The sequence below is a fragment of the Thalassotalea sp. ND16A genome, assembly GCF_000764205.1.
GTDB lineage: Bacteria > Pseudomonadota > Gammaproteobacteria > Enterobacterales > Alteromonadaceae > Thalassotalea_A.
The window spans coordinates 1-40,834 of sequence record NZ_JQDZ01000011.1 but is presented as its reverse complement, the minus strand read 5'-3'; the positions used below and the strand labels follow the sequence as shown (position 1 = coordinate 40,834).

Annotated in this window: 26 protein-coding genes and 1 rRNA gene; 14 read left to right on the top strand and 13 right to left on the bottom strand. The window is 42.4% G+C overall.

Annotated elements, in window-relative coordinates:
• Nucleotides 1–216: 216 nt before the first annotated feature.
• From ND16A_RS16690 to prmB, 5 genes are all read right to left on the bottom strand, one after another.
• Complete coding sequence (locus ND16A_RS16690) at nt 217–1,296, bottom strand: efflux RND transporter periplasmic adaptor subunit (protein ID WP_081945431.1); 1,080 nt, start codon at nt 1,294–1,296, stop codon at nt 217–219.
• Nucleotides 1,297–1,504: 208 nt separating this feature from the next.
• On the bottom strand, nt 1,505–4,591 hold the full coding sequence (locus ND16A_RS16695) for an efflux RND transporter permease subunit (RefSeq protein WP_033076071.1): 3,087 nt from the start codon (nt 4,589–4,591) through the stop codon (nt 1,505–1,507).
• A 216-nt stretch (nt 4,592–4,807) separates the two neighbouring features.
• Entirely contained in the window at nt 4,808–7,141 is a 2,334-nt protein-coding gene (locus tag ND16A_RS16700) for a DUF748 domain-containing protein (protein ID WP_081945430.1), read from the bottom strand.
• Between the two features lie 32 nt (nt 7,142–7,173).
• Complete coding sequence (aroC, locus tag ND16A_RS16705; RefSeq protein ID WP_033076069.1) at nt 7,174–8,262, bottom strand: chorismate synthase; 1,089 nt, start codon at nt 8,260–8,262, stop codon at nt 7,174–7,176.
• Nucleotides 8,263–8,265: 3 nt separating this feature from the next.
• A complete protein-coding gene (prmB, locus tag ND16A_RS16710; RefSeq protein ID WP_033076068.1) occupies nt 8,266–9,201 on the bottom strand; it encodes a 50S ribosomal protein L3 N(5)-glutamine methyltransferase in 936 nt (311 codons plus the stop codon).
• A gap of 71 nt (nt 9,202–9,272) precedes the next feature.
• On the opposite strand from prmB, the gene smrB reads away from it, so the two are divergent.
• Nucleotides 9,273–9,815 (top strand): endonuclease SmrB, encoded by a 543-nt coding sequence (smrB, locus tag ND16A_RS16715; protein ID WP_033076067.1) that lies wholly within the window; start codon nt 9,273–9,275, stop codon nt 9,813–9,815.
• Nucleotides 9,816–9,828: 13 nt separating this feature from the next.
• Here the strand turns inward: smrB and sixA are convergent, their stop codons facing one another.
• Nucleotides 9,829–10,305, bottom strand: coding sequence for a phosphohistidine phosphatase SixA (gene sixA, locus ND16A_RS16720; protein ID WP_033076066.1), 477 nt, complete (start codon nt 10,303–10,305; stop codon nt 9,829–9,831).
• Nucleotides 10,306–10,524: 219 nt separating this feature from the next.
• On the opposite strand from sixA, the gene ND16A_RS16725 reads away from it, so the two are divergent.
• The 3 genes from ND16A_RS16725 (at nt 10,525) to ND16A_RS16735 (ending at nt 18,517) form a co-directional block, all read left to right on the top strand.
• Nucleotides 10,525–13,290 carry an insulinase family protein gene (locus tag ND16A_RS16725; protein ID WP_033076065.1) on the top strand — a complete coding sequence of 922 codons (2,766 nt, stop codon included), beginning with the start codon at nt 10,525–10,527 and terminating at the stop codon, nt 13,288–13,290.
• A 152-nt stretch (nt 13,291–13,442) separates the two neighbouring features.
• Nucleotides 13,443–17,984 carry an EAL domain-containing protein gene (locus tag ND16A_RS16730; RefSeq protein WP_152593773.1) on the top strand — a complete coding sequence of 1,514 codons (4,542 nt, stop codon included), beginning with the start codon at nt 13,443–13,445 and terminating at the stop codon, nt 17,982–17,984.
• Nucleotides 17,985–18,238: 254 nt separating this feature from the next.
• Nucleotides 18,239–18,517, top strand: coding sequence for a hypothetical protein (locus ND16A_RS16735; protein ID WP_033076064.1), 279 nt, complete (start codon nt 18,239–18,241; stop codon nt 18,515–18,517).
• Between the two features lie 784 nt (nt 18,518–19,301).
• Here ND16A_RS16735 and fadJ read toward each other — a convergent pair.
• Together fadJ and fadI are read right to left on the bottom strand one after the other, a co-directional pair.
• Complete coding sequence (gene fadJ / locus ND16A_RS16740) at nt 19,302–21,440, bottom strand: fatty acid oxidation complex subunit alpha FadJ (protein WP_033076062.1); 2,139 nt, start codon at nt 21,438–21,440, stop codon at nt 19,302–19,304.
• 5 nt (nt 21,441–21,445) lie between these two features.
• Nucleotides 21,446–22,756, bottom strand: a complete 1,311-nt coding sequence (gene fadI, locus ND16A_RS16745) for an acetyl-CoA C-acyltransferase FadI (protein ID WP_033076061.1) — start codon at nt 22,754–22,756, stop codon at nt 21,446–21,448.
• A 232-nt stretch (nt 22,757–22,988) separates the two neighbouring features.
• Here fadI and ND16A_RS16750 point away from each other — a divergent pair, with 232 nt between their 5' ends.
• The 8 genes from ND16A_RS16750 to ND16A_RS16785 all read left to right on the top strand — a co-directional run bounded on the left by ND16A_RS16750 (nt 22,989) and on the right by ND16A_RS16785 (nt 31,541).
• Entirely contained in the window at nt 22,989–23,945 is a 957-nt protein-coding gene (locus ND16A_RS16750; protein WP_033076060.1) for an AAA family ATPase, read from the top strand.
• A gap of 17 nt (nt 23,946–23,962) precedes the next feature.
• A complete protein-coding gene (locus tag ND16A_RS16755) occupies nt 23,963–24,964 on the top strand; it encodes a DUF58 domain-containing protein (RefSeq protein WP_081945429.1) in 1,002 nt (333 codons plus the stop codon).
• A complete protein-coding gene (locus ND16A_RS16760) occupies nt 24,952–25,482 on the top strand; it encodes a DUF4381 domain-containing protein (RefSeq protein ID WP_033076059.1) in 531 nt (176 codons plus the stop codon). The genes ND16A_RS16755 and ND16A_RS16760 overlap by 13 nt, the downstream gene beginning before the upstream one ends.
• Nucleotides 25,475–26,479, top strand: coding sequence for a vWA domain-containing protein (locus ND16A_RS16765; RefSeq protein WP_033076058.1), 1,005 nt, complete (start codon nt 25,475–25,477; stop codon nt 26,477–26,479). Before ND16A_RS16760 ends, ND16A_RS16765 begins: the two co-directional genes overlap by 8 nt.
• On the top strand, nt 26,479–28,416 hold the full coding sequence (locus ND16A_RS16770; protein WP_033076057.1) for a VWA domain-containing protein: 1,938 nt from the start codon (nt 26,479–26,481) through the stop codon (nt 28,414–28,416). Before ND16A_RS16765 ends, ND16A_RS16770 begins: the two co-directional genes overlap by 1 nt.
• Nucleotides 28,410–30,044, top strand: coding sequence for a BatD family protein (locus ND16A_RS16775; RefSeq protein WP_033076056.1), 1,635 nt, complete (start codon nt 28,410–28,412; stop codon nt 30,042–30,044). Before ND16A_RS16770 ends, ND16A_RS16775 begins: the two co-directional genes overlap by 7 nt.
• Nucleotides 30,045–30,319: 275 nt before the next feature.
• Nucleotides 30,320–30,835, top strand: coding sequence for a sigma-70 family RNA polymerase sigma factor (locus ND16A_RS16780; protein ID WP_033076074.1), 516 nt, complete (start codon nt 30,320–30,322; stop codon nt 30,833–30,835).
• Nucleotides 30,828–31,541 carry a DUF3379 family protein gene (locus tag ND16A_RS16785; protein WP_033076055.1) on the top strand — a complete coding sequence of 238 codons (714 nt, stop codon included), beginning with the start codon at nt 30,828–30,830 and terminating at the stop codon, nt 31,539–31,541. The genes ND16A_RS16780 and ND16A_RS16785 overlap by 8 nt, the downstream gene beginning before the upstream one ends.
• Before the next feature lie 153 nt (nt 31,542–31,694).
• Here ND16A_RS16785 and putP read toward each other — a convergent pair whose 3' ends face one another.
• The gene (gene putP / locus ND16A_RS16790) at nt 31,695–33,182 is read right to left on the bottom strand and encodes a sodium/proline symporter PutP (protein WP_033076054.1); all 1,488 of its coding nucleotides are present in this window, start codon (nt 33,180–33,182) and stop codon (nt 31,695–31,697) included.
• Nucleotides 33,183–33,541: 359 nt separating this feature from the next.
• Between putP and ND16A_RS16795 the strand changes: the two genes are divergently transcribed.
• On the top strand, nt 33,542–34,195 hold the full coding sequence (locus ND16A_RS16795) for an EAL and HDOD domain-containing protein (protein WP_052072810.1): 654 nt from the start codon (nt 33,542–33,544) through the stop codon (nt 34,193–34,195).
• Nucleotides 34,196–34,202: 7 nt separating this feature from the next.
• Here the strand turns inward: ND16A_RS16795 and pgi are convergent, their stop codons facing one another.
• Genes pgi through ND16A_RS16810 form a run of 3 tightly spaced genes read right to left on the bottom strand, consistent with a single transcriptional unit; the run spans nt 34,203 to nt 37,866 of the window.
• Nucleotides 34,203–35,843 carry a glucose-6-phosphate isomerase gene (gene pgi, locus ND16A_RS16800; RefSeq protein ID WP_052072809.1) on the bottom strand — a complete coding sequence of 547 codons (1,641 nt, stop codon included), beginning with the start codon at nt 35,841–35,843 and terminating at the stop codon, nt 34,203–34,205.
• Nucleotides 35,844–35,863: 20 nt separating this feature from the next.
• Entirely contained in the window at nt 35,864–36,874 is a 1,011-nt protein-coding gene (gene galE / locus ND16A_RS16805) for a UDP-glucose 4-epimerase GalE (RefSeq protein WP_033076053.1), read from the bottom strand.
• Between the two features lie 35 nt (nt 36,875–36,909).
• Nucleotides 36,910–37,866, bottom strand: a complete 957-nt coding sequence (locus ND16A_RS16810; protein WP_033076052.1) for a DHHA1 domain-containing protein — start codon at nt 37,864–37,866, stop codon at nt 36,910–36,912.
• Between the two features lie 434 nt (nt 37,867–38,300).
• On the opposite strand from ND16A_RS16810, the gene ND16A_RS16815 reads away from it, so the two are divergent.
• Nucleotides 38,301–39,794: a peptide MFS transporter gene (locus ND16A_RS16815; RefSeq protein ID WP_033076051.1), complete on the top strand. Its 1,494-nt coding sequence runs from the start codon at nt 38,301–38,303 to the stop codon at nt 39,792–39,794.
• A gap of 921 nt (nt 39,795–40,715) precedes the next feature.
• On the opposite strand, the gene rrf is transcribed toward ND16A_RS16815, so the two are convergent.
• A 5S ribosomal RNA gene (gene rrf / locus ND16A_RS16820) occupies nt 40,716–40,830 on the bottom strand.
• Nucleotides 40,831–40,834: the final 4 nt, after the last annotated feature.

Genomic DNA, 40,834 nt, shown 5'->3' with positions numbered 1-40,834 from the left:
AGTTTCGACTGAAACACCATAATGCTTTGCGGCCTCGCCTATACTCACTAAATCGAAGACTAAAGTTTTCATAATCACCACCTCATGATCAGGTTTAGGCAATTATTCGCTAACTAGCAAGAACCCCAATAATATCAGAAAAAATACACCGTCATTCCCGCGAAGGCGGGAACCTCCTGGCTTGACAGCGAGCATTTAAAGATAAATATCAAGGTATTAATTCAACTTGGCCAGCGCGATCACTTGCTGATCAATACGAACACTCTGCCCATCTTGTAAGCGTTCACCACCCCGAACAACAACACTATCACCGGCGTTGATCGCCCCTGAGACCGAAACCCAATGTCCTTGCCCCTGACCTACCGATACGTTCACTTTTTTAACTACTAAGTCTTCATCTACGGTTAGTACAAAGGTATCTCTTTGGCGTAGAAGTAATGCATCTCTAGGCACCAGTAGCGCCTCTGCAGGGTTCTGTTTGGGTAATGAAACACTAACCGCGGTACCGGATAACAAGGCTAAATTTGTTGCTGCCAACCTGACACTGAAAGTACGTGATGACTGCTCGCCACTTCGGCTCCAGGTTCTGATCGGTAATTCGATCAATTGATCTTGCCATTTCACCGCTACCTTCGCGCCCGACTGCAAAAACGGTGCGATAGCGATAGGGGCAGCAACGGTAATATCAAGATCGTTAGGATCAACCAATACCACCATAGGACGGCCGATGCTAATTAATTCTCCGACATGAGCAAAGCGCTCACTGATAAACCCTGAAAATGGTGCTTTTATTTCCGTCTTTTCAATGGCTAATTGCGTTTGTTGTACTTGCATTTGTTTGGCGATGACTTCATTTTCGGCAACGAGCAAGTCCTTCTCGGTACGCTCCAATTCGCTTACTGCGGTATTGTTGGTTTCACTCAGGGTGAGCAAACGCTGCTTTTGTTTGCTTAGATATTCAACGTTTGCCTGAGATTGTTTCGATTGCGCTTGTTGTTGTGCCATCAACAATTTTAAATTGCGATTATCGATACGAGCGATGACATCACCTTGCTGAACTTCGCTGCCAATGTCGACAATCCATAACAATTGCCCGGTTTGCTCGGCAGAAATAGGCGCATTCATGCGGCTGACCACATTGCCCGGTAACCAGACGCGCGGTTGCACTTGTTCCATTTTTGCGGTTTCAATACTCACTAATTGCGCATCACCTGCTGCGGCAACCGCGATGCTGCCAGCCATACACCCTGCGAACAAGGCGGTGGAAAGCATAGTCAAAATAGTTTTTTTCATCATTTTTCCTTAAATCTTTGGTTGTGGCGCAGCGAGTAAAGTGTTTTGCTCTGGCGCAGTTATTAATACCAAGTTGACTAATTATCTGATCATTTTTAATGGCTAAAACAAATAACTACGGCGTTATAAAATTTATAAGTAGAATAACTACTTACTAAATTTTATGCCTTGTATTTATCCGTTTTCCCTCATGAAAAAGTAGACCACTTAATTAATCAAATTGGTATATGGCATTCGTTGCTGATCTTTTAAAACCAAAATCAGCACGTTTTAGTAGTAACAAACAGGGCAGTAATATAATGGTAAATACAGTACTTACCGCTAGGCCACCGACAATGACAGCCGCCAAACCGCGATAGATCACACTACCGGCCCCAGGAATAAGTAACAGTGGTAACATGCCAAAAAAGCTGGTGGCTGTACTCATAAAGATGGGACGCAATCTTAACGACAACGCTTGTTGTACCGCATTCATTCTGCTTTCGCCCTGTAGCTGGGCCAAACGAGTTTGGTGTACCAGTAAGATGGCATTATTGACCACTAACCCAAGCAAAATAACAAAACCTATCATGGTTAATAAATCCAGCGGTTGGAACACAAACAGATTGAGCAATTGCAACGCGAGAATTCCGCCAACCGTTGCCAATGGGATGGTAATAATAACCAGAGCACTGTCTTTAACCGAGCGGAACAAGGCCGCCATCAATAAAAACAAGATCACCAGGGCAAACAAGAAATTTTCAGTCATTACGGTGATCGCCTTTTCTAACTGGTCAGCGCTGCCGCCGTAAACGATAGAACTGTTTTGCGGTAATGCCGCCTTTAATTTCGGCTCTACTTCGTTCTTTAACACCGCAATCGTTTGCTCTAATGACCAGCCTTGCGGTGGGTTAACATTTAACGTAATAGTGCGATTGCCATCAATACGAGTTAAGCGGCTAGGGCCAACCGTGCGGCTAATATCCACCAATTCAGACAATGGCGTAATAGTACCGGCGCCAGTGACCAGTGGCACATCCCCCAAATTATCCGGATCATTCCAACCTTCTGAACGGACGATGATGTTTAAGCGTTTACTGCCATTAAAGTATTCACCGGCGTATACGCCATCGCCTAACGTTCTGACGACCCGGCCTACGTCTCGGCGTGACCAGCCCTGCTCAAGAATGTTGCGATCTTTCGGGGTTAAGCGTAATTCTGGCGCCGACATATCCGGACTTGGATTGGCGCGAACATTGGCACCTTCAATCGCTTCATTAACCCACTCAACACCTTGTCTGGCAGCATTTTGCAACGCTTGGGTGTCTCGGCTTTGCAAATGAATTCGCACTTGTCTGCCGCCGCCAAAGCCACCAAATAAATTACCTTGTCTGGCAAACGCCCGAGTGTCAGGTAAATCGATTAATACTTCCTCGCGAACCACTTTCAGCAGCTCTTCCACCTGTGATTGATCTTTGGCTCTTACCCCTAAGTTACCGCCGAAGGGGCCAGAAAACAGGTAATAATTTTTCAGTGCCGGTTGCTTCTCACCATTCATATAGGGCTTTAACCGTTCAATGATCGGGTTTACCACTTCACGCTCGATGGTTTGCACATTGGCGCCCGGAGGAAATTGCAAATTGGCATCAACGGCATCACGCTTTACCGGTGGTAAATAATCCAGGTTTGGCATGGCGAATATCGTCACCATCACCGGGATCGCTAACAAGCTGGCTGAAAGCAATAACCGTCTATTACCGTTACGGGTAATTTTCATCACCCAGGCAGTAATGCTTTGCCAAAGGGACTGATTGGGGTCGCTAATTTGTTGCTCTTTGATGAAGTGTTTCGCCAATACCGGCAGCAATACCACAGCCACAATTAACGATACCGACACCGCGATAGCAATGGTTAAGGCCAGGTCGCCAAATAATTGCCCTTCAATGTCTTTTAAGAAGAATACCGGTAAGAAAATGGCCACCGTTGTCGCGGTAGAGGCCAATAATGCGCCCCATACCTGTTTGGCGCCCTGCTCGGCACTGTCATGTACATTCAGCCCCTTATCACGCATGCGTAAGATATTCTCTAACACCACAATCGCCGCATCGAGCACCATACCAACGGCAAACGCTAAGCCGGCCAGTGAAATGACATTGAGCGATCGGCCGGTAAGTTGTAATACGATAAAAGTGCTTAGTAAACTGATTGGAATGGCGGTGGCAATAATGAACGTAGCCCGGGCTCTGCGGATAAAAAACCATAACACCAACAGTGATAATACCGCGCCTACAAACAAGTTACTGGTGACTAAGTTTATTGCCCGATAAATAAAAACCGAGGCATCAAATGACTGGATCATCACCAGCTGTTTTTCCGCTAGCAGCTCTTTATTGATCAACTCGACTTCCGTTTTCACTCGATTCAGCGTGTCTAATACATTCGCACCACTGACTCTATCGATGCGCATTGAAAACGCTGGGTTACCGTTTTGTACCGCTACCTCCTGCTTGTCAGCGCGACTCACTGCTACTGTGGCAATATCGGCTAAGCGAATGTTGCGGCCATTGCGAGACTCAAGAATGAGCTGCGACAACTGATCCACTTCATACTTACCATTAAACCGTAACGTATATTGTCGGCGGCCGACATCAATGAACCCCCCCGAGATATCATTAGTGCCAGAAACTAAGGAGATCAGCTGCGGAATTTCAATGCCAAATTCCGCCGCTTTTAATGGGTCAAAGCGAATTTGTAACTCTTCCCGATTCTCGCCACTGAACATTTGTACACTGGCTACCCCTTCAATCGCTTCAATACGAGGACGAATAGAGTCCTGGGCAAAATCGATGTAATCATCAATGTCATTTGCATTACCCGGAAGCGCTTGCAAGAAGAAAAACGTTAACGCTGGATTACCGCCGCCAAAACCGCCAAGCATCACCCTTGGTGGAGTAGCATCACGAGGCTGAGATTGCACCCGAGTCATCCGGCTAATCACCTCCATTAACGTTTGTTGCATGTCGGTGTCGATGCCAAATTCAAGATTAATGAAAGCACTGCCACGATTGGCAAACGCATTCATCGACTGTAAACCAGGAATACCCCGTAATACCTGTTCTTGCGGTTCAAGAATTTCCGATTCTATTTCTTGCGGTGATGCCGCGCGCCAGGAGGTTTGAACGGCGATTCGTGGGTTTTCAATATCGGGAAACAGTTGTACTGGCAGTTTGCTTAAGCTGAGCAAGCCAACCAATAAGATTAGCGCAACGGCAACGGCGACAGCCGCTGGAGAATTTAACGCATTAGAGGTGAGTTTCATTGTTATACCATTAATCTGATGACGCTGAATTGATTAACAATAATTTAACAACTATTTCAGGTTTCGATAATGTGATCAGCTTAACTGAGCATTATTTGCGGTGAGTTACTGAGCAGAAATAATTTGCAATGCGCTGACACATTTTGACACAGTTGCAAGTAACAAGTAGTGCGTTGTAAGTTATATTAAACAAGCCGTTTAGTTTATTGGCAATGGCTACATCGATATGTTTACACCTGAAACTCCCTGCTGTTGATAGCTTGGTTTACAAGAGAATAAACGTTTATGGTTAACTTTTACCTCTACTAACAATGACTTAATGCTATTAGCCCGTTGTTTTGCTAATTCAAGTAACGCCGACTTAAGCTCTGTAGAACCTTCAGCAAGCTGCTGACTGAGCATAATTTCAGTTTTATCACTTTCGTTGGCCACCCCACATAAACTGATACTTAAATCTTCCTTATTTTCCATCAAATTGGTGATTTTGTCGACATAGTCGCTATTTTCTGGCAACAGCAGAGTTGAATTTGTGGTCATTAGAATGGGTTCAAAATTAATGTTATTGGCTTCATCAACCACATATTCGGTAGCCATTACAATCGCGCCATAAGGTTGTAATGCCAATTTTAAAAAACCCAGCGAGCCTTTTTGTAGGGCTTTAGTCAGGGCTTTTTGAATAAGTGACCTTAAGCCCACCTCGCTATTGCTTAAATCACCTTTAACAGGTACCTGAAGATCGATAGAGCCATTGCTATCCTCAAGCATTTGAATGGCAAAAGGTAGCGGTATAGTGCTTATGCTGTCATTATTTGCTAAATCTTTGATTTCCATTTTTCGGATCAATAAATCATTACTCATATCAATTTGATCATTCTCTAAAGAAAGAGAGAATTTGTGGTCCACTTGCCCTTTGGTAAATTGGTAGCCAACAATGGATTCGATGTATGGCGATATTTCAGGCAAAGAAATGGCGTCAACTTCTCCCGCTGCGATAACACTGACTGGTTGCGCGAAAAATTTTGATTTTCCTTGAATATCAATGGTCGAGTATTCCCCTATTCTTGCCTTGAGTTGAAACGGGGAATAAGTGTCAGGACTTTGAGCGTCTATGTTTTCAAGAAAAAAACTATCCAGCTTTATTTGGGTATTTAGGTGATGCTGCGGCTCTCGTTTGAGCAACGTTATCGCACTATCGCTTTGCAGCTTGATAGCAGCAATTGAAAACGCTATGGCGGCAGGATCGTTCTCTTTACTCTGCTGCTCTAACGGCTCTTGCTCATTTGCCGGTTTTAATTTAAAGGTGTTATTTAATTTCTCTACGGCGGCATAGGAGCCATCTTCTAATTGCTCAATAATCGCTTGTAATCTGGTAGCAGTGATATCACCAATCGCAATATCGTTGTCGGCAAGGCGATAATCAATGGCCTTAACTTGCAGTTCTTTAACCGCCACTGCTGCTGATTTGTGGTCACTGATCAACTGCAAATTAGTAAATACTGAATTGCCTATTTGCAGGTGCATGCTGTCATCAATACTTAACTGTTCAACAGCCAATTTCTCGTTCCTTGCCAAGGTGTATTTCTGTTCAGGATCAATAACCTGCAAATCATCAACGGCAATGTCGTGTTTACTCAAAAAGCTAAATTCTTCGCCGACAATATTCAAGGTTAAGTCAATCTGCTGACTAATGCTGGCAACTGTCGAGATCGTTCCAGGTAATTCAGCCTGCAGCTTACTGGTATTAAGTTGACCGCTGATATCAAAGCTTAAACTATCGCTATCATGCCTTATCCCGGAAATGGATATATTGCTATCTATTCTCCCGGACAGATCTTTTATTGGCCTTGGCAGTAGATTATGCAAACTCTTTAACTGAAAGCCCTGTACCGATATACGCCCTTTAACACTTGGTTGTTTTATTAAAGGCTGTGCACTAAGGTCAACATCAATTTGTGCTTCGCCTAATTGTCCATGCAGCGCCAACTCCACAGGATTGTCATGCCAGGTGGAAGCCCGGGTTAAACGAAAACTGTTAATTTTAAATACGCTTTGAAAATTAGCAACATCAATAATGGCTGTGATATTGTTGAAGCGAACCAAGTCGACATCTAAATTTGGCAAGTTTAAGGTGGTAGGCTTACTATCAACCGAATTGGCTTGTTGATTATTGGTATTGATGATCGGAATTATCGCTTCAATTTGACCATTGTCATCTTCACGAATAGTCATATTGGCATCGCTGATCTCAACCAACTCTGTAGTTAGGCCGCCACTGAAAATACCTTGCCAACGATAATCAACCTTCAGCTCTCCCAAAGCTAATTTTTCAGTGCCCTGATGGAATAAATAAACGTTCTTTAAAGCCACTTGGCCGGTAAAAATATTGATATCAACGTCTTCAATCTGTGCAGTTTCAAAACCCTGGTCGGTAATTTTGGCAATTAGCCAAAATTTAAAAGCAATAGGGAAAAGTACTAAAAACAGCAATATACCGCTAACGAAAATTAGTTTAAATTTATGCTGGGACATTAAAGGATTAAGTGTAGACATACAGATTGATTAAATAAAGTGTTGTTAATCATTTACTCAATAATTGGCGTCGGGCAATTTACATCGCCGTTTTGCGCAATATGGCGCAAGTAATGGTCCATAATGGTAATCGCCATCATCGCCTCCGCAATAGGGACGGCCCTGATGCCGACACAAGGATCGTGTCTGCCACGGGTAATGATATCGGCAGGCTCACCTTTGATGTTGATGGTTTTGCCACTAATACCAATGCTTGAGGTTGGTTTTAACGCAATATTGGCAATAATATTTTGTCCTGATGAAATGCCACCCAGTACACCGCCAGCAGAGTTGCTTAAAAAGCCATCGGGGGTCATTTCGTCACGGTGTTCTGAGCCGCGTTGATTGACACAGGCAAAGCCATCGCCAATTTCTATCCCTTTCACCGCATTGATACTCATCAATGAATGCGCCAGCTCGGCATCCAGGCGGTCAAATACCGGCTCACCAAGACCGACAGGAACATTTTCGGCAACCACTTTCACCGCGGCGCCAATCGAGTCTTTTTCTTTTAAGATGTTTTTAAGTAGCTGTTCGAGCTGCTCCACCTTGCTTGCTTGCGGGAAGAAAAACGGATTATTTCTGACTTCATCCCAGTCATAGTTTTCGGCAACAACATCACCAATTTGGCTGACACAGCCTTTAATGTTCATCCCCAGCTTTTGCTTAAGGTATTTTTTGGCGATTGCGCCAGCAGCAACTCGCATCGCCGTTTCGCGGGCCGAAGAGCGGCCACCACCACGATAATCGCGAATACCATGTTTTTGCCAGTAAGTATAATCGGCATGGCCAGGGCGAAACATTTGCGCAATGTCACCATAATCTTTCGAGCGCTGATCGGTATTTTCTATCATTAAGCCAATCGGTGTACCTGTGGTTTTGCCTTCGAATACGCCGGACAAAATCTTTACCACGTCGGCTTCCCGTCGTGCTGTAGTAAAGCGTGAAGTACCCGGTTTGCGACGATCAAGGTCGAACTGTAAATCTTCCTCGCACAATTCAATGCCAGGAGGACAACCGTCGACGATGGCGCCAAGGGCCAAACCATGGCTTTCGCCAAACGAGGTTACGCTAAAAAGTTTTCCAATTGTATTGCCGGCCATAATCTAGTTTTTCACTCGCTCTAAAAATAATTGTTTATGTTGCTCTAATTGTTGCTTGCTAATCGCAAAAACGCCAAGTCCGCCGCGTTCAAATTCTATCCAGCTAAAATCCACTTGCGGATACAAGGCATCGACATGAAGCATGGAGTTACCTACCTCACAAATCAACACGCCATTATCGGTTAAATGGTCACTCGCTTGTGCCAGTATGGTACGCACAATATCCAGGCCATCTTCACCACAGGCCAGGCCCATTTCTGGTTCATGATGAAACTCATCTGGCATATCGCCAATATCCATCGCATCAACGTAAGGCGGGTTGGTTACGATCAAATCATATTTTACCCCAGATACGCCAGAGAAAACATCAGATTTTATTGGAATAACTTGTTCTGTAAGGTCATGGTTATGAATATTTAAACTGGCCACATCTAGCGCATCAACCGATAAATCCAGGGCATCAATTTCTGCTTGCGGGAATGCATAAGCACAGGCGATGGCAATACAACCACTACCAGTACATAAATCCAGTATCCGTTGCGGCTCTGCGGTTATTTGCTGGTTAAAGCCTTGCTCAATTAATTCTGCAATAGGCGAGCGCGGCACCAACACTCGTTCATCGACATAAAATGGCAAACGGGCAAAATAAGCAAGGTTGGTTAAATAGGCTGCAGGAATGCGTTCATCAATACGACGTAACACCAAATTGATCACATCTATCTTTTCCGTTTTGGTCAACCGGGTTTGCATGATCGCATCGTCCATGTTGTCTGGCAGATGCAGGGCAAATAAGGCTAAGCTTACCGCTTCATCCCAGGCGTTATTGGTGCCATGGCCATAATACAAGTCTGCTTCATTAAATCGGCTCACACTCCAACGTAAAAAATCGCTGATAGTATGCAAGTCGGTGGTGACTTCTTCTATATTTAATTCAAGCAAAGCTTTCTCCTAAGCGAAAATGGGTGTTCATGGTGGTATTAATTTCTGCTGCTATAAATTACAATTAGCGGATGAAATTAAAAGATCTAATTTGTGACGACGATAAAACGTTATTCAAACAGGCGATAGGCCCGGTAAAGCCTATTAAGCACGACACCATACACCCGCGGACCCGTGTCAGCAAGAAGAAAACCCAACAACAAAAAGAAAAACAACAATTTGAAAAACAACAGTTTTTCTTTTCTGATGAATTTGAGCCCAATCTAGAATCTAAGGGCCCAATGAAATACGTCAGAGATGATGTTGATAGCTTTGAAGCTAAGCGCTTGCGCCGGGGCGAATACTCTCCAGAGCTAATTTTAGACTTGCATGGCCTGAAACAGCAAGAATCAAAACAAGAAATTGCCGCGCTACTGGCCGCTTGCCCCAAACAGCACGTAAATTGTGTCTGTATTATTCATGGCATTGGTAATCGTATTTTAAAAAACAAAGTACCGCACTGGTTAGTGCAACACCCGGATGTCATGGCATTTCACCAGGCACCGCTTGAATATGGTGGTAATGGCGCGTTATTGGTTTTGATCGATTTAAAAGGCGATGACTTCTGCAAGTAAAAACGGATTCAAATTATACAAAATCATCCGGGCAAACATGATTAATGAGATGACCCGCCATTAACTGTTTGTTGTAATCGATTTGGGCAATGGCCGCGGTGGCAAAAATAGGTGCGCTTTTCTCTATTGATAATTCCGCCAGTAAATAACTCACCAGCGGCATATGCGACACCAGCAGCACATTTTCATAACGTTCAAGCGATATCATGCCATCTAAATAATCGTGTACTTCACCGGCTTTACCGGCGGGAGTGAGCAAGTCGAGTGTTTGTAATGGAATGCTCAGCTTTAACTGGTCATACAGCGTTTGCGCCGTTTGTTGGGCTCGCAGATAAGGACTGACAAAAATAGCATCAAGTTCGATGTTTGTTGATTTGAGCCATTTGGCCATGACCTTAGCTTCCAATTTGCCAAGTTCGGTTAAAGGCCGTTGCGCATCTTCATGGATTTGCGTACAGGCCTCGCCATGTCGCATTATGAGTAAATTCATTGTTGTTGTAAAATCACTTGGAGCTGAAACTGCTTATTTGGCTTAATGATAGAGAATTACGCCCTATAGATAAACAAAAGTTGGCAATTAATTTGTGATCGGGTAAATAATTACTGTATTTTTCGCAAATTCTATGTATTTATATGAATATCAAGACTATTATCGGGTATTAAATCTTGCCCGCACAATTTTTCACCATTAGTTCCATTGGAGTCGCGATTGAAGCAAAGCCCAAACGATACAAAACGCTATAAAACATTAACCTTAAGCAATGGTTTACGGGTGCTGTTGATTGAAAATAGCGAGTCTAATCGTAGTGCAGCGGCTTTGGCCATTAATGCCGGTCATTTTGATGACCCAAAAGATAGGCAAGGTTTAGCGCATTTTCTTGAGCACATGCTGTTTTTAGGCACCGAGAAATATCCACAAAGCGGTGAGTATCAACAATACCTGTCACAACATAATGGCAGCAATAACGCCTGGACAGGTACCGAACACACCTGCTTTTACTTCGACATTAACTCTCAACATTTTAGCGATGCCCTCGATCGTTTCAGTCAATTTTTTATCGCGCCGTTATTATCCTTGGAGTTTATTGAAAAAGAACGGCAAAACATTGACGCTGAATTCAAATTAAAACTCAAAGACGATATGCGCCGCATCTACGATGTGCACAAAGAAACCATTAACCCCGCTCATCCGTTCAGTAAATTTTCAGTGGGCAATATTGACACCCTAAGCGATAGGGACAATAGCTGTTTAAAAGATGAAGTGACTCGCTTTTATGATCAACATTATCGAGCCGAGCGAATGACGCTTGCGGTGGAAGGCCCGCAGCCTTTAGCCGAACTTGCCGAGCTTGTGCAACAAAAGTTTTCTGCCATTAAAAGTGAAAACAACACAAAAACAAAAGTGCTGGAGCCTTTATATCGCAACGAAAATCTTGGCTTAATGATAAGCATCAAACCCGAAAAAAATGATCGTAAACTGATCCTGAGTTTTGCCATGCCTGGTATTGATGACTGTTATTTGTTTAAACCACTAAGCTACCTTAGCTACTTATTAGGTCATGAAGGTAGCGGCAGTATTCTCGCCTATTTAAAGAATAAGCAATGGGCTATGGCCCTCACGGCTGGTGGCGGGGTTAATGGCTCTAACTTTAAAGATTTCAATATTAGCTTGCGCTTAACCGAAGACGGTGAAAAGCATCAAGATGAGATCATTGAATTGGTGTTTGCCTATATCCGCTTACTCAATAAAAATGGCGTCAATCAAACTTACTTTGATGAAAAGAAAGCCATTTCGGAATTTTCTTTCCAATATCAGGAAAAATTGAAACCTCTTGATTCGGTAAATCAATTAGTGATAAACATGCAGCATTATCCCGAAGAAGATTACATTTACGGTGATTATGTGATGCAGCAGTTAAAGCCAGCATTGATCGAGAAATTTATCGGTTATTTGACTCCCGATAACTTGCGAATTATCTGCATCAATCAGCATGTTAATACCGATAAAACCAGTTATTGGTACAAGGTCCCCTATAAAACCGAAAAAATTGCCGATGAACTGCTCAGCAAACTTGCAGCCAATAAAGAATTTTCAGAATTAAGCTTACCCACTGCTAACCCATATATTGTGGCTAAACCCACCTTAGTGCCGGCTAAAAGTGAGGTTTCGGTGCCAAAGCTGATCAAAGAGAAGCCGGGCTTGAAGGTATGGTTCAAACAAGACAGTTCGTTTTTTGTGCCAAAAGGTCAAATTTTTATTGGCATAGACTCTACGGTTTCGGTAGAGAGCAAAGCGACAATTGCGATGACTCGTTTATTTGTCGAGTTATTTAGTGACTCAGTATTGGAACAAAACTACCATGCCGAGCTTGCGGGTATTCACTATCATTTATACCCACATCAAGGCGGTATGACCTTGCAACTTTCGGGCATCAACGAGAAGCAACCTTTGTTACTTGAGAACTTACTCAATAGTATTAAAGATCATTCATTGGCACCAGACCGGTTTGAACTATTTAAAAATCAACTGGTAACCAATTGGAAAAATGCAGAAAAAAGTAAGTCCATTTCACAACTGTTTGCCAAACTCAGTGCATTGATGAAGCCATACAGCCCTAGCGGTAAAGATCTGGCGCAGGCGCTTGAACGAGTGAGCTATCAAAATTTTACCGACTTTTGCGAAGCCTACTTTAATAAATTATGTGTTGAAGTCTTTATCTATGGTAACTGGTTAGAACCACAAGCAATAAGCATGGCCGAATTGGTATGTGCAAAACTCAGTGAACACCTGGATGAAAATGAAGGGGTAAGCTGCAAGGTGCTCGATTACAAAACACTTGGCGCCAATTTATTACCGCAACACCTACCCGAGCACGATTATGCCGGGGTGATTTATTTCCCTCTCGAAAACAGTGATGTTACCAGCATGGCGCTGGCCATGGTTACCAGCCATTTAATTTCACCGCACTTCTTCCATCAAATGCGCACCGAGCGTCAATATGGTTACTTGGTCGGTGTCGGTTTTGTGCCAATGAACAGTTTTCCTGGTATTGCTTTTTACATTCAGTCACCAGACACAACCGCAGATACGCTGTTTGCTGCGATGGGTGAATTTATTGATGACTTTGACAGTGAAATTAGTGATGATGAATGGCAGCATTTACAACAGGGCTTGATTGGCCAATTACAAGAAAAAGACACCAGTCCAAGAATTAAAAGTCAACGCTACTGGATGAGTATTTGCAATAAAGATTACAGCTTTAGCCAGAAGGAACAGCTTATCGCTGCGATTGCAAAATTAACGCCGGCAGATATTAGTAATTTCATAAAACATACCCTCTGCAGTGACAGCAATCCGGATAAAATTTGTTTGGCGTCGGTGAAGCACGCAGATGAAATGGCTTACTTATCAAACAACTTAAAGGTTATCAGAGATATAGACGAGTTCCACCGACAGAATCCGCACAAATCGTAAGGGTACTAACACAATATTTACAGCTTTAAATCCAATGCTAATTGCATTAAGATATCCATTAAAGTGACAAAAAAGCCTGCGTTTATAGCGGGCTATATAGCGATAATCATTCCCACAAAAAAATAGGGATACGCAAAAGGTTTTGTGTGCTGTTGAATTACAATAATAACAAATTTAAAACTGTAAACTTTCAGTTTATCAATTTCCTAAAAGTGCTTTGGCTCACTGTACTTGTTGCATTCTCCTTTTCTGCCAATTCTTCGAGCCAGACACCAATAAAATTTCAGCAACTTTCTATTGAGCAGGGTCTTTCTCAAAGTACCGTTTATTCAATAGCTCAAGATCAACAAGGTTTTATTTGGCTAGCGACTCAAGACGGTTTGAATAAATACGATGGTTACGACTTTACCTACTACAGGAATGTGTTAAATACACAGGACTCTTTATTAAATAATTTAGTACGTGTTGTTTTTGTCGATAGTCAGAATACTTTGTGGGTTGGTACCCAGGGAGGATTAAGTAAATACAACCCTCTTTTAGATAAATTTGATAATCAATATACAAACTTAAAAGAAACCGCAATATGGAATATTTACGAAGATAAAGATCAAAATTTATTCGTATCTACCTCTACAGAATTATTCCGTTTAAATAAACAAAGCAATAGGTTTATCAGAGTAAACTTTAGAAACTTTTCAAAAAGCATCAAGGAAATAAAATCTATCTTCCAAGATTCACAGCAAAGATATTGGATTGGGACCTTTGAAAATGGTTTATATATAGTAAATAAAGATTTTAAAGTTATATCTCCCACAAACAGAAAAAATAAATGGCAGCTAAATATAGATGCGAAAAGCATATATGAAATCAAGGAAATTGATGATAATTATTGGTTAGCAACTGACAATGGAATATACATTGTTGACAAGAATTATAACCTCCTAAAACACATTCTTGCAGAAGAGTATGGTATTCACTCTCTTGCTAATAAAACAAGAAGCATGAGTCAAACCAGTGAACATGAAGTTTTAATTGGTACAGAAAATGGGTTATATAGATATGGTTTGATTGATGAAAGTTATTCAGCCAAAGAAATTACAAAATTAGATTCTACGCCTTTGGAGATAAAATTTGTTTATTCTATTTTCAATGATAGTACGGGTAGCATTTGGGTTGGCAGTATTTTAAACGGCGTCAATAAATATAACTCTACTTATTCACTTTTTCCTCATTACTTATCTAATGATAATATCAATAAGAAAAATGTACTGGGATTCGCAGAATTACCCAATGGAAATATATGGATTTTTACCGAATTTAATGGTTTGTATTATATAGATCCAATTAGCAATGAAATATTTAAAGCCCCGATAGAAATTAACGATAGGTTAAATGATATTTTTCCTGATAACAAAAATAACCTCTGGCTCATCACATATGAAAACAAATTAATATATTTTGATATAGCGAAAAATAAGCTAGTTAAACAAGATTCGTTTAATAATTTACCCTTAGAATTACATGACCGTATTGATTTTTTATCCCTCAATAAAGAAATTTGGTTCGGTTCTCAAAACTCAACGATCATTAAATACTCTCCGAAAGATAACACTTTATCCAAATTTAGTTTAGGAGCAGATGAAATAAACCTCTATATCATTTCTGCCACTGAAAATGGTGAACTCTGGGTTAGTAGTAGCTTAGGGGAAATATATAAATTTAGCCCCTCAAAGCAAAGTTTTACAAAACAAAACTTACCTAAACATAAGTTATTTTTGGAAAATAATTTAGCTCAAATTAAAGAAGAGAATGGATATATTTGGTTTAGTTTTTGGGGCCAAGGAATTTTATTACTAGATAAAAAACTAAATAAACTCTATCACTTAAATGAACAGGTTGGGTTAGCAAATGATTATATTGCAAACTTAATGTTAGATAACCAAGGTGATGCCTGGATTAGTACAAACAAGGGGATTAGTAAAATAAACCCGTTCACAAAATCAATTGTAAATTTTGATGCCAATTATGGACTACAATCGAATGAATTTTGGGCGGGTTCATCCCTAAAAAGTAGTCAAGGTAAGTTTTTCTTCGGAGGAGTAAATGGGTTTAATAGTTTCTTTTCAGAAGATATAAAATTGGATACACAACTAATATTAAAACCTATACTGACAAAGCTTCTTATAGCTAACAAGGAAATAAAGGTAAACCCTATTGTTGAGGATAAAGACTTAGCAACTATTCCAGCTCAATTATTTACTCTTAATGAAATTACATTAAAACATGACCAGTCACCTTTCTCCATCGAGTTTTCTTCACCTAACTCAAGTTTACCGGAACAAGTTTTATATAGGTATAAGTTATTGGGATTAGATGAACAGTGGATAGAAACCAATTACAAAAATAAGCGGGCTACTTACACCAATTTAACTTCCGGTAATTACCCGTTTTTATTAGAGGCGTTTGACTCAACCACTAATACATATATTCCTTCAAGTCAATTTACCATAAATATTCTTCCTCCTTGGTGGTTAACCAAAAGCGCCTGGTTTGTGTATTCTTTATTATGTTTATTGATTATTTATTACTTTGTGAAGCAAGCTCAGAACAAATCGATGGCGAATATCCAAATTAAAGAGTCTGAAGAGCGACTAAAACTCGCCTTATGGGGTTCTGGCGATGAAATGTGGGATTGGAACTTAGTCACTAACCAAATGTACCGCTCAAACATTTGGGGCATATTAGATTTTCCCATGGAAGGTAGTGAACTGGAAGATGATGGTGAGAAACGTCGCAATATACACCCTCAAGACTACCCTAGAGTTAAGCAGTTGCTATTAGAGCATAAGGAAGGTAAATCGGAGCATTATGAAGCCGCGTACCGGGTAAAAGATAAAAGTAATAATTGGCTTTGGGTGCTCGATAGAGGAAAAGTGGTTGAGCGTGATGCTAATGAAGCACCAGTTCGGATGACCGGTACGCTAAAAGATATTAGCCAAATTAAAGCCAATGAAGAAAGTTTAAAACTGTTTGCCAAGTGTATCGAAACCATTTCTGATGCCGTTGTGGTCTATGATCATCAATTTAACTTAGTTGATTGCAACATCTCTTATCAAACGATTACTGGCCAAAGTCGCCCAGAAGCGTTGGGGCAGGAGTTGGCGTTTAATTCTTATCCAGACAGCTTTTTACAAAACTTGAAGAAAAATTTACTTTTACATGGCACCTGGCAAGGTGAGATAGAGAGTACACGTCCTACCGGCCAGTTTTACTTAATCGATATCACCATCGATATCATAAGAGATGAAAACGATAAGATTTCACATTTTGTCGGGGTGTTCTCCGACATTACCAAACGTAAAGAAACGGAAGCTGAACTGAGAAAACTTGCCAACTCTGATACATTAACCGGGTTACCGAACCGTTCATTCTTTCAGGCAACACACACGCAACTGGTAGAACAAGATGTTGACCATGCCCTGCTGGTGTTTGATTTAGATAACTTTAAAAAAATTAATGACTCGCTTGGTCACCAAATTGGTGATGTTTTATTATGCAAAGTAACCGAACGCATCGCCACCATTGGCAATATTAAAGATACTTGCTACCGCTTAGGCGGTGATGAATTTGCCTTAATTCTGGAAGGCACAAACGATATTCACAATATCACGTCAATTGCTGACGAAATTTTAAACACCGTGGTGGAGCCCTACTCTATACGTCAACAAGAGATCTCTTTATCTTGTAGTATTGGTATTGTGTTATTTCCAGATGACGGTTCAAATACGCACGAATTATTAAAGAACGCAGATACCGCCATGTATCATGCTAAAGACAAAGGTGGCGACACTTACCAATTCTTTAATGACTCGATGAACAAACAAGCGGTGAAACGGTTACAAATTGAGAATTTGATCCGCTATGGTTTGAAAGAAGACTTGTTCACCGTGTTCTATCAACCCAAAATTGAAGTTGCCAGCGGTAAAGTTAAAGGCATGGAAGCGTTAGTTCGCTTTGAAGCCGGCAGTAAAGGCATTATTCGCCCTGATATTTTCATTCCTATCTCAGAAGAAACCGGACAAATTATTGAGATAGGTGAAATTGTTCTACGCAAAGCCTGTTTAGCCACCAAAGCCTGGTTAGATAACGGTATGTTCTCTGGCCGTATTGCCGTTAACTTATCAGCAGTTCAATTTAGGCAGCATAATTTAGTGCAAATAATTAGTGAAATACTGGAAGAAACCAAATTACCCGCCAAACACCTTGAACTCGAGATCACCGAAGGTACCGTGATGAACTCGCCGAAAGAAGCGATTGAAACCATGCTACAAATTCGAAAAATGGGCATACATTTATCGCTAGATGACTTTGGTACTGGTTACTCATCGCTCGCTTATTTGAAAAAATTCCCGCTCAACACGTTAAAAATAGATAAAGCTTTTGTCGATGATATCGAAATTTCTGAGGAGGGTCGAAATATGGTGGCAACCATTGTCACTATTGCCCATAACTTAGGCATGGATGTGGTTGCTGAAGGGGTGGAAACTGAAAGCCAGTTAACCTACTTGAAAGAAGTAAACTGTGAACAAATGCAGGGCTATTTGTATTCTCGTCCACTGGCAGAAGAAGACTTTGGGCGGTATTTGCTATCTCATATTATTACCAATAAATCGACTCCATATCAGAATATTTAAGTGGTAATCACTATAATAAAAAACCTTGATATTCTATCAAGGTTTTTTACTTTTCCCTTTGAAAAAATAACAGTTAATTATTTAAAACGACAGATAAAGCCACTAAAAGTAAACTAAATAAACCCTGATAAAACAAACCATTAAACTATTAAATTATTAAACTATTAACCTATTTTCTGAGCATATTGAAAATTGGCATGGTATTCGCTTAGTTTATTCCTATAAAACAATTTTTAATAAAAATAGGAAGTACCATGCTTAGTTCAATCATTTTATCTGTTTTACTTTCAACCGGCACTCCAGCAGTAGAGCCTGTAGCTGTAGAAACTGGCGGTTCGAAAATCCGCATTCAACCTGTTGGCGGTTCGAAAATTCGCATCCAACCTACCGGCGGTTCAAAAATTCGCATCCAACCTACCGGCGGTTCAAAAATTCGCATCCAACCTACCGGCGGTTCAAAAATTCGTATCCAACCTACCGGCGGTTCAAAAATTCGTATCCAACCTACCGGCGGTTCAAAAATTCGTATCTAGGAGATCAATATGTTAGCACTAATTAAAACAATTTTTTCTTCAAAAACTGCAGCAAAAAAAGTCGCTGATAGTATTGAAATTCGTGAAATGTCAGCGAATAGCTGGTGGTCATAAGCCTTATAAATAAAGGCCTTGGGGTAATTTATGCGAAAACTATTTAAAGCAATTTTTGGTTCTAAGAAAACAACTAAAGTACCGGCAAGGATTGAGGTGCATGAAATGTCTGCATCTAGCTGGTGGTCGTAACTAGAAACTAAATGGACTAAGCAGTTTCAAACGTGTAGCCAAGAAATTGGTTATGCGTTGAGAACTCCAAACTTTGTGCCAAAGCGTTTCAGAGTTTTCATTCGTTTCTCCATGCAGAACATTGGCCATACTAATGGCCCAAGTACAAAACCAGCGGTAGCCCAGCGTTTACGCCCCATACCCGACTGGAAAGCCTGGCAGTAAAAGAAAACAGCGCATAATAGCGATACAAGGGCAAATAACATATCTGGCTCTTTAAACATGAAAATCGACTTAAGGGCGCGCAGTATAGCAAATAGAACAATTACCCTAAAGTACAAACAGTATGTTTTTCACACTTTTTTGTTCGTAATATGAAAACAGTTATTTTCCCTACTGACCATCTGAATTTGACAAAGCTAAAACCGTCTATGGTGGTTTGCATTCCTTCATCTCTGAAGTAAAAAAAAGAGGCAATTCATTGCCTCTTATTTATGAAAGCGGCAATCGTTTACCGCTTTTCGATTCGTATTTTTACTTACGACTTACTACTTTTTACTTACGTATAGCAACTCGCTTGCTGTTCAGCCATTTTCAACAAAGCATCACACGGCTGGAAGTGTTGACCGTACTTTTCTTTATAGGCATTCAATTTTTCAACAACATTGCTAGCGCCTAAACTGTCCAGGTATCTAAACGGCCCACCAATAAATGGCGGGAAGCCAATACCGAAAATGGTACCAATATCACCGTCACGGGCGTTACGGATGATGCCTTCATCTAAACAGCTTACCGCTTCGTTCACCATTAATAACACACAACGCTCAACAATCTCTTGCTCCGATAGCTTACTGGCAACTTTTAGATTAAGTAAGGTGTAGACCGTTTCATCGACGTTTTTACCCTTGCTTTTTTTGTCATAAGCGTAGAAACCTTTATTAGTCTTACGACCTTTGCGGTTGTCATCAATCAGCTTATTAAAAGCATCTGGTGCTTTAAAGCGCTCACCCAATTCGGCTTCCAGAATAGGACTGATTTTGGCGCCAATGTCTATTCCTACTTCATCCAATAATTTAATTGGGCCTACCGGGAAACCAAATTTAACCAAAGCACGGTCAATCTTTTCAATGGGTTCGCCAGCGAGTAAAATTTTAGCAGCTTCGTTCACATAGGGAGACAAGATACGGTTTACATAAAAACCGGCTTTATCTTTCACCACTATTGGCGTTTTGCCCTGACGTTTAGCATAGGCTACTGTGCTGGAAATGGTTTCATCGGACGTTTTGTCATGAGCAATGATCTCTGCCAATGGCATTTTATCCACCGGCGAAAAATAATGTAAGCCAATGACGTTTTCTGGCTTGGCCGCTTTCGCAGCAATTTGATTAATCGGTAATGAAGAAGTATTACTGGCAAAAATCACACCCGGCTTACAATTGTTCTCAATATCACTGACCATCTGCTGTTTTAAGGTTAAGTCTTCAAATACCGCTTCTATCACCATATCGACGTCGCTAAAACCAGTGTAATCGACAGTACCTGTGACCATATTAAGCTGCTTTTGCATGACCGTTTTTGCGATGAAGCGACGTTGCACTTTTTTATTTAACAGATCAAAGCTATATTTTAATGCGTGAGAAATGCCGGTGTGGTTAATGTCTTTAATGCGCACCGGAGTTTTCGCATTATTGGCCGATACATAAGCAATGCCGCCGCCCATTAAGCCGCCACCTAACACCCCTACTTTTGTCACTTTTGCCGGCTCAACCCCCGCTACCCCTTGCTCTTTCTTCATTTCCGTAGTGGCAAAAAACAAATTACGCAATTGTTTCGACTCGCTCGTTTGCGTCAGCACACCAAAATGTTCGGCTTCTACCGCCAAGCCACGAGTAATACCTTTCTCATAGCCGGTACGAATACAATCAATTATTTTTAACGGTGCCGGGTAATTGCCTTTGGTTTTGGCCAGAACGGTTTTGCTTGCCTGATCAAAGACAACTTTTCGGCCTAATGGATTCGACTCAAGTGCTTTTTCAACCAAGCCAACTTTGCGCTTGGTTTTACTTTTACCGGTTTGAGCTAATTTAACCGCCACATCCAACAACACTGAATTTGGCACCACATCGTGAATTAATCCGGCCTTCAGGGCTTGTTTGGCCCGAAGTTGCTTACCGGTTAGCATCATATCTAATGACTTTTGCAGGCCCACCAGTTTTGGCAAACGCTGGGTGCCGCCACTACCAGGTAACAAACCCAGCTGCACTTCTGGTAAACCGAAAACAGTTTTGTTTGAGTCGCTAGCTACCCGCAGGTGACAAGCCATTGCCAACTCTAATCCGCCACCTAAACATGGACCATTTATGGCCGCAACTACGGGAATTGACAGCTGTTCAATTTGATTAAAAATCATTTGCCCGCCACTGGCAATTTCTGTCGCTTGCTCGGCAGTTTCACATTTATCAAGCATGCTGATATCGGCGCCAGCAACAAAAGAATTGTCCTTGCCACTGTATAGCACTAAGCCGGTAATGGCACTGTCGGTTTTAATTTGTTGTAGTACTTGCTGAATTTGCTCGGTAAATTCCGCTTTTAGTACATTCATGGTTTCATTAACCACGTCAATTTTTAACAGTGCAATACCGCTATCTTGTTTGGTAAGAGTAAATGATGATTTCACTTCTGTATTTGTTGTGTCCATAATAATTACTCCGTTTCCAAGATCATTGCGGCGCCGAGACCACCGGCGGCACAGGCGGTGGTTAAGCCAATGCCACCACCGCGGCGTTTTAATTCATTTAATGTTTGCGTAATTAAGCGTGTACCGGTAGCCGCAAAAGGATGGCCATAGGCAAGAGAGCCGCCCATCACATTAAATTTATCCATATCGATTTCACCTATGGCTTTATCTAAACCAAGCTTTTCTTTGGCAAATTTATCGCTTGCGAACATTTTTACGTTTGCTAACGTTTGTGCCGCAAAAGCTTCGTGCATTTCAATTAAGTCAAGGTCAGCAAGGGTTAAACCAGCGCGTTGCAATGCCAGAGGCGTGGCATAAGATGGCCCCATCAACATATCTTCCCAAACATCAATGGCGGTAAATGCATAAGAGCGTATATAGCCTAAGATGTTGTAACCCAATTCTTTCGCCCGGCCTTCACGCATTAAAATAACGGCAGAAGCACCATCGGTTAGTGCGGTGGAATTGGCAGCAGTTACCGTACCGTGTTTGCGGTCAAACACCGGACGCAAACGCGCGTAACCAGCTAACTCGGAATTATTTCTGAAACAGTTATCTTTATCTACTACGGCTTTATATGGCTCAGGGTGAGCGGTCATGACTTCACCGTCAAGCTTGCCCTCTGCCCAGCATTGCGTGGCTAAGGTGTGCGAACGATGTGCCAATGCATCCTGCTCTTCTCTGCTAATGCCGTGGGTTTTTGCCATTTGTTCGGCGGTTTGCCCCATAGATAAGCCGGTAGAGTATTCGGCCACCGAAGGCGATTGTGGCAATAAGTCTTTGAACTTTAAGCTGGTGATTAATTTAGCACGCTGGCTCAACGTTTTCGCTTTCGACAAATCTAATAAGGTACGAGCGAATTTTTTGGTTACCGTTATCGGCGGTACCGACATAGAGTCTGCACCACCGGCAATACCGACATCAATGTTGCCGAGTAAAATAGATTCTGCAACGTTAACGGTAGACTGAAAACTGGTCGCACAGGCACGCGAAACACTGTATGCATCAGTATTTACCTGCATTTGTGTGCCGAGGACAATTTCACGGGCAATATTTGGTGCTTCTGGCATTTGTACCACCTGGCCAAAGACCAGTTGCTCAACCAGGGCCGGATCAAGATCGTTTTTGGCGATGAGTTCATTGACCACCATTTTACCTAAATCAACTGCTGGTACGCCGTGAAATGATGTGGCCTGTTTAACAAACGGTGTTCGTAAACCCGCAACAATTGCGATTCTTTCACCAGTGCCAGTTTTTAAATTTTGCAAAATTCCCATGAGTTTTCCTATGTTGTCTCGGTATTTTCTTCCTTTTCGATGACTTACTACTTAATCACTACTGGATTAATTAATAAGACACCCACAAAGAGGTCCGACCTGATCGTTTTGATTGATTCTATATGCAATTGCTTCTTTTTAAAAGTGTTGATTTCGAATAAGATGATCCCTATATATTCTACATGGCATTTTTAAGCGCAAGATATGCGTGAACAGGACAATAATAATTATTATGGCAATCGAACAATTTTCTAAATTACAAGAACATTTAAGTGAACAAATCGTTGGTCAGCACGCCCTGGTTGAAAATTTATTAATCGCCTTACTTGCCGATGGTCATTTAATTGTAGAAGGGCCTCCGGGTTTGGCCAAAACCCGTGCGGTAAATTCATTGGCCGATGGCATCGATGCCGATTTTCATCGCATCCAATTTACTCCGGATTTACTGCCGGCCGATTTAACCGGTACTGATATTTATCGCCCAGAAGATGGCACGTTTGTATTCCAGCAAGGCCCGTTGTTTCAAAATTTAATTTTGGCCGATGAAATTAACCGCGCCCCGGCAAAAGTCCAGTCGGCATTATTAGAAGCGATGGCAGAAGGACAGGTTACGGTAGGCAAAACTACCTATCAACTGCCTGAGTTGTTTTTAGTGATGGCAACGCAAAACCCGCTCGAGCAAGAAGGTACTTACCCGTTGCCAGAAGCGCAACTTGACCGGTTTTTAATGCATTTAGAAATTGATTATCCCAATGCCGCATCTGAATTGGAAATATTACGGTTAAACCGTGGTGAAGCATTAGCCAAGAAAAAAGCGCCAGTAACCACCATTAGCCAGGAAGAAATCTTTACTGCTCGTAAAGAGACCCTAGAGATTTATTTAGCGCCAGTGTTAGAGCAATACATAGTGGATTTGATCATGGCTACCCGCCAGGGCGAAAAATATGATGACAACCTTGCCAAATGGTTAGCTTATGGCGCCAGCCCGCGAGCCACCATAGCCCTGGACAGGTGTTCCAGAGCCAGAGCCTGGTTAAATGGTCGAGACTTTGTTAGCCCGGAAGATATTCAGGCGGTTTTCCATAATGCCTTGCGACATCGCTTAATGCTGACATACCAGGCCGAAGCAGAAGGCATTACCACCAATCAAGTACTCGATCGTATCTTGTCTTTAGTTGCCGTCGGCTAAATTGAGTACTTAACATTATGTGGTGGAACAAACAGCAAAGCGATGATGCCAATATCAATAGTGCAGCACAGCTAGACGCCTTACAGAGTAATGGCATTAATTTGACCATTGATGAGTTACTGCCGTATCAAGGTAAAACTGCATTGCTTAATCTCGCCCCTAAACATGCCGTACATGGCCATTTGTCGGGCAATTACCTTGCCCGCACCAAAGGCCGGGGCATGGAGTTTGATGAAGTAAGACATTATCAAACCGGCGATGATATTCGTGCCATCGACTGGCGGGTAACGGCGCGTACAGGCAAAACTCACACCAAACTGTTCAAAGAAGAAGTCGAGCGCCCGGTATTGGTGGCAACCGATCTTGGTCAGTCGATGTTTTTCGGTTCTAAACTGTTATTTAAATCGGTGCAAGCCTGCCATATTGCCGCATTAGTCGCCTGGCATGCCAAACAGCGCGGCGACAGAATTGGTGGTTTGGTGTTTAATGAAATTGAACATCAAGAATTAAAGCCGCGCAGTCGCCAACACGGGGTGTTGCATTATTTGCATGCGCTTGAAGAATTGCACAATGAGGGCCTAGCCCACTGGCAACAAGAGCATGCCAGCAATAATGATTACTTTATTGAAAACTGTAATCGTTTACGGCAATTAGCCCGTCCGGGCTCTTTGGTATATTTAATTACTGACGGTAATCATTTTGATGAAGCCGCATTATTGCCGTTGTCACAAATTTCCCGAGTGTGCGAATTAGTCATTTGCCAAATATCCGATCCTTTAGAAATCGAACTGCCAGATAGCAAACATAAGACCTCGGTTGCCTTTACCGACGGCGAGTTAAAACAGCAAATCACTTTAGGAGACAGAAAAACGGCCGAGCGATACCAACATAAGGCACAGCTGCTGAGTCAGCTTAAACAGCATATGTATCAGAAAGCTGGTGCCCGCTTTATTAACTTCTCTGCCGGTAGCAGCATTGAACAACAATTAAAATCAGGAGTAGAATCTTGGATCCGCTAGCGAATTTACAAGATATCCACTTACCAAATGATATCCACAGTTGGCCAGTCGCCCCAGGCTGGTGGCTGTTACTTGCAGTGATGATTGCCATAGCCTATTTTTATTGGAAAAAAATAGCAGCCAAGCGTCAACAAAACTTGGTAAAAAGACAGGCAATTGCGCAGTTAAACTCAGATGATAATTTAACCACCGAGCAATCGATAGCCATCATCAAATGGGTTGCCATGCACTATTTCAAGCGCAGCGATATTGCCGCTTTGCATGGTGATAAATTGTTGGCATTTTTAACCGATAAATTGCCCGCAGAACAACAAGCTGGCTTTGTCCAATTAGCCGAAAATGCCTTAATGCAGCAATATCGAAAGTCTGCTCACTCTCTCTATGCCGATGAATTGCAACAAGCGGCCCAGCACTGGGTCAATCACGCGATGTTAGTCGAGGTAAAAGCTAAGCCAGCAACGGGCGCGAACAACCTTGCTGTTACCCCGACAAAAACTGAGGTAGCTAGCAATGATTAGTTTTGTTTGGCCATGGCTAGCGGTGTTATTGCCACTACCACTATTGGTGTATTTTTTGTCACCGAAAAAAGTCGCATCGTCGGCAGCGCTAAAGGTACCGGTGTTATTACCCGGAGTAAGTTCTAAAGCCTCGGCATTAGGTGAACAACGATTGCCGGTGTGGCTGGCGGCAGTAGTATGGTGCTTATTGATCTTGGCAGTTACCCGGCCACAGTGGTTAGGTGATGCCATTGAGATCCCCACCCAGGGTCGGGAAATGATCATTGCTGTCGATTTATCCGGCAGCATGCAAATTGAAGACATGCGGGTTGATGGCAAAACCGTAGACCGCCTGGTGATGTTAAAGGCCTTGCTTGGCGAATTTGTTGAACGCCGCGCCGGCGATCGCCTTGGCTTAATTTTATTTGGCGATGACGCATATATGCAAACGCCAATGACTTATGACAGAGCAACCGTTCAGCAAATGCTTAATGAGTCGGTTATTGGCCTGGTGGGCCAGAAAACCGCCATAGGGGACGCGATGGCACTGGCGGTGAAACGTTTTGTCAATAAGAAAGAATCGAACCGGGTCTTGTTGCTGGTGACCGATGGACAAAACACATCTGGCAAAATATCTCCAGAGCAGGCTCTTGAATTAGCCAAAGCCAAAGATGTCACCGTTTATACTATCGGTATTGGCGCTGAGGTGATGTTAGAGCGCTCATTATTTGGCACCCGTAAAGTAAACCCATCGAGAGATTTAGATGAAGGCACCTTAAGCGAAATTGCCAAGCAAACTGGCGGTAGTTACTTTCGCGCCACCGATGGTGAGTCGATGAGCCGTATCTATCAAATGCTTGATCAATTAGAACCGGTAGAGCAAGACCAGCAGCAAATGCGGCCGTTAACGGCGTTATTTTTTTACCCCTTAGCCTTGGCAATGATGTTGATTATTTTGCAAATGTTATTAATGCAAACAAACTTTAACTGGCAGACAACAAGCAAGGAAATGCAATAATGACTGACTTTCATTTTATCCGGCCTTTGTGGTTGTTGGCGCTGATCGTGTTGGTTTGGTTAATTTGGCAATTGCGAAAAATTCGTATTTCCAGCAGTGCCTGGCATCAGGTGATCCCAAAACATTTAACCACGATGTTATTAAGTAGTGATGAAAACAAAAAGCCAGCTTCCCTTATTCCGGCCGCAATCATCGGCCTATTGTTCATTGTTGCGATGGCCGGGCCAACCTGGCAAAAACTGCCGCAGCCGGTGTTTGCAGTGGAACGTGGCTCGGTGTTGATCATGGATATGTCATTTTCAATGCTGGCAACCGACATTAAGCCCAATCGCTTAACGATGGCCCGATTTAAGGCAATGGATTTAATTGAAAAAATTGATGAAGGTGAAATTGGCTTGGTTGCCTATGCCGGTGATGCATTTATCATTAGCCCGTTGACCGCTGATATCGAAAATATCAAATTACTGTTACCATCACTATCGCCCAGTATCATGCCAGAGCTTGGCTCTAACCCTTACCCGTCATTAATTTTAGCCAATGAAATGTTGCAAAACGCTGGCCATATTGAAGGCGACATATACTGGCTCACGGATGGTATCAGCAGCGATGAATTAACCGATATTAACGATTTCGCCAGCAGCCATCCACATCGAATTAATATTTTGGCGGTGGGCACCGAACAGGGTGCGCCGATAACCTTGGCCAATGGCGAGTTAATGAAAGACAGAGGCGGCAATATTGTTATCCCCAAACTGAATGCCCGGCGTCTGGCTGGCATCAGTAGTAACAGTGGCGGAATTTTTAGTCAAATTTCTGCCGATGACAGCGACATTGTGCGTTTGAGTGAACTCAAAGTGATAGATGCAAAAAAAGAATTGGCCGCCGAACAAGAAAATATGGGCGATCAATGGCAAGAAGTTGGCCCTTACCTATTATTACTTGCCCTGCCCTTAATGCTTACTTACTTCCGCCGGGGGATTTTATTTACTCCTGTGCTGCTAAGCCTGTTGATTGCAACCAGCATGCACTCGTCGCCTGTTCAGGCCAATATCTGGGATGATTTATGGAAAACGTCAGATCAACAGGGCCAGCAAAGCTTTGATAAACAACAATACACAGATGCCGCCACTCAGTTTAATGATCCCCTATGGCAAGGCAGCAGTTTTTATAAAGCGGGGGAATATGACAAAGCATTAGAGGCCTATAAACGAGTGGATTCCGTTGAATCTTGGTACAACCAGGGCAATAGTCTGGCCAAATTGCAACAACTTGATGATGCCATTAGTGCCTACGATAAAGTACTTGCCAAGCAACCGGAACATGCTGATGCGGCTAGCAATAAAGCGCTATTAGAGCAACTGCAAGAACAGCAAGAGCAGGAACAATCGGATCAATCGCAATCAAGCGATGAACAAGAGCAAAACGAGCAGCAACAGGATAATCAACAACAGCAAGAACAAAATGGTCAAGATGGCGAAAACCAGGATCAGTCTGAGCAGCAGTCCGACCAACAACAGTCGGATCAGCAAAACGAAGATCAGCAAAACGAAGATCAGCAACAGCAGGAGCAAGAGCAAGACTCAGCAAGCCAGGAAAGTCCACAAGGGGATCAAAACCCGAATGAAAACGAGTCTGAGCAGCAAAGCCGCGATAATGAACAACAAAACGCGGAGCAAAATGAATCAGAGCAAGAGCAAAACGCCGCCGCCCAAGCTGAAAATGGTGAGCAAAGTGATGAACAGCAATCACAACAGCAACAAAGTGCGGCGTTAAGTGATACCCCAACGGCCGAAGAGCTGGAAGAAATGCAAAAACACGAGCAATTATTAAGAAAAGTTACCGACGACCCGCAATTATTATTAAGAAACAAAATGAAACTTGAGTATCAAAAGCGTCGTCAAAATAGAAGCAGTATTGGAGTAAAAGAAAAATGGTAAGAATTACCAGTTATAGCCTTATCATCATTTCCCTATTTGCCAGTTTAGGGGCAAATGCATTAACCAATGTAAGCGCCAGCATTGATAGAAATCCAGCCATTGTTAATGAGTCATTGGTACTCACGGTGGTAGCTGATGATTCAGTTTCTGCCGATGCGTTCGATCCTTCCATTCTACAACAGGATTTTGTCGTCGGCGGCACTTCGGTAAGCAGTCAAACCAATATGGTCAATTTTGATATGACCAGAACCACCGAATGGACCACTCTGCTTATTCCGAGAAAACAAGGCAAGGTGGTGATCCCAGCTTTAACAGTAGATGGTTTAAAAACTAACGCGATAGAGTTAACCGTTTTAGCCGCAGGTAGTGAGAGTGCGCAAAGCCAAAACGATGTCTATATCACCGCTGAGGTCAGTGAACAGGAAGTTTACGTGCAGCAACAATTTACTTTAAAGGTAAAGTTGCACGTGGCTGCCGATTTAAAGCGTGGTGCCCTGTCGGAGCCTAAAATGACCGGAGCTGACATTAAACAGCTTGGCCAAGATCAAGAAAGCAACCAAATAATTAACGGTAAACGGGTGCGCGTATTTGAACGCATATATACGGTAAAACCGGAAACCAGTGGCGAGTTTGTGTTGCACAGCTCCACTTTCAATGGCGAAATTGTAAAAGGCAATAAACGAGCATTATTTTCAGGCTTCGACCGTGGCAAACCGATTAGTATTCGTGGTAAAGAAATTGATATCAAGGTGAAACCGGTACCCGATGGCTATCAGGGCGAATGGTTACCCAGTGAATTGATCACCATTGATGAACAATGGCCAAGCGATAGCAGTGAGTTTGTACTGGGTGAGCCAATCACTCGGAAAGTTATTATCACCGCGGCAGCCCTGGCGGCAGAGCAATTGCCGGAATTAAACTTTGCCCCCCCCGATGGTTTAAAGATTTATCCCGATCAGGCGGAAAGTACCAGTACCGTGCAACAAGGCTTGTTGATTAGCCGTAAAGTACAAGAATTTGCCATCGTACCAACAAAGCCAGGGACCTTTACCTTACCGGAACTGTTAGTGCCTTGGTGGAATACTAAGTTAAATAAACTTGAACACGCCGTTATTGGCGAGAAAACGGTTACGATAAAAGGTATTGCCGCCACGGCTCCGCTATACAGCCCAACTAGCGATGTACCGGTAACCGTGGTAACAGAACAAAATACCACCTTGCAATGGCTGTTTCTAGCCGGCTGGCTAGTTACCGCTTTTGCCTGGTTTTATGTCGCCAGGTTAAAACACAAAATTCGCTTCGACAAGCATGCTTATCTCAGTGAAGACAAACAAAGTTATCTAAAATTAATGGCCGCCTGTAAACAAAACGATGGCGAACAAGTGTTGGCGCTATTGCCCCAATGGGCCAGCGATTTATTTGCAGGAGAGCATTTTGCAAACTTAGATCAGTTAAGTAAACGCATAAATAACATTGATTTTGCCAGCGCTCTGGCTGATTTGCAGAAAAGTTATTATTCGGCCAGCAAAGGTAACTGGCAAGGTGCAGCAATGCTAAAAGAAATTTCAAGGATACACACCAGCAGCAAACAACATCAGCAAGTTCAAATCGCGATTAATCCACAATAGAAAGCCGAAAATGCCCGTTAATAACGGGCTTTTTTTTGTTCAAGGATGTACTTATACCCGGAATGCAGGGATAGCCTTTAGAGGGTGATTGTTTTCTCCTGAGGGCAACGAGCTACTGGCCACGGGCTGTATATTTGATGAATTAACCTATAGTGTAACATACCAAGTCTGCCTGTAGCCCGAGGCCCGAAGCTAAGGTTGATTTTAAACAATAAATTTATATGATAAAAAAAATAATTCGAAATAAAAAACAAAGTACTAAGGTCCTTAAGGATATGGCGAGTAAACAAGTACGATACGAGGCTCTGGTTAACGCTCTGCATGCAGACTTATACCGATATGCCTACTGGTTGGTTCACGACAAACACGTGGCCGAAGATTTGGTTCAGGAAACATTTCTTAGAGCCTGGCGTGCGCTCGACTCGTTGAAAGATCAAAAGGCGGCTAAATCGTGGTTAATCACCATTTTGCGCAGAGAAAATGCTCGCCGTTTTGAACGTAAGCAATTTGAAATGAGTGAATACGACGAAGGCGCTACCGTTGATAATTGGTCAACAAGTACCGAACAACAACTTGAAGATCATTGGTTAAGAGAGAAAATAGCTAAGCTTCCCGCAGAATACCGAGAGCCATTGGTGCTACAAGTCATTGGTGGATTTAGTGGCGAAGAGATAGCCGGCATGTTGGATTTAAACAAAAATACCGTAATGACTCGCTTATTCAGAGCGAGAAACCAATTACGCGACGCAGTGGAACAAGATAAAGCTATTAAGGGGCGCTACAATGGATGATTTAGAATTCAGAAAACGACTGTATTCGGATCCGGCTAGCCAAGATCAAGATATGATCGATGCCATTAAGCAGGACAGTAAAAGAGCCAGTTTGGCTGATGAATTAAACGCTTTTGATGACGAGATTTTAACGGCAATGAAAGTGGAAGTGCCGGAAAATTTGGCGAGCCAGTTGATCCTTCGTCAGAGCTTACATGCTCACCAGCAAACTAAGAAAAAGTCACGCATACATTTGGCAATGGCGGCATCGGTTGCTTTTGCTGTTGGTATAACGGTTAATTTTTTAACCGCAAGTCCAGTGTATTTGAATGTAGCCGATTATTCTTTGGCCCATTACCATCATGAAGCCGCTAATTTTGAAAAAACTGGTGATGTGCAATATTCTTTAGCCAATTTTAATTCTGAAATGAATGATTTAAACGTTAGTTTTAGCGACAAACTCGGCAAACTTATTTCAATTGATGATTGTTATTTCGATGGCATGGACTCAATGCATTTGGTCTTTGAAGGTAAATACGACAACGTTACCGTATTTATTGTTCCTAAATCTGAGCACCTTAAGTTTACTCAGCAGTTCAACGATGAAACCGTGCAAGGCGTAGCTCGTCAGTACCAACAGGGTGGTGTGATCATCATGGGCGATAAAAAAGAAACGCTAGAACTGTGGCAGAAAAAAATCGATGAAACTATCGAGTGGTCCATTTAATGCACTAATGGCCGGTACATTTTCACAGTATAATTCAACTCATACTGTTTAAGCTTCTGGCAACGAGCTGCGAGCCACGGGCTGTGTATTTGATGTATCCACTTAGAGTCTAACAATACCAATTTTGCCCGAAGCCCGAAGCCATTCATGTGCTTATTGGTGTTTGGCTACTACTGCTTCAAACGTTTGCTGTATTTCAGGGGCTGGTTCAGAGGTCATTCGACTCACCACAATGATGGCGATGCTGGCCAAAATAAAACCTGGCACAATTTCATAAATGAAGGCACTTAAGCTCTGCCCATTCAGCGTAATTGGCGCATAAATCCAGAACAATACCGTACCTGCTCCGGTTAACATACCGGCAAGTGCTCCTTGTTTGTTCATTCGCTTCCAGTACAAGCTTAAAATAACCAGAGGACCAAATGCAGCGCCAAATCCTGCCCAGGCATTACTGACTAAAGTTAAAATGGTACTGTCTCTGTCGTAAGCTAAAAATACTGCGACTAATGCCACTAACAATACTGAAAGGCGACCAACCATGACTAATTGTTTTTCGCTCGCTTGCTTGTTTAAAAATGCCTGATAAAAATCCCCCGTTAATGAACTTGAAGTAACAAGGAGTTGCGAGGAGATGGTACTCATAATCGCCGCCAGAATCGCAGCTAGCAAAAAGCCGGCAATTAATGGGTGGAATAATACTTGTGAAAGTAAAATAAATATCGTTTCTGCATCATTCAGGGTTGTGCCGGTTTTAGCTACATAAGCAATACCGGCGAAACCGGTGGCCATCGCACCACAAATTGACACTATCATCCAACTCATGCCAATACGACGAGCGACGGGTAAGTCTTTAATGGAGCGAATCGCCATAAAGCGAACAATGATATGCGGCTGGCCAAAGTAGCCCAGGCCCCAGGCCATCGCTGAAATGATAGCAATAATGCTAACGCCACTGAACATATTAAAAAGATCAGGATTGATGCCATTGATAGTATGCTCCATCACCGCGATACCGCCAACGTCAAATATCACCACAATAGGTACTAAAACCAAGGCCAAAAACATAATACAGCCTTGCACAAAGTCGGTTAAGCTCACCGCTAAAAAACCGCCAAACATGGTATAGCAAACCACCACCCCGGCAGTAACGTAAAGACCCATTTCGTAGTTTAAACCAAAAGAACTTTCAAAGAGTTTGCCACCGGCAACGATGCCAGATGAGGTGTATAAGGTAAAAAACAAAATGATCACAACCGACGAGACAATGCGCAAAATGCGCTTGTCGTCATGAAAACGGTTTTCAAAGAAATCCGGCAGGGTTATCGAGTCATTCGCCATTTCAGTGTAGGTACGTAAGCGCGGGGCTACAATTCGATAATTGGCATACGCCCCAATAACCAAGCCTACGGCTATCCACATACTGCTAAGGCCAGTAATGTACATGGCACCAGGCAGTCCCATTAACATCCAGCCACTCATATCCGAAGCGCCGGCAGAAAGTGCGGTTACCGACGGGCTTAAACTGCGCCCGCCGAGCATATACCCGGAGACATCATCCGTTGATTTTTTATAAGCGTATAAACCAATTGCGATCATCACCACAAAATACACCGCTAACGAAAAAATAGTACCTAAAGCCAAGGAAACCTCCAAAATAACTTTTACTTAATAGCGCATGTTGTTTTGTTACTTACATTGAATATTGGTAAATAACATTAACGCAGTGCACTAATTACATGAATGCCATATGATATGACGGATTGCCTACTAATTTCCATCTAAATAGCTGCCATCTTCTTCATTAACAACTTGTTTTCATTAGGTTAATAAACGTCCCTAGAAGTATAGACCAAACTCAATCATCAATGTGATGATAAATTAAATTTTTAATCGCATTTTTATGTGCTAGGGTGTGTATGATACCGAATGATAAAAGGACTATTCAGAGCGCACAATTATATTGTGTAGAGATAATAGATAAAACAGGATATAAAAAAGCGATGTCACGCTTTGCCGCCAGACAATCAATAGTTGACAAAAACAATAATGTTTTTGCGTATGAGCTGCTGTTCAGAGACAGCCTGATCAATGTTTTTCCTAATATAGATGCCGACACGGCTACGGTTAAGCTGATTGAAACCACACTGGAAAGTAGACAAAGCCAAACTTTTACCAATCGTAAGCCCGCTTTTATCAATTTTACCTTGGAAACCTTGAGGAAAGGTTACCCGCTGCAATTTAATAAAGAACATATCATTGTGGAGATATTGGAAACAGAGCAGCCGGATCAAGAGTTATTGGCTATTTGCAAAAACCTTTATCACAAAGGCTATGAGATCGCCCTAGATGATTTTATTCATCATCAGCAATGGCATAATTTTTTCCCTTACATCAAAATCATCAAAGTGGATTTTCGGCAGACTAGCCCGAATGAAGTGCTAGAATTACTCGATCATCTTACCGATCATCCGCAAATTCAATTACTGGCAGAAAAAATAGAAACTCAGCAGGAATTCAACTTGGCAAAAAATTTAGGCTTTGAGCTTTTTCAGGGCTATTTTTTTGATAAGCCGGAAGTGATGCAAGCAAAAGCCCCGTTTCTCGACACCGTAGAATTATCATTTTCTAATCTGCAAAGTCACAAGGCTATTTGAACTGCTTTTAGCTTCTTTTCATCAGGTATTTATCAATTAAGCCCTGAGTTGAGCTCGATAACGAATCATTATCTTCTCCCCCCATTACTGCCAATATTGACGTACCCAATTCCTTGCCCAGTTCAACCCCCCATTGATCAAAAGAGTTGAGTTGCCACATAATCCCCTGAACAAAAATTTTATGCTCATACAACGCCAATAATGAGCCAAGCGTTTTCGGGGTCAGGCTCTCTATCACCAGGGTATTGCTGGGAGAATTACCGGGCATCACTTTATGCGGAGCGATACGCTCAACGTCCTCATTTTCTATACCTTGTGCCGTTAACTCTTGCTTTGCCTGAGCAAGTGGCTTGCCAACCATTAAGGCTTCACTTTGGGCAAAACAATTGGCCACCAACATAGTATGGTGATGGTGATAATCGCTGTTTGAGGTTAATGAGACAATAAAATCTGCCGGTACAATGTCATTACTCTGATGCATTAACTGCATAAAAGCATGCTGACCATTGGTGCCCTCCTGACCAAAAACAATCGGTGCAGTGGCTAATGCAATTTCATCGCCGGCATGGTCGACTCGCTTACCATTACTCTCCATGTCCACTTGCTGTAGGTAGCCCGGCAGGGCTCGTAAGGAATGGTCATAGGGTAAAATTGCTAAAGATTTATGCCCCAAGAAACTGGCATTCCAAATGCCAATGAGAGCCATGATTATTGGCATGTTGTCACTAAATTGTGCGCTTTGAAAGTGCTGGTCCATCTCATATGCGCCAGACTTTAATTGTTGAAAATTTTCATAACCAATGGCAATGGCCAGTGGCAGGCCAACAGCAGACCATAAAGAAAATCGACCACCGACCCAGTCCCACATAGGCAAAATATTTTCGCTTTTTATGCCAAAGGAAAGTGCTTTTTCAACATTAGAACTTACCGCAACAAAATGATTAGTAATGTCGTAGTTGGGCAAATAACTTTCAATCCAACTTTTTGCACTTTGCGCATTCAGCAAGGTTTCCTGAGTGCTAAAGGTTTTAGAGATAATCAGTACCAAGGTAGTTTCCGGGTTTAACATGGCCAGCTTTTCTGCAATAGCCCCACCATCAATATTGGCAAGGTAATGTACTTTTACTGTGCGTTGATGAAATGGTTTCAATGCTTCTTGGGCAACCTTGCCGCCATAATAGGAACCACCGATACCTATCGCTATCACATCGGTAATCGCTTTCCCGGTTGCGCCTAAGTATTCACCTTTATGTAACCGTGAACACAGCGATTGCATTTGTTTATTCGCTTGATCAATTTCCGCACACTCTGTTGGTGTCAGAATCGTTGCCTGTATTTCTTTCGGTGCGCGCAAGACGGTGTGCAAAACCGCCCTTGCCTCAGTATGATTGATTTTATCACCGGCAAACATGCTAGTAATTGCCCGCTTAAGGCCAATTTCCTCAGCCCATGCATTTAGTCTTTGCAGTACAACCTCATCGACATTTTGCTTAGAGTAATCAACAAATAAATTTCCGCAATTAAGAGAAAATTGTTCAAAACGATCCTTGTTATTAAAATAATCTGAAATCGAATTTTGCTGATACTGCTTCGCCATTGCCTGCAGTGCAAGTACTTGTTCTGATTGAACAACGGATAGTGGTGACATGTCGAATCCTTGAGACATAATTATTCAAAACCGTTAGGGTTATTTGATTGCCAACGCCAGGTGTCGCTGATCATCTCATCTAAGCCAAGTTCGGCTTGCCAGCCGAGTAATTGCTGAGCCAATTTAGCCTCGGCAAATACCGTAGCGATATCACCAGGACGACGCTCTCTTATGTTAAATGGGATATCTGCGCCACTGACTTCTTTAAACTTATCGACAATTTGCAACACCGAAGTGCCGTTGCCTGTGCCAATATTAATCGCGGTACAGCCGCTTAAGTCAGCAAGCGCGTTTACCGCTTGTACATGTGCTTTTGCCAAATCAACAACGTGAATGTAATCCCGTACACCGGTGCCATCAACCGTATCGTAATCATCACCAAAGACATTTAATGCAGCCAACCTACCTACGGCCACTTGCGATACGAATGGCAACAGGTTATTTGGAATGCCGTTCGGATTTTCACCAATCAACCCCGATTTATGGGCGCCAATCGGATTAAAATAGCGCAATGAGATAATGGACCATTGCGGATCACTTTTGGCTAAATCAAAGAGTATACTTTCAACCATTAATTTAGTTTGACCATAAGGGTTGGTCGCCGAAGTCGGCATGGTTTCAACCAATGGCGATTCATTTTTATCGCCATAAACCGTTGCTGAAGAGCTAAACACCAATTTCTTAACATTAAATTTGGCCATAACTTCTAGTAAAGTTACCGTTCCGGCAACATTGTTATGGTAATAACTTAATGGCTGTTGGGTTGACTCGCCCACCGCTTTTAAACCGGCGAAATGTATAACGGCACTAATATCATGGCTGGTGAAAAGGTTTTCCATTGCCGCTTTATCGCAGATGTCAGCTTCGATAAAAATTGGCTTTTTACCCGTAATTTGTTCAATTCTCTCTAACGATTTGGTTGAAGAATTGGCGAGGTTGTCGACCACAACAACGTCTTGGCCAACTGTAAATAACTCAACAACGGTATGGCTGCCAATATAGCCACTACCACCGGTAATTAATAAACTCATAGTAATTTTCTAATCCCTTATTTTTAACTCAGCTTTTAATCGTAATAATTATTCAATACTGAAATAAATTGTTCTATCTGCTCTTCTGGCAAAGCGTTAATGCCCGCGGCTCCCGCGCGACCTCCACCAGTTGGAAATTGAATACAAACTTCATCCGCGCCCTGTTTGTTATTTAATGGCGCTCGAACACTGACGGTATATGTGCCATCAAGGTTTTTAGTTAATACACCGTGCGCTTTATCGGGAGACCGATTGGCTAAGTCATTGCCAAACACCCCACTTACGCGACGAGACCATTTTGCATCCTCGAGACTAACGACTTTGCAAACGTTATTGTCAAATACTACTTCCGCATTATTTGCCATGCTCATGTCTTGCTGATAAGCAGATTCAAGATCATAAAATAAAGATGATTTTTGCGAAAATAAATTTTCCGGATGCTGGTAGGCTAGCAATTGTTGATAAAGTTCAGCCGGGTGAAAATGCAAATCATCGGTTGTTCGACCGTAGCCATTGTAATTAACAAAAGTGCCAAGCGCTTCGAGTTGCTTTGATAACGATTCATTTAGTCCGTTCAGCAGGCAATGGCGCGCTGCTACGTGTTTTAAATTATCACCAAAGGCTGCGGCGATGGCCCACAAATGGTGTTTGCCTTTTAAATAATCGTTCACTAATAGGCTGGTACAAACATCAGCAGAAGTATTAACTAAAGAGGTTAATAAAGGAGATTCGGGCACATCACCGGTCCGGTGATGATCAACGTAAAATACCGGAATGTTATCATTGAGTAAAGCGGTTAATGACTCTGTATTTTTTTCCATCGAGACATCGAGTACTGTAACACTTTGGGCTAATTCAACATCCACTTGTTTTAACAGAGCGATGTCTCTTTTTACCCCGGTGATCAATGTTGACGGTTTAGGCTCAGCTAAACGCAATTGCAATAATGCTAAAATACCATCGGCATCGCCGTTGAATACATCGTAATGCATAGAAAATCCTTATTATTTTATATTTTGAACACTGTTCTTAATAGCCAAATAGCATGCTTATTAATCAAATGAACAGTTGTTTGATGCACTTAGTATATTATCATAGACAATACAGGCTTTATAAAGAAACTGTTATAAAAAACATGACTATTTTGGTTTTGGAATTTAACAGGAACTTTAATGCCTGGTAGGGTCTGTTGATCTTTTGAAAAACATTTATCCGCAAAAAATATTCCATACAGAGGCATTATACAAATGTACAATTACTTTAATATCGGCTTGATCTTGCATACAATAAAAATAACAGTAAATTTACCTTGCCAAAAACTCTGTTCTAATTGTTACTGTTTGTTTAACTTCCCTTGCAATTACCCCATCTGATAGGTATAACCAATGGGTTTTAAAATTATAAGAAATAAATATAGGAAGTTTTTATGACAAATTCTAACCAGGGAACTCAAGCTGGCGAACTGCTTGGTCACCCGAAAGGTTTGTTCTTACTTTTCGGTACCGAAATGTGGGAACGAATGAGCTACTACGGTATGCGTGGTATTTTTGTACTTTATTTAGTGGCTTTCGCCGCCAGTTTTGGCTGGGACATGGCCTATTTTGGTATCGACCCGACAGCGGCTGATGCCGAAAAACTGTTTCAAACGGCATTACAATCTAAAGCTCTTGGTATTCTGGGTATCTACGCATTCTGGGTTTATGTGACACCGGTATTAGGTGGTTGGATGGCCGATAACGTTTGGGGCCAACGTAAATCGATTATCGTTGGTGGTTTACTAATGATGTTAGGTCAATTTACCCTTGGTACGCCACACAGCTTTATTCCGGGCATGGAAGAATCATTCTTATGGGTTGGCCTGTGTTTCTTAATCGTCGGTAACGGTTTCTTCAAGCCAAACATTTCAACTATGGTTGGTGATTTATACGAAGAAGGCGACAAACGACGTGATGCAGCCTTCACTATCTTCTACATGGGTATCAACTTAGGTTCTATCTTAGGTTACTTGGTTGTCGGTACCATTGGTGAAAAAATTAATTATCAATACGGCTTCCTGGTTGCTGGTGTTGGTATGCTGCTTGGTGTGTTACTACAACTTGCGCTATCAAACAAATATTTAGGCAACGTAGGTGTTGAGCCTTCTGCGAAACAAATGAAAGACAATGGAGCCGCATCTAACGCGCCACTAACCTCGGAAGAGCGTGATCGGGTTAAAGTGATTTTAATCATGTCTTTCTTCACCATCATTTTCTGGTTAGGCTTTGAGCAGGCAGCAGGTTCAATGAACCTTTTCGCCAAATACAAGACTGACTTAGTCTTTTTCGGTTGGGAAATGCCGGCATCATGGCTACAAACTGTGAACCCTATTTTCGTAATCATCCTGGCGCCAATATTTGCCGCAACCTTTTTAAAAATGGGTGCTGCCGAGCCAAATTCTCCGAAAAAGTTTGCCCTCGGTATGTTTTTCCTCGGCCTTGGCTTCATTTCAATGGTAATGGCAGCATTACAAATTGGCGACTCCGAAACAGTGAAAGCTCACGTAATTTGGCTGGTACTGGCTTACATGTTCCATACCATGGGTGAGCTATGTTTATCGCCAATAGGTCTTTCTATGGTAACCAAACTTGCACCACTGAAATATACATCATTACTTATGGGTATGTGGTTCTTCTTCTCTGGGGTTGGTAACTATTTAGCCGCATGGGTTGGACAAATGGTTGGCGAAACGGGTCCTCTACAAGCGTTCTCAGGTGTTGCTATTATGGCCTTTGTTGCTGGTATCATGCTTTGGTTACTAAGCGATAAGCTTGTTGACTGGATGCACGGTGCAGAAGATCCTCATCCGCATGATATGGAAGAAATGTTGGAAGAAGAGTTGTCTGTTATCGGCACTCATGAAGGTATGCCTGAAAAGCATTAATTCAAGCTTCTGCCTCTAATTAAAAAAACCGGACAATAAGGTCCGGTTTTTTTATGTCTGCTCGTTTTAAACCATCCATTTCCAGCAAACCGCTAAGCTTATTCACCTAGTAATAAACCTTGCCAACCAAAGTAGTTAACTTACACCACGTCATATCCTGAGGAGCTTAAGCGACATCAGGGACCTCATACGGGCGTAGCGTGCTTGAGTTGGATACCTGGTTGGCGGGACTTTAGTCTCGCATTTTAGTAATAACCACTTTCGTTGATTACGGCAGAAATGCGAGGTTGAAACCCCGCCAACCAAAGTAGTTAACTTACACCACGTCATATCCTGAGGAGCTTAAGCGACATCAGGGACCTCATACGGGCGTAGCGCGCTTGAGTTGGATACCTGGTTGGCGGGACTTCAGTCTCGCAGGTTGATAATAACCAGTTACGTTGATTACGGCAAAAATGCGAGGTTGAAACCCCGCCAACCAAAGTAGTTAACTTACACCACGTCATATCCTGAGGAGCTTAAGCGACATCAGGGACCTCATACGGGCGTAGCGCGCTTGAGTTGGATACCTGGTTGGCGGGACTTCAGTCTCGCAGGTTGATAATAACCAGTTACGTTGATTACGGCAAAAATGCGAGGTTGAAACCCCGCCAACCGAAGTAGTTAACTTACACCACGTCATACCCTGAGGAGCTTAAGCGACATCAGGGACCTCATACGGGCGCAGCGTGCTTACTTTGGATACCTGGTTGGCGGGACTTTAGTCTCGCATTTTAGTAATAACCACTCGGCGTTGACGGCAGGAACGATGCGAGGTTGAAACCCCGCCAACCCATAGGTTCTGATCCCTGGTTGGCGGGACTTTAGTCTCGCGCAAAGAAAAAGCCCCTAGCGTTAGCTAGGGGCTTTCTTGAATTAGGAGCCTGGCGATGACCTACTCTCACATGGGAACTCCCACACTACCATCGGCGCAACTGCGTTTCACTTCTGAGTTCGGCATGGGATCAGGTGGTTCCACAGTGCTATTGTCGCCAGACAAA

What these genes read in the sequence shown, in the direction of transcription:
- ND16A_RS16690 (WP_081945431.1), bottom strand. Translation starts at nt 1,296, where the DNA reads ATGATGAAAAAAACTATTTTGACTATGCTTTCCACCGCCTTGTTCGCA.
- ND16A_RS16695 (WP_033076071.1), bottom strand. Translation starts at nt 4,591, where the DNA reads ATGAAACTCACCTCTAATGCGTTAAATTCTCCAGCGGCTGTCGCCGTT.
- ND16A_RS16700 (WP_081945430.1), bottom strand. Translation starts at nt 7,141, where the DNA reads ATGTCTACACTTAATCCTTTAATGTCCCAGCATAAATTTAAACTAATT.
- aroC (WP_033076069.1), bottom strand. Translation starts at nt 8,262, where the DNA reads ATGGCCGGCAATACAATTGGAAAACTTTTTAGCGTAACCTCGTTTGGC.
- smrB (WP_033076067.1), top strand. Translation starts at nt 9,273, where the DNA reads ATGAAATTAAAAGATCTAATTTGTGACGACGATAAAACGTTATTCAAA.
- sixA (WP_033076066.1), bottom strand. Translation starts at nt 10,305, where the DNA reads ATGAATTTACTCATAATGCGACATGGCGAGGCCTGTACGCAAATCCAT.
- ND16A_RS16735 (WP_033076064.1), top strand. Translation starts at nt 18,239, where the DNA reads ATGCTTAGTTCAATCATTTTATCTGTTTTACTTTCAACCGGCACTCCA.
- fadJ (WP_033076062.1), bottom strand. Translation starts at nt 21,440, where the DNA reads ATGGACACAACAAATACAGAAGTGAAATCATCATTTACTCTTACCAAA.
- fadI (WP_033076061.1), bottom strand. Translation starts at nt 22,756, where the DNA reads ATGGGAATTTTGCAAAATTTAAAAACTGGCACTGGTGAAAGAATCGCA.
- ND16A_RS16750 (WP_033076060.1), top strand. Translation starts at nt 22,989, where the DNA reads ATGGCAATCGAACAATTTTCTAAATTACAAGAACATTTAAGTGAACAA.
- ND16A_RS16755 (WP_081945429.1), top strand. Translation starts at nt 23,963, where the DNA reads ATGTGGTGGAACAAACAGCAAAGCGATGATGCCAATATCAATAGTGCA.
- ND16A_RS16765 (WP_033076058.1), top strand. Translation starts at nt 25,475, where the DNA reads ATGATTAGTTTTGTTTGGCCATGGCTAGCGGTGTTATTGCCACTACCA.
- ND16A_RS16770 (WP_033076057.1), top strand. Translation starts at nt 26,479, where the DNA reads ATGACTGACTTTCATTTTATCCGGCCTTTGTGGTTGTTGGCGCTGATC.
- ND16A_RS16775 (WP_033076056.1), top strand. Translation starts at nt 28,410, where the DNA reads ATGGTAAGAATTACCAGTTATAGCCTTATCATCATTTCCCTATTTGCC.
- ND16A_RS16780 (WP_033076074.1), top strand. Translation starts at nt 30,320, where the DNA reads ATGGCGAGTAAACAAGTACGATACGAGGCTCTGGTTAACGCTCTGCAT.
- ND16A_RS16785 (WP_033076055.1), top strand. Translation starts at nt 30,828, where the DNA reads ATGGATGATTTAGAATTCAGAAAACGACTGTATTCGGATCCGGCTAGC.
- ND16A_RS16795 (WP_052072810.1), top strand. Translation starts at nt 33,542, where the DNA reads ATGTCACGCTTTGCCGCCAGACAATCAATAGTTGACAAAAACAATAAT.
- pgi (WP_052072809.1), bottom strand. Translation starts at nt 35,843, where the DNA reads ATGTCACCACTATCCGTTGTTCAATCAGAACAAGTACTTGCACTGCAG.
- galE (WP_033076053.1), bottom strand. Translation starts at nt 36,874, where the DNA reads ATGAGTTTATTAATTACCGGTGGTAGTGGCTATATTGGCAGCCATACC.
- ND16A_RS16810 (WP_033076052.1), bottom strand. Translation starts at nt 37,866, where the DNA reads ATGCATTACGATGTATTCAACGGCGATGCCGATGGTATTTTAGCATTA.
- ND16A_RS16815 (WP_033076051.1), top strand. Translation starts at nt 38,301, where the DNA reads ATGACAAATTCTAACCAGGGAACTCAAGCTGGCGAACTGCTTGGTCAC.